Here is a 56,830-nt window from a genome sequence, read left to right as displayed (position 1 = left end):
TGCTCCAAACACAAATAACATTCCAGCAACAAGTATATTATTCCCTAACGAGACTTCCCCATTTGCAATAAGTACAGATCTTAAATACACAAAATCAAATAATACGAATGCAATAAAGAAGAGCTGGACTGCATTCCATAAAGAAGATGAGCGAAACATTCCTAGTCCAAAACGGTGGATTGTTAAATATGCAAAGAATCCCATTTGACTTATAACACTAAAAATAAATCCCACACCCATCAGCCAGAAAGATACTGCTAAAATCTCCTTACCGTCGAAATTTTGAAAAAATTTATTGTACTTGTCCCACTCCAAAACAAAACCAATAATAACTGTGCTCATCCCACCAAGAAACAACGTCGTTAAAAATAGTCGTACCCACTTGCGGCTATTCACAACACATCCCCCATTATCCTTATATTTCTAATTAAATTGTATCAATGACAATTTCAAAAAGCTAGCCATGTTCATGTATAAATTCCTTAAAGATATTTATATTAAAAAGAGAGAACTGTGCTGAAAGGAGTTCCAACTTATGAAACGGATGCTATTCATTTTCGTTTCTTCTTTTCTACTTATCGCACTTGCAGCATGCGCACAAGGAAAAGAAACGAAATCCGAACTAGATTACGATCAAACAAAGAAAATGATTGTTGATATTTTAAAAACAGATCAAGGTAAGAAAGCTATTCAAGATGTATTAACTGATGAAAAAATGAAACAAGCACTCATACTAGATGAAACAGTAGTAAAGAAAACGATTGAAGATGCCATGGTATCCGATAAAGGGCAACAATTCTGGGAAAAGCTCTTTAAAGATCCTGAGTTCTCATCAAAATTTGCTAAAAGTATGGGGAAAGAACAAACTCAATTAATGAAAACCTTATTAAAAGACCCTGAATACCAAGCAGGCGTTATAGAAATTATGAAAAATCCTGAAGTAGAAAAAATGATGTTACAAACAATGAAGAGTAAAGAATACCGTCAATATCTACAACAAGTACTAACAGAAACTGCTGAAAGTCCACTCTTCCAAGCCAAGATGATTGATATCATTAGTAAAGGTGTGCAAAAAGCTGAAAAAGGCGGATCTGGTAAGAAAGAAGCAGGCGGTGACGGTGGTTCTCAAGGCGACAAGAAGGGCGAACAGTAAAAAATAATAACTATAATAACGAGTGGACAATTTATATATTGTTCACTCGTTATTACTTTATCTTGCTATTAACAGACAAAATGGACCCCTCTAATTAAGCGAAAGGTTTACTAGTAACAAAAGCCTTATTGTTGTCAGTAACAGGTGAACCCCACTGATTAAAGTTTCACTTTATTTTTGTGTAACAGCTGTTTTATCAATTACTGTTTCAGCTATTTTACTATAAATAATGCCCGTTGTATGTGTATCTTCATATACTGAAGGAGCAAAGTCTTCTTTATTCCAATCGGGTTGTTGCAGTGGAATACGACCAAGAACATTCGTTTGTAATTCGGTAGCTAACTTATCTCCCCCGCCTTTTCCAAATACATATTCTTTCTCACCAGTTACCTTACTTTCAAAATATGCCATATTCTCAACAACACCAAGAATACTATGTTCAGTGCGCAATGCCATCGCTCCAGCACGCGCTGCTACAAACGCAGCTGTTGGATGAGGCGTCGTTACAATAATCTCTTTGCAAGATGGCAACATTGAGTGCACATCTAACGCAACATCACCTGTGCCTGGTGGCAAATCTAGTACTAAATAATCTAAATCGCCCCATTCTACTTCTGTGAAGAAGTGGTTTAACATTTTCCCAAGCATAGGTCCTCTCCAAATAACTGGTGCATTATCCTCTACAAAGAAGCCCATTGAGATTACCTTTACACCTAAACGTTCCACCGGAATTATCTTGTCACCTCTTACGATAGGACGTTTTTCTATCCCCATCATGTCTGGCACACTAAAACCGTAAATGTCCGCATCAATAATACCAACTTTTTTTCCTAAACGAGCTAAAGCAACTGCAAGATTAACGGAAACAGTTGATTTTCCCACGCCACCTTTCCCACTCGCTACTGCTAAGAATGTTGTTTTTGAATTAGGTGACAATAAAGATTCACTTTGCTCTTCTTCTTGTTCCGGTGCAAACTGAGCTAATTCCTCTTCTGTAAATTCTGCAAAACGAAGTCCAACTGTTGCTGCCCCAAGTTCTTTTACTAACTTTACAATTCCAGACTGCAACTGCATTTGTTCCGCTGTACCGGTTTTTACGATTGCAATTTTGACACTCACATGTTCCTTCTCTGGCTTGACTGTTACCTCTTTAATTGCACTTGTTTCTTTTAATGTTTTATGTAAAAACGGATCTACAATCCCTTCTAACGCTTCAACCACTTGCTCTTTCGTTACCATAATTAGCCCAGCCCCCTGTATGAAAAATAACGTAATGTTAATTGAATTTATCTCTGCTTATCCTTGAAATAAATGCGTTTACATTTCCAGTATAACATATTTTCCGAAAACTTCGTTAACGAGAGAAGCTCAAAAAAATCCTCCTTATTCTGGAGGATTTCCTTTTTCCGTGAAATAACGTAATATACCACGGTATATTGCAGCTGCTACCTTTTGCTGATATTTCTCTGAATTTAACATATACCTTTCGTTCACATTCGATAAAAAGCCAGCTTCAATTAAAGCACCTGGTGTTTTAGAATACTTTAATAAATATACATGCGAAATTGTCTTAGCAGAACGATTCGTGTTCTCTAAACTTGTTCTCAATTCAGCCTGTATAAATTTTGCAGCACGTTCATTTTCAATCGAAGAGCGGTAATAGAACGTTTGTGCGCCTTTCGATCCACTACTAGTTAAAGCATTTAAATGAATACTTGCAAAAAAGTCTACATCAGGTTTATTGATGATTTCTACACGTTTTTTTAAATCCTCTGCTTTACGTCTACTATATGACTTTGTATCTTTGTTAGCTAAATCATAATCTCCCTCACGCGTTAAAATAACTAGTGCACCTTGTTCTTGTAAATAGTCTTGTACCTTTTTTGTAATTTCAAGCGTAATATCCTTTTCTATAATATCCTTTCCACCAACAGCCCCTCCATCTGGTCCACCATGCCCAGCATCTAACACAATTACTTTCCCTGATAAGGGTAAATTCCAAGCTCGCCACGATTTTGTAATTTGAAATTCTTGCTTGACTAAAAAAAACAATACAACCGCAGCGAGTGCAAAAGAGATAATTCGAATTCTCTTCATACCTTTCCTCCTCCAGCTAGTCCCTCTAATTACTTATATGGGACAAGAGGAAAGTTTATGCTTGTCTTAATGAAGCTTTAATCGATATCTTCTTTCACCTTTTTCATACCCTTCTTGCCACCACAATCCTATAAACTGCTGACAAGATTCAAAAAGTAACTCCTCATCTTTCAACTTTATTTCTCGCATAGTCATACTCGTTAAAAATTGAAATAGCGTTTCAGTTAATTGTTGTTCTTCTTCTAAAGCTCTATATTTCACATCAAAAAACGATTCACCATAATAACCAAATTTACTGTATCTCGCTCCTAATAAATAAGATTCTATCCCTAATTCAATACAGTAATCTTCATACTGACGATGAAGCTCTTGCATTTGAAAGGCATCACGAATATTTGAACGCAATGTTTTTAATGATAATTCCCGCAACATCTTCCGCTCGTATTTTAACTGCTTTTCTTTTTGTTTTTCTTGTAAGCTGACAATGACATTCATAGTACATATAAACCTCCCTAATACGTATTAGTCTAAACTTCTAAAGAAGAAGCATACGCGTGGCGGGAGCACTAAAATATTCCAAGCTATAAAAATTGCAAAAGAGGAATGAAACATAAAAAACCCCAACCAAAATGGTTGGGGTTTGTAGTTCGCAAAAATTAACGTTTTGAGAACTGAGGTGCACGACGTGCGCCTTTAAGACCGTATTTTTTACGCTCTTTCATACGTGCGTCACGAGTTAATAGACCTGCACGTTTTAATGTTAGACGGTATTCTGGATCAGCTTTTAATAAAGCGCGAGAAATACCGTGACGAATAGCACCAGCTTGACCAGTGTATCCACCACCATTTACGTTTACAAGTACATCGTAGTTACCTAAAGTTTCTGTTGCAACTAGAGGTTGTTTCACTACTTCACGTAATGCAGCAAATGGGATATAGTTTTCAAAATCACGACCGTTAATGATAACGCGTCCTTCGCCTGGAACTAGGCGTACGCGCGCTACTGAACTCTTACGACGTCCAGTGCCATAGTATTGAACCTGTGCCAAAGTAAGCCCTCCTTTAATTAATTATCCGCGAAGTTCGTAAACTTCTGGTTTTTGTGCTTGGTGTGGATGCTCTGCTCCAGCATACACGTTAAGTTTCTTAGAAACTTGACGGCCTAAGCGTCCTTTTGGAAGCATGCCTTTAATTGCAAGCTCTAACATTTGTACAGGGTAGTTTGTACGCATTTCAAGAGCTGTTCTTTGCTTAAGTCCACCTGGGTGGTTAGTGTGACGGTAGTAAATTTTATCGTTTAATTTATTACCTGTTAAATGAATTTTCTCAGCGTTAATAATAATTACATGATCACCCGTGTCAACGTGTGGTGTAAATGTAGGTTTGTTTTTACCACGTAAAATGGATGCTACTTCACTAGCAAGGCGACCTAAAGTTTGACCTTCAGCATCAACCACATACCATTTACGCTCAACTTCGTTAGCTTTTGCCATAAAAGTCGTACGCATGTGTTTCCCTCCTCGTTATCTTTTCCATAGAAAAAATCTATTGTTTATCTTAAACACGATTTCCTTCCGGGGCTAATCGTGGTTTTAGAAACAATACCATATGTTATGATATACTTTTGAGTTTCTAATGTCAAGCAAATGTTACACCAGGATTAGTTGTTATAGTTTACCTCCCATAAGTAAAGCCCATGACCTGGAGCCATCTTTCCAGCAAACTGACGATTTTGTTTCGCTAAAATCTCTGGAATGCTATCAGGATCAAGCTTTCCTTGCCCTACGCTAAGTAACGTACCAACAATAATTCTGACCATATTATATAAAAATCCATTACCTACAAAACGAAAAATTATTTCATCATTTTGTTCAATTAACTCGATTTCATAAATTGTTCGCACTTTATCTTTTTTGTCAGTTTTTGCCGAACAAAAAGAAGTGAAATCATGTGTTCCAATAAAATAAGGAATTGCTTTTCTTATAGAGTTGATTTCGAGCGGGTATGGATATTGATATACGTAATTTCTACGGAATACATCCGCAGTCTTTGATAATAATACACGATAACGATATTCTTTTTTCTCAACACCGTAACGTGCATGAAATTCTTCTGTTTTTTTCTCTACTTGCCTAATAACAATATCATCTGGCAACATTGTGTTTAAAGCATTAATCCATTGCCATTCTTCAAGAGACAAAGGAGTATCAAAGTGTATTACTTGTCCTTTTGCATGAACTGTAGAATCTGTTCTACCAGATGCCTGAACACGAACAAGTTCTCCCTTATGCAATTTCTGCAATGCTTTTTCTATCTCCTGTTGAACAGTACGATGGTTCGGCTGAATTTGATAACCACAAAAATGCATGCCATCATATGCAACCGTACATTTTATTCTATCCATTTCTCTATTCTCCATTACGATCGCACCCATGCCAAAATACAAGCTAAACAAAATAAGCTGACAATCGTTACTGTATCGCTTGTTTTCCAGCGTAGTTGCCTAAATTTAGTACGTCCTTCACCACTTTGATATCCACGAGCTTCCATCGCAATGGCTAAGTCCTCTGCACGCTTAAAAGCACTGATAAACAGAGGAACGAGCAGTGAAATAATAGCTTTCATTCTATCTTTTATCGGTCCCCCGGCAAAATCAATACCACGTGACGCTTGTGCTTTCATTATTTTACTCGTTTCATCCATTAATGTCGGGATAAAACGAAGAGAAATTGACATCATTAATGCGATTTCATGAACAGGAACCTTTATACGCTTCAACGGCTTTAATAACGTCTCCAAACCATCTGTAATTTCAATAGGTGTCGTCGTTAACGTTAATAATGTCGTCATTAAAATAATAACGAAGAATCGTACAGAAATGTATATCCCTTGCTCTAATCCTTTTTCATATATCGAAAACCAACCAAGCTGGAATAGTACATCCCCCTCTTTATTTGTAAAAATATGCAGGAAAAATGTAAAAAGAAAAATCCATAAAATTGGTTTTAAGCCCGAAAGTACATAACGAATCGGCACTTTTGCAAAAAATAAAGCAATGAGTGCATATAAAAATAAAAATCCATATGAAATCGCATTATTTGCTAAGAAAACAACAAATACATATAAAAAGACAATCAGCAGCTTCGTACGTGGATCAAGTTGATGAATAAGTGAATTCCCCGGGATATATCTCCCAATAATCAACTGCTGCATGATTCATGACCACCTTTTCGTAACACCTGCACAACTTCATGAGTAAGATCCTCTAAAGATAAGGTAGCCTTTGGAATTGAAATACCAAACTTCTCTTCAATTGCACGTTTATACTTTAATGACATAGGAAGATCCACACCAATTTTCTCTAGTTCATCAGCATGTGAAAATACTTCCTCTGCACTTCCTTGCAAAAAGACCGTTCCTTTATGCATAACTACAATCTGCTCCGCATACTGAGCAGCATCCTCCATATTATGCGTTACAAGGATGACTGTAAGACCCTTCTCCTTGTGCAGCTTATAAAACATCTCCATAAGTTCGTTCTGCCCTTTTGGATCTAGTCCTGCTGTAGGTTCATCTAATACAAGCACTTCAGGTTCCATTGCCAGTACACCCGCTATAGCAACACGTCTCATTTGTCCACCACTTAATTCGAACGGAGAACGTGCTAACAGTTCTGGTTCTAGCCCTACAAGTTCAATTGCCTTTCTAGCCTTTTGCCTTGCTTCGTCTACAGATACTCCAAAATTAGTAGGGCCGAAACAAATATCTTTCTCCACAGTCTCTTCAAACAACTGATGTTCTGGGAATTGAAAGACAACCCCTACTTTCTTACGTAGTGGCTTTAGCTTTTTTTCTTTCTTTCCTGCCGAAATCAAATGTTCACCAATTTGAACTGTACCATTTGTCGGCTGCAATAAACCATTTAAATGTTGAATCATCGTCGACTTTCCTGAACCAGTATGACCGATAATGGCATAATAGCCCCCACTTGGAAACGACACGTCTACATCATAAAGTGCGCGTCTTTCAAATGGAGTTTTATATTGATAACGATGTTCTACTTTTTGGAATGTAATCTCCAAAGTTCGTTCACCAAGCTTTCCATTGTAAGATGCGTATTTTGCAAGAGAATTTCATTTCTTTTTAATAATTCTGCTATTTTCACCGAAAACGGTACATCTAAGCCAATTTCTTGGAGCATATGAGAGGATTTGAAAATTTTTTCTGGAGTCCCTTCCTCTAATATTTCTCCCTTATTTAAAATAATGACACGATCTGACTGTGCCGCTTCTTCTAAATCGTGCGTAATTGATAACACGGTAATACCTTTTTGAGTAACAAGTTGTCTAACCGTTTCTACTACTTCACGTCTCCCTTGAGGGTCTAACATTGACGTTGCTTCATCTAATATTAAAATAGATGGTTGAAGTGCTAAAACGCCTGCTATTGCCACTCGCTGCTTTTGCCCACCAGATAAGGAATGAGGCTCATCATTAAGAAAATCTTCCATACGGACAAGTTGCAAGGCCTGTTCTAATCTTTCAATCATTTGTTCTCTTGGCATTCCGATATTCTCCAAGCCAAATACAACATCATCTTGCACTGTCGTTCCAACAAATTGATTATCTGGATTTTGAAATACCATTCCAATTTGTTTTCGAACATCCCATACCGTTTCCTCTGATAAAACCATTGTATCATTTACTGTAATAGTCCCTGCTTCTGGCAAAAACAAACCATTCAATAATTTTGCAAGTGTAGACTTTCCTGAACCGTTTTGACCAATAATAGATACCCATTCTCCCTCATATAAGGAAAATGAAACATCTTTTAATGCATAAGTGGCTGCCCCAGGATATTGAAATGATATATTTTCTATCCGAAGTTTCTCTTTTTTCAATAGAAGGCACCCTTTCCTTCGCCAAGTTAGCCTATTTTTATATTTAAAAAAAAGGGCCATGACCAGTTTCTTGAAAAGAACTGTCCTGCCCTTTTAATTATCATTATACTAACTCGATAATTACCATTGGTGCTGCGTCTCCGCGACGTGGACCAATTTTTGCAATACGAGTGTATCCGCCTTGGCGCTCAGCATAGCGTGGAGCTACATCAGCGAATAGTTTTTGAAGTGCATCTTGACCAGTCTCAGCGTTAGCTACTTCATTGCGAATGAAAGCTGCTGCTTGACGACGAGCATGAAGATCTCCGCGTTTACCTAAAGTGATCATTTTTTCCACTACAGAACGAAGTTCTTTTGCACGAGTTTCTGTCGTTTGGATGCGCTCGTTGATAATTAAATCAGTAGCTAAATCACGTAACATAGCTTTACGTTGCGCACTTGTACGGCCTAATTTTCTGTATGCCATTCGTAGTTCCCTCCTTTGTTGATGGGTTTAAATCCTCAGTCGTCTTTACGTAAACCTAAACCTAATTCCTCAAGTTTATGTTTAACTTCTTCTAAGGATTTACGTCCTAAGTTACGAACTTTCATCATATCTTCTTCTGTTTTGTTCGCAAGCTCTTGTACAGTATTAATTCCTGCACGTTTTAGGCAATTATAAGAACGAACAGAAAGGTCTAGTTCTTCGATAGTCATCTCAAGAACTTTCTCTTTTTGATCTTCTTCCTTCTCGACCATAATCTCAGCATTTTGTGCTTCATCAGTTAAACCAACAAAGATATTTAAATGCTCAGTTAAGATTTTGGCACCTAAAGAGATAGCTTCTTTTGGCCCGATGCTTCCATCCGTCCATACATCAAGCGTAAGCTTATCATAATTAGCCACTTGTCCGACACGTGTCTTTTCCACTTGGTAAGTCACACGTGATACTGGAGTATAAATAGAATCAATAGGAATTACTCCTATTGGTTGATCTTCGCTTTTATTTGCATCAGCTGGCGTATACCCACGGCCACGCTTTGCAGTTAAACGCACGCGGAAATGCGCATCTTTTGCTAACGTTGCAATGTGTAAATCTGGATTTAAGATTTCTACATCACTATCGTGAGTAATATCAGCAGCTGTGACAATACCTTCGCCCTGTACATCAATTTCCAACGTCTTCTCTTCTTCAGAGTAGATTTTAAGAGCTAACTTTTTCAAGTTTAAGATGATCGTCGTAACGTCTTCTACTACGCCCTCAACTGTTGAAAATTCATGTAATACGCCATCGATTTGGATAGCAGTAACAGCGGCACCAGGGAGTGAGGATAAAAGAATACGACGTAAGGAGTTACCCAAAGTAGTACCATATCCACGCTCAAGCGGTTCAATTACGAATTTACCATATTTAGCATCTTCGTTAAGTTCAACCGTTTCGATTTTCGGCTTTTCGATTTCAATCATTAACTAAACCCTCCTTCAAAACGTCGAAACCCCGGTTAAACAAAGGTATAACCCCTGTCTAACCGAAAGTCCCCCTTAGGCAGTTCCCGATTGTGCACAACAAGCGATGTTTCTGTACGAAATTTCTCGATAATGCATCATATCCATTATAGACAAAAGGGAAAATTCTATACAGAAAAATTACACACGACGACGTTTTGGTGGACGACATCCATTATGAGGAACTGGAGTAACATCTCTAATTGCTGTTACTTCTAGACCTGCAGCTTGAAGAGCACGAATTGCAGCTTCACGACCAGCACCAGGACCTTTAACAGTAACCTCTAAAGTTTTTAAACCGTGTTCCATTGCAGCTTTAGCAGCAGTTTCAGCAGCCATTTGCGCAGCGAATGGAGTAGATTTACGAGATCCACGGAAACCAAGTGCACCAGCACTAGACCAAGAAAGTGCGTTACCGTGAGTATCTGTAAGTGTTACGATTGTGTTGTTGAAAGTAGAACGAATATGAGCTATACCAGCTTCAATATTCTTTTTCACACGTTTTTTACGAGTGTTTGTTTTACGTGCCATTGTTAGTTCAACCTCCTTTACTTATTATTTCTTTTTATTTGCTACTGTACGACGTGGACCTTTACGTGTACGAGCATTGTTTTTAGAGTTTTGACCACGAACTGGTAAACCACGACGGTGACGAAGACCACGGTAAGAACCGATCTCCATTAGACGTTTGATGTTAAGAGATACTTCACGACGAAGGTCTCCCTCAACTTTAATACGATCGATGATATCACGGATACGTCCTAATTCGTCTTCCGTTAAATCACGAACTCGTGTTTCTTCAGAAATACCTGCTTCAGCAAGAATTTTTTCAGCAGTTGTGCGACCAATGCCGAATACGTAAGTTAAAGAAATAACAACGCGTTTGTCTCGAGGAATATCTACACCTGCGATACGTGCCATTACGAATGCACCTCCTTCTGATTAACCTTGTTTTTGTTTATGTTTAGGGTTTTCACAAATAACCATTACTTTTCCACGTCTACGAATAACTTTACATTTTTCGCAGATTGGTTTAACTGACGGTCTTACTTTCATGTCTCGAACCTCCTTAAAGATTACGGAGTGCTATATTATTTAAAACGGTACGTAATACGACCACGATTTAAATCGTACGGAGATAATTCTACCGTAACTTTGTCTCCTGGTAAAATACGAATGAAGTTCATACGGATTTTACCAGAAACGTGAGCCAATACGACATGCCCATTCTCTAATTCTACTTTGAACATAGCATTTGGCAACGTTTCAAGAACGGTACCTTCGACTTCAATTACATCATCTTTAGCCATTCAATAGTTCTCCCTTCTTCAAATCAGTAACATTTTACACTGCTCTGAAATCCCGGAGAGCCAGCTACTTATAAAGTGGTAAGGATTTCGTATCCTGCTTCTGTAAGAGCAATCGTGTGCTCAAAATGGGCACACCATTTACCATCTACCGTTACCACTGTCCAGTCATCAGATAGTGTTTTTACATATCGTCTTCCTTGATTCACCATCGGCTCAACACAGATGACCATTCCCGGCTTTAATCTAGGGCCTCTATTTGGTGGACCATAGTGCGGGATTTGAGGGTCCTCATGTAAGTCTTGCCCGATTCCGTGACCAACATACTCCCTAACGATCGAGAATCCATTCTCTTCAGCATGGGTTTGAACCGCATGTGAGATATTTGATAATCTCTCGCCTGGTTTTACTTGTTCTAGACCAAGATACAACGATTTTTCTGTGACATCAAGTAGCTTTTGAACAGATTCAGAAATGTTTCCAACTGGATACGTCCATGCAGAATCTCCATGGTACCCATTGTATTTCGCACCAATATCGATACTGATGATATCGCCCTCTTTGAGCTTGCGCTTCCCTGGAATTCCGTGTACAAGCTCTTCATTTACAGAAGCACATATGCTCCCCGGAAATCCGTTGTATCCTTTAAAAGATGGCGTAGCACCATATTTTTGAATCGTCTTTTCCGCTATTTGATCGAGCTCTTTCGTTGTAATTCCTGGAGTAATGTGCTGTTTCAACTCTTGATGAGTCAAAGCAACGATCCTGCCAGCTTCTCGCATGATTTCTATCTCGCGAGGAGTTTTGCAGATTATCATTACGCTAAGCCTCCGATGAGAACATCGATATCAGCAAATACTTTATTGATATCTTGCTCACCATTAATGCTTTGTAAGTAACCAAGCTCTTCGTAGAAATCAAGCAAAGGTTTTGTTTGCTTAATATTTACATCTAAACGATTTGCTACAGTTTCTTCATTGTCATCAGAGCGTTGATATAATTCGCCACCACATTTATCGCACACATCAGCTTTTGCTGGTGGATTGAATTCTAAGTGGTAAGTCGCACCGCACTCTTTACAAATGCGACGGCCTGTAAGGCGTTTTAATAACAACCCTGAATCCACATTAATGTTTAAAACATAGTCGATTTTTTTGCCAAGATCTTTCATAATTTCTTCAAGAGCTGATGCTTGTGCAACAGTTCGTGGGAAACCGTCTAGTAAGAAACCTCTTACGCAGTCGTCTTGACTTAAACGTTCACGAACGATTCCGATTGTAACTTCATCTGGAACAAGTGCACCTTTATCAATAAAAGATTTTGCTTGTAGACCCATTTCAGTTTCAGCCTTCATAGCTGCACGGAACATGTCTCCTGTTGAAATGTGAGGGATGTTATACTTGGCAACAATCTGTTCGGCTTGTGTACCTTTACCAGCACCAGGAAGCCCCATTAAAATTAAGTTCATCCTTGTTCCCCCTCAGAGTACATGAGCATGTAGGGAAGACAATTCTTCCCACTTACTCACTGCTTGATAAACCCTTTGTAATGGCGTTTTACCAGTTGGCTTTCTAGCTGCTTCATTGTTTCTAAAGCAACGCCGACAACGATTAACATACTCGTTCCACCGATCTGTGCAGATGGAGGAAGATTTCCCAATTTCGTAAAGATAACTGGTAAGATTGCAATCGCTGCTAGGAAAATTGATCCTACAAAGGTCAAACGATACAAGATTTTTGTTAGATATTGTTCCGTATTCTTACCCGGACGAATACCTGGAACATATCCACCTTGCTTGTTTAGATTCTCTGACATTTGCTCTGGATTAACCTGAACAAATGCATAGAAATATGTGAAGGCTACAATGAGCGCAACATATATGATCATTCCCACTGGGTGAGAATAGTTAAAGTTTGCAATAATCCACTGCGATACATCATGTTTCGGGAAGAACTGTGCAATAGTCGGAGGCGTAATTAAGAATGAAACAGCAAAAATTACTGGAATAACACCAGCACTATTTACCTTAAGCGGTAAATGTGTGTTTTGTGCTCCAGCATAACCACCATTTCCTCCTGTTACACGCTTCGCATATTGAATTGGGATCTTTCTAACAGCCTGTTGAATGAAAATAACACCCACAATAACTGCTAGCACAGCTAGTAAAATCAATGCAACTTTAACGATACTCATGAACAATTGATCTCCGATATTTTGAAACTGTTGCTGATACACTTGAGATATAACACTTGGGATCGCTGCGGCAATACCGCCAAAGATAAGGATGGAAATACCATTACCTACACCTTTAGCTGTAATCTGTTCACCTAACCACATTAAAAATGCAGTACCAGCAGTCAGTACCGTAGCAATGTATAAATAAGTGCTCCAACCTGGATTCAAAATTAATTGTCCACCTACCATACCGTTAAAACCGATTGACATACCAAACCCCTGAATAAACGCAAGAACAATTGTAAAGTAACGCGTGAATTGCGTTAATTTACGACGGCCCATTTCACCTTGCTTCGACCATTCCGAAAATTTAGGAACAACATCCATCTGCAATAATTGCACGATGATGGATGCTGTAATATACGGCATGATTCCCATCGCAAAGATGGAGAAGTTTTTCAAGGCTCCACCGCCAAATGTATTTAGAATACCTAAAGCATTTAATTGATCTTGTGCCTTCAGTACGTCTCCATTTGTAAATGGCACGGGGATAAACGTGCCAATCCTGAATACGATTAACATCGCTAAAGTGAATAATATTTTACGTCTTATCTCAGCAACGCGCATAAAGTTGGAGATTGTACGAAACATTAGATCACCTCAACTGATCCGCCAGCTGCTTCAATTGCTTCTTTAGCACTTGAAGAGAACTTGTGCGCTTTAACAGTTAGTTTTTTCTCTACTGCTCCGCTTGCAAGAACTTTAACACCGTCGTTTAACTTGCTGATAACGCCAGTTTCCAGCAATAATTCAGGTGTTACTTCTGTACCATCTTCAAAACGATTTAACGTTGATAAGTTTACAATAGCAAACTCTTTACGGTTAATGTTTGTGAAGCCGCGTTTTGGTAAACGACGGAATAATGGAGTTTGACCACCTTCGAAGCCAAGACGAACACCGCCGCCAGAACGTGCGTTTTGTCCTTTATGACCTTTACCAGCAGTTTTACCGTTACCAGAACCGATACCACGACCGACACGGTTACGTACTTTACGAGAACCTTCTGCAGGTTTTAATTCATGAAGTTTCATTCCCAGGCACCTCCTTATATTAATGAGTTATCCTTAAGCTTCTTTTACAGTTACAAGGTGAGAAACTTTGTTGATCATACCAAGAATAGCAGGAGTTTCTTCCTTAACTACAGTTGAATTCAACTTTTTAAGACCTAAAGCTTCTACCGTCGCACGTTGATCTTGTGGACGACCAATTACACTACGAGTGAGGGTAATTTCTAACTTTTTCGCCATTTGTTTTCCCTCCTTAACCTAGTAGCTCTTCTACAGATTTACCGCGTAATTTTGCAACATCTTCAGCGCGCTTAAGTTCGCTTAATCCGTTCACAGTAGCGCGAATCATGTTGATTGGTGTGTTAGAACCAAGAGATTTCGAAAGAATATCTTGTACACCAGCTAATTCAAGGACCGCACGAACAGGTCCACCAGCAATAACACCAGTACCCTCAGCAGCAGGTTTTAAGAATACTTCACCAGCGCCAAAATGACCGTTGATTGTGTGTGGAATTGTTGTACCAACTAATGGTACAGCGATTAAGTTTTTCTTAGCGTCTTCGATAGCTTTACGGATTGCGTCTGGTACCTCTTGTGCTTTACCAGTACCGAATCCAACATGACCGTTTTTATCGCCAACTACAACTAGTGCAGCAAAGCGGAAACGACGACCACCCTTAACAACTTTCGCGACACGATTTATCGTAACTACACGTTCTTCAAGTTCTAATTTACTTGGGTCAATGCGATGCATCAATTTTCCCTCCTTTGACCATTAAAATTGTAATCCAGCCTCACGAGCAGCTTCAGCTAGAGCTTTAACACGGCCATGGTATAAGTAACCACCGCGATCAAATACTACTTCTTTAACGCCTTTCTCTACAGCACGCTTAGCAACTGATTCTCCAACTTTCGTAGCAGCTTCAATATTGCTAGTACCGTTAAGAGCAAGGTCTTTATCAAGAGTAGATGCACTTACTAACGTTACACCATTCACATCATCAATAACTTGAGCGTAAATATGTTGGTTAGAACGGAACACGTTTAAACGTGGACGCTCTGCAGTACCAGTAAGTTTAGCACGTACACGTGCATGTCTTTTCTTACGAGTCGCATTTTTATCAGCTTTAGTGATCATTCTTGTCACTCCTTTCTCTCACCTAACGGGTTTACTTAGCAGTTTTACCTTCTTTACGACGAACAACTTCGCCTTCGTAACGAATACCTTTACCTTTGTAAGGCTCAGGAGCACGTACAGCACGGATGTTAGCAGCGAATTCGCCAACACGTTGCTTGTCGATACCTTTAATTACGATCTTAGTTGGTGCAGGTACTTCAACTTCAAGACCTGCTTCCGGAGTCATTTCTACTGGATGAGAATAACCTACGCTTAATACAAGTTTATCACCTTGTTTTTGAGCACGGTAACCAACACCGACTAATTCAAGTCCGCGTGCGAAACCTTCAGTTACACCTTCAACCATGTTTCCGATTAAAGCACGAGTTGTACCGTGTAATGCACGGTGTTCCTTCTGTTCAGATGGACGCTCAACTGTTAATGTATTCTCTTCAATTTTGATAAGCATATCAGCATTGAAAGTACGAGTTAATTCACCTTTAGGGCCTTTTACTGTTACAGTATTGTCTTCTGCAACTGTAATAGTAACACCTGCAGGGATTTCAAGAATCTTTTTACCAATACGAGACATGTGGTCACACCTCCGTTCGTTTTAAATATATATTACCAAACGTATGCTACTACTTCTCCACCAGTTTGTAATTGACGAGCGTCTTTGTCTGTCATTACTCCCTTAGATGTAGAAACAAGAGCGATACCTAATCCGTTAAGTACACGTGGTACTTCGTCAGCTTTAGCGTAAACGCGTAAGCCAGGTTTACTGATACGTTTTAATCCAGTGATTACACGTTCATTGTTTGCACCATATTTCAGGAAAATACGAAGGATACCTTGTTTGTTATCCTCGATGTATTCTACATCACGAATGAAACCTTCACGTTTTAAAAGTTCAGCGATCTCTTTTTTGATTTTAGAAGCAGGAACCTCTAATTTCTCATGACGTACCATGTTCGCATTACGGATGCGAGTAAGCATGTCTGCAATTGGATCTGTCATCACCATGTGTTTTACCTCCTTCCCATTTGTGGGTTTTACCAACTAGCTTTTTTAACACCAGGAATTTGACCTTTATATGCAAGTTCACGGAAACAAATACGGCAAAGTTTAAATTTGCGGTATACAGAATGCGGACGACCGCAGCGTTCGCAACGTGTATACTCTTGTACTTTAAACTTAGGAGTACGCTTTTGTTTCGCTATCATAGATTTTTTAGCCACGTTTTCGCCTCCTCTACTTAGCGTTGGCTTCCATTATTTTTGGAATGGCATACCGAATTGTGTTAACAGTTCACGAGCTTCTTCATCAGTTTTCGCTGTAGTAACGATTACGATGTCCATACCGCGGACTTTGCTTACTTTATCATAATCAATCTCAGGGAAAATAAGTTGCTCTTTAACACCTAATGTATAGTTTCCACGACCATCGAATGATTTCTTAGAAACACCACGGAAATCACGTACACGTGGTAAAGAAACTGATACTAATTTGTCGAAGAACTCATACATTTGCTCGCCGCGTAAAGTTACTTTCGCACCGATTGGCATACCTTCACGAAGACGGAAACCAGCGATTGATTTTTTAGCACGAGTTACAACAGGTTTTTGACCTGTGATTTGTGTTAATTCTTCTACTGCGTTGTCTAACGCTTTTGAGTTAGATACCGCGTCACCAACACCAGTGTTGATTACGATCTTTTCGATTTTTGGTACCTGCATTACAGATTTATAGTTAAACTTGCTCACTAGAGCAGGAGTAATTTCCTTTTGGAACTTCTCTTTAAGGCGATTCAATGAAGTGACCTCCTTTCTTAAGAAAATTATTTATCTAATAATTCACCAGATTTTTTTGCAATACGAACTTTTTTACCATCTTCTACTTTGAAGCCTACGCGAGTAGGTTCACCTGTTTTCGGATCTAAAATCATAACGTTAGAAACGTGAATAGGTGCTTCTTTAGTAATAATTCCACCTTGTGGATTTAATTGAGATGGCTTAGAGTGCTTCTTAACGATATTGACACCCTCAACGATAACACGGTTTTGCTTTGGGAAAGCCACAAGGATAACGCCTTGTTTTCCTTTGTCTTTACCAGTGATTACCTGTACTTTATCACCTTTTTTTACATGCATCTTAATTCTGCACCTCCTTAGCAAGGCAATACCTTAAATTATAGAACTTCTGGAGCTAAAGAAACGATCTTCATGAAGTTGCTATCACGTAATTCACGAGCTACTGGTCCGAAGATACGAGTACCACGTGGGCTCTTATCGTCTTTAATGATAACCGCTGCGTTTTCATCAAATTTGATGTAAGAACCGTCCGGACGACGAGCTCCGCTCTTCGTACGTACTACTACTGCTTTAACAACGTCACCTTTTTTAACAACGCCACCTGGTGTTGCTTGTTTTACCGTAGCAACGATAATGTCACCAATGTTAGCATATTTACGACCAGAGCCGCCTAATACTTTAATTGTTAAAAGTTCACGTGCACCAGAGTTGTCAGCAACTTTCAAACGAGATTCTTGTTGGATCATGTTATGAAACCTCCCTTCGGACTAAAAATTCCGATTCGTCTATTTAGATAATAACCGCTTCTTCAACGATTTCAACTAAACGGAAACGCTTAGTAGCAGAAAGCGGGCGAGTTTCCATGATTTTAACGATATCGCCAAGTTTCGCTTGGTTTTGCTCATCATGGGCTTTGTACTTCTTAGAATACTTAACACGTTTTCCGTACAAGGAATGAGTTTTGTAAGTTTCAACTAAAACTGTAATCGTTTTGTCCATTTTGTCAGACACTACACGACCAGTATAAACTTTGCGTTGGTTACGTTCGCTCACTATGCAAACCTCCCCTCAATTTATCGATTAATTCCGATCTCTCTTTCACGAACTACAGTTTTCATACGAGCAATTGCTTTACGCACTTCACGAATGCGAGTTGGATTCTCTAATTGTCCTGTAGCAAGTTGGAAGCGAAGATTAAACAACTCTTCCTTTAAAGCTTTAACTTTTGTTTCGATTTCGGCAGTGGTTAATTCACGAATATCATTAGTTTTCATTAGATTCACCACCATTTTCTTCACGTTTTACGAATTTACATTTCACAGGTAACTTGTGAGCTGCAAGACGTAATGCTTCGCGTGCTACCTCTTCAGATACACCCGCGATTTCGAACATAATTTTCCCAGGTTTTACTACTGCTACCCAGCCTTCTGGTGCCCCTTTACCGGAACCCATACGTACTTCTAGAGGTTTTGCAGTGTAAGGTTTAGAAGGGAAAATTTTAATCCATACTTTACCGCCACGTTTCATGTAACGAGTCATTGCACGACGAGCAGCTTCGATTTGACGGTTTGTAATCCATGAAGCAGCTTGTGCTTGTAAACCGAATTCACCGAAAGCAATTTCAGTTCCACCTTTAGCACGACCACGCATTTTACCACGATGCTCTCTACGATATTTTACGCGTTTTGGCATTAACATATTATTTTCCTCCTTCCTCAGAAGCTTTCTTTTTTGTAGGAAGGACTTCTCCACGGTAGATCCATACTTTTACGCCTAATTTACCGTATGTTGTATCAGCTTCAACTGCTGCATAGTCAATATCAGCGCGAAGTGTATGAAGTGGAACAGTTCCTTCACTGTAAGATTCTGCACGAGCGATATCAGCTCCGCCAAGACGACCAGAAACCTGTGTTTTAATACCTTTAGCACCTGCACGCATAGCACGTTGAATAACTTGCTTTTGTGCACGACGGAATGATACACGGTTTTCTAATTGACGAGCGATGTTTTCGCCTACTAATTTAGCGTTAAGATCAGCTCTCTTAACTTCTAAAATGTTGATGTGTACACGCTTGCCTGTTAATTGGTTAAGAGCTTTACGAAGTGCTTCAACTTCAGTACCACCTTTACCAATTACCATACCAGGTTTTGCAGTGTGAATTGTAACATTTACACGATTTGCTGCACGTTCGATTTCTACTTTAGCAACAGCAGAATCTTTTAAGCGTACATTAATGTACTCACGGATTTTGATGTCTTCATGTAATAATGTAGCGTAATCTTTCTCAGCGAACCAACGAGATTCCCAGTCACGGATAACGCCGACACGAAGACCAATTGGATTAACCTTTTGACCCATCGATTATCCCTCCTTCTTTTCTGATACCACAACTGTGATGTGGCTTGTGCGTTTGTTAATTTGGCTTGCACGACCCATTGCACGTGGACGGAAACGTTTTAACGTTGGACCTTCGTCAACGAAAACTTTTTCTACAACTAGGTTGTTAATGTCCATCTCATAATTGTGCTCTGCATTTGCGATTGCAGATTTTAAAACTTTTTCTACAACTGGAGAAGCAGTTTTTGGTGTGTGGTTAAGGATAGCAATCGCTTCACCCACTTGCTTACCTCGGATTAAGTCTACTACTAAACGAACTTTACGAGGAGCAATACGAACTGTTCTCGCTACTGCTTTAGCTTGCATTGAAGTGCCTCCTCTCATTATCTTCTAGTTTTCTTATCGTCAGCAAGGTGACCTTTGTACGTACGAGTTGGTGCGAATTCACCTAACTTATGGCCAACCATATCCTCAGTGATGTACACAGGTACGTGTTTACGACCATCATATACAGCGATTGTGTGTCCGATGAACTGAGGGAAGATTGTTGAACGGCGAGACCAAGTTTTAACAACTTGTTTTTGCTCAGATGCAACTAATTTTTCCATTTTGCTCATTAAGTGATCATCGACAAATGGTCCTTTTTTTAAGCTACGAGCCATTTTGGTGCCTCCCTTCGTGATTGGCGTACGGTTCTAGAAATGAACCGTACTACAATCCCATTATTTTTTACGACGACGAACGATAAATTTGTCAGACGCTTTGTTTTTCTTACGAGTCTTGAATCCAAGAGTTGGTTTACCCCATGGAGACATTGGAGACTTACGTCCGATTGGAGAACGTCCTTCACCACCACCGTGTGGGTGATCAACAGGGTTCATTACAGAACCACGAACTGTTGGGCGTTTACCTAACCAGCGAGAGCGACCTGCTTTACCGATTTTGATAAGTTCGTGTTGTTCGTTACCTACTTGACCGATTGAAGCGCGACAAGCAGATAATACAAGACGTACTTCACCAGAAGTTAAACGTACAAGTACGTATTTACCTTCTTTACCAAGTACTTGAGCAGATGTACCAGCAGAACGAACTAATTGTCCGCCACGACCAGGCTTAAGCTCGATGTTATGAACAACAGTACCTACTGGAATGTTGATTAATGGTAATGCGTTACCGATTTTAATGTCAGCTTCTGGGCCAGACATAACTTCCATACCTACTTCTAAAGATTTAGGAGCAAGAATGTAACGTTTTTCACCGTCAACGTAGTTAATTAATGCGATATTCGCAGAGCGGTTTGGATCGTATTCGATCGTAGCAACGCGTCCTGGAATTCCATCTTTGTTACGCTTAAAGTCGATGATACGGTATTGACGCTTATGTCCGCCACCTTGATGACGTACAGTGATTTTACCTTGGTTATTACGACCAGCCTTCTTGCTTAAAGGAGCAAGTAATGACTTTTCGGGTCTATCAGTCGTGATTTCAGCGAAATCATTCGTAGTCATATTACGACGACCGTTAGTAGTTGGATTATACTTTTTGATTCCCATCTCAATTTCCCTCCTTCTTTAGTAAGAATTAAACGCCTTGGAAGATTTCGATTTCTTTGCTGTCAGCAGTTAGCTTAACGATTGCTTTACGACGACGGCTAGTAAAACCAGCGTGACGACCAACGCGTTTTGCTTTCGGCTTGTAGTTCATGATGTTCACTTTTTCTACTTTAACACCAAAGATCGCTTCAAGAGCATCTTTAACTTCTGTTTTATTAGATTTAACGTCCACATCGAACGTGTATTTTTTTTCAGCCATCATTTCCATAGAACGTTCAGTGATAACTGGGCGCTTAATGATATCACGAGGATCTCTCATTATGCAAGCACCTCCTCTACTTTTTCCACTGCCGCTTTTGTCATGATTAGCTTATCATGATGAAGCACGTCTAAAACGTTTACGCCATCAGCAGTGATTACTGTTACTCCAGGGATATTGCGAGCAGATAACTCTACAGATTCGTTTGCATCAGCAGTTACGATAAGAGCTTTCTTCTCAACAGTTAATCCTTTAAGTACTGCTAGCATGTCTTTTGTTTTTGGTGCATTTAACACTAGGTCTTCAAGAACTACAATGTTGTTCTCAACTACTTTAGTAGCTAATGCAGATTTGATTGCTAAACGACGAACTTTCTTAGGAAGTTTGTACGCATAGCTTCTTGGTGTAGGTCCGAATACCGTACCACCACCACGCCATTGAGGAGAGCGGATAGACCCTTGACGAGCACGTCCAGTTCCTTTTTGACGCCATGGTTTACGACCACCACCGCGAACTTCAGAGCGAGTTTTTACTTTGTGTGTACCTTGACGTAAAGATGCACGTTGCATCATTACAGCTTCGAAAAGTACAGCTTCATTTGGTTCGATACCGAAAATAGCTTCAGCTAATTCGATTTCACCAACCTGTGAACCAGTTTGGTTATATACAGTAACTTTTGGCATTGGAATTCCTCCTTCCTATTGTGAATTATTTGCTAACCTTCACAGCGCCTTGAACAACTACAAGAGATTTCTTAGCACCTGGAACGTTACCTTTTACTAGTAATAAGTTGCGCTCAGTGTCAACTTGAACGATTTCTAAGTTTTGGATAGTAACTTGGTCTCCACCCATACGTCCAGCAAGTTTTTTGCCTTTGAATACACGGTTCGGAGCAACTGGGCCCATTGAACCTGGACGACGGTGATAGCGAGAACCATGAGACATAGGTCCGCGAGATTGTCCGTGGCGTTTGATAACACCTTGGAAACCTTTACCTTTAGAAATTCCTGTTACATCAACGATTTCACCTGTAGCGAATACGTCAACTTTTACCTCTTGACCAACCTCTAATCCGTCCACGTCTGCATCGCGGATTTCGCGAATGAAGCGCTTAGGAGTTGTAGATGCTTTAGCAGTGTGGCCTTGTTCAGGTTTGTTAGTTAACTTTTCACGTTTATCTTCAAATCCTAACTGGATTGCATTGTAGCCATCAGTTTCAGTTGTTTTCTTTTGAAGAACAACGTTTGGATTAGCAGCGATAACTGTTACTGGGATTAACTCACCGTTCTCAGCAAATACTTGAGTCATACCGATCTTTCTTCCTAAGATTCCTTTGGTCATGAGTTACACCTCCTACATTTTTAAGTTATATAAATTATAGTTTGATTTCGATATCTACACCAGATGGTAAGTCTAAACGCATTAATGAATCTACTGTTTGTGGAGTAGGACTCACGATGTCGATTAGACGTTTGTGCGTGCGCATTTCGAATTGCTCACGAGAATCTTTGTACTTATGAACAGCACGAAGAATTGTGTAAACAGTTTTTTCAGTTGGTAATGGGATCGGACCAGAAACTGTTGCCCCAGAACGCTTAGCTGTTTCTACAATTTTCTCAGCTGACTGATCAAGAATACGGTGATCGTAAGCTTTTAAACGGATACGAATTTTTTCTTTTGCCATTATTTTCCCTCCTTCGTTCGCCTATTTCTAAAATAGACCTTCTCCATGGAAATTTCCCCACACCATGCCATGGCAAAGCGGCCGGGTGTGTCAGCAACCTTCCACTTCATCGCAGTCAAAGACCAACATTGTCTATTATACAATGTTATTCGTCTAGATGCAAGCATCTTTTTGTTTGCATCTGCTTTTCTCTACTTTTGCTATTATACATGGCACTTTAAAGAATTTCAAGTTTTCATCTAACAGAATTCATTTTACAGTTTCTGGATTATCTTTTGTCGTTTTTATATTACTATAGAAGAAACTCGTCAAAACAAAAAACACCCTCTTCTTCCTTATATAAACGCAAACAAAAAACCTAAGGGAAAATCCCTTAGGTTTTTTTATATCAGTTAAGATTACTCAACGATAGTAGCAACTACACCGTAACCTACTGTACGTCCACCTTCACGAATAGAGAATTTAGTTCCCTCTTCGATAGCGATTGGAGCGATAAGTTCGATAGTCATTTCGATGTTGTCACCAGGCATTACCATTTCAGTACCTTCTGGTAATTGGATGATACCAGTTACGTCAGTTGTACGGAAGTAGAACTGAGGACGGTAGTTAGCGAAGAATGGAGTGTGACGTCCACCTTCTTCTTTAGATAATACGAAAACTTCAGCTTTGAATTTAGCGTGAGCTTTTACAGAACCGCTTTTTGCAAGTACTTGTCCACGTTGGATGTCTTCACGAGCAACCCCACGAAGTAAAGCACCGATGTTGTCTCCAGCTTGAGCTTGGTCAAGAAGTTTACGGAACATCTCTACACCAGTTACAGTTGTAGAAGCATTTTCTTCAGCAAGACCGATGATTTCTACTACGTCACCAACTTTAACGATACCGCGCTCAACACGACCAGTAGCAACTGTACCACGACCTGTGATAGAGAATACGTCCTCTACAGGCATTAAGAATGGTTTGTCAGTTTCACGTTCTGGAGTTGGGATGTAAGCATCAACTTCAGCCATTAATTCAATGATTTTTGCTTCCCAATCAGCTTCTCCTTGAAGAGCTTTAAGAGCAGAACCTTTGATTACAGGAATGTCGTCGCCTGGGAATCCGTATTCAGATAATAGGTCGCGAACTTCCATTTCTACTAATTCTAATAATTCTTCGTCATCTACCATGTCGCATTTGTTTAAGAATACAACGATGTAAGGAACACCTACTTGACGAGAAAGAAGGATGTGCTCACGTGTTTGAGGCATTGGGCCATCAGCAGCAGATACTACTAAGATACCGCCGTCCATTTGAGCAGCACCAGTGATCATGTTTTTAACATAGTCAGCGTGACCTGGGCAGTCAACGTGTGCATAGTGACGAGTTTCAGTTTCGTACTCAACGTGTGCAGTTGAGATTGTGATACCGCGCTCTCTTTCTTCTGGAGCAGCATCGATTTGATCGTATCCGCGTGCTTCAGCACCACCAGCTTTTGCAAGAACTGTAGTGATCGCAGCAGTTAATGTAGTTTTACCATGGTCAACGTGGCCGATTGTACCGATGTTAACATGGGGTTTAGAACGTTCGAATTTAGCTTTAGCCATTCTAAATTCCTCCTTAGTTTATATAGGTTATTTTATATTTAGACTAGAAAGTGAAACTTACGTCCCACTTTCTAAGCTTACATAAGTAGTTATACTTGAACAATCGATAAAAATCAATTATTCACCTTTATTTTTTTTGATAATTTCTTCAGAAACAGACTTTGGTACTTCTTCATAGTGGTCAAACACCATAGAGAATGTTCCGCGTCCTTGAGTGTTAGAACGTAATGACGTTGCATAACCGAACATTTCAGAAAGTGGAACCATAGCGCGAACAACTTGTGCGTTACCGCGAGCTTCCATACCTTCTACACGTCCACGACGAGATGTTACGTCACCCATAATGTCACCCATGTACTCTTCAGGAATTACAACTTCAACTTTCATCATTGGCTCAAGAATTACTGGGCTACATTTAGAAACCGCAGCTTTAAGTGCCATAGATGCAGCGATTTTGAACGCCATCTCAGATGAATCGACATCATGGTAAGATCCGTCAACTAATGCAGCTTTAATGTCAACTAGTGGATAACCAGCTAGTACACCATTTTTAAGTGCATCTTCAAGACCTGCTCCAACAGCTGGGATGTATTCACGAGGAACTACACCACCGACGATCTTGTTTTCGAATTCGAATCCTTTACCTTCTTCGTTAGGTTCAAACTCAATCCAAACGTGACCGAATTGTCCACGACCACCAGATTGACGAGCGAACTTACCTTCAACTTTCGCAGCAGCGCGGAAAGTCTCACGGTATGCTACCTGAGGAGCACCAACGTTTGCTTCCACTTTGAATTCACGACGCATACGGTCAACGATGATATCAAGGTGAAGTTCACCCATACCAGCGATGATAGTTTGGCCAGTTTCTTGGTCAGTGTGAGCACGGAATGTTGGATCTTCTTCAGAAAGCTTAGATAATGCTGTACCCATTTTATCTTGGTCAGCTTTAGATTTTGGTTCGATAGCTACAGAGATAACCGGCTCTGGGAATTCCATAGACTCAAGGATAACAAGGCTCTTCTCGTCACAAAGAGTATCACCAGTAGTAGTATCTTTTAAACCTACAGCAGCAGCGATATCACCAGCGTAAACTGTTGAAATCTCTTCACGGCTGTTAGCGTGCATTTGTAGGATACGACCTACACGCTCACGCTTACCTTTAGTTGAGTTTTTCACGTATGATCCAGAGTTTAACACACCAGAGTACACACGGAAGAACGTTAACTTACCAACATAAGGGTCAGTCATGATTTTGAATGCTAAAGCTGCGAATGGTTCTTCATCGCTAGACTTACGTTCTACTTCTTCATCTGTATCCGGTAGAGTACCTTTAATAGCAGGTACATCTAGTGGTGATGGAAGGTAGTCGATAACTGCGTCTAACAGAATTTGAACACCTTTGTTTTTGAATGCAGAACCACAGATTACTGGGAAGAATTCTACAGAAGTTGTAGCCTTACGGATACCAGCTTTAAGCTCTTCTACAGTGATTTCTTCACCTTCTAGGTACTTCATCATCATTTCTTCATCAAGCTCAGCTACCGCTTCAATAAGTTTTCCACGGTATTCTTCAGCTAATTCTTTGTGCTCTTCAGGAATTTCAACACGTTGAATGTCTGTTCCTAAATCGTTACCGTACATGTAAGCACACTCTTCAACAAGGTCAATGATACCATTGAACTCATCTTCAGCACCGATTGGTAACTGAATTGGATGTGCGTTTGCTTGTAAACGATCGTGGATTGTTCCTACAGAGTATAAGAAATCTGCACCGATCTTATCCATTTTGTTAACGAATACGATACGAGGTACGCCGTAAGTAGTAGCCTGACGCCAAACAGTTTCTGTTTGTGGTTCTACACCAGATTGCGCATCAAGTACCGCTACAGCGCCATCAAGTACGCGTAAAGAACGTTCTACTTCTACTGTGAAATCTACGTGTCCTGGAGTATCAATGATGTTTACACGATGACCTTTCCATTGTGCTGTAGTTGCAGCAGAAGTAATTGTGATACCACGCTCTTGCTCTTGCTCCATCCAGTCCATCTGAGATGCACCTTCGTGAGTTTCACCGATTTTATGAATACGTCCTGTGTAGTACAGAATACGCTCAGTTGCTGTTGTTTTACCAGCATCGATGTGAGCCATGATACCAATATTACGAGTGTTTTCTAAAGAGAACTCTCTTGCCATTTGGTGTCTTGCTCCTTCCATATATGGATTGGATTTTTTTATTTTAAGTAGCAAAAAAGCCACTTTATATTGTTACACATGTCAGTATGTCCAGTACTCTCATTATGTAAAACGAGCGCCCGATGAAAGGGAGAGGCATTCTCCCTCTCCACACTTCCATAAGCGACAAATAAAGCGGTTTATGCTTACATTTATTTTACGTTGAATCCTACCAACGGTAATGAGCAAATGCTTTGTTAGCTTCTGCCATTTTATGAGTGTCTTCACGTTTCTTAACAGATGCACCAGCGTTGTTAGCTGCATCTAAGATTTCGTTAGCAAGACGCTCTTCCATAGTTTTTTCACCACGAAGACGAGCGTAGTTTACTAACCAACGAAGACCTAAAGTTGTACGGCGTTCTGGACGAACCTCAACTGGAACTTGGTAGTTAGCACCACCAACACGACGAGCGCGTACTTCAAGAACAGGCATGATGTTCTTAAGAGCTTGCTCGAATACTTCCATTGGCTCTTTACCAGTACGTTCGTTTACGATATCGAACGCATTATAAAGAATTGTTTGAGATTTACCTTTTTTACCGTCAACCATCATTTTGTTGATAAGGCGTGTTACTAGCTTCGAATTGTACATTGGATCTGGTAACACGTCACGTTTCGCAACAGGTCCTTTACGAGGCATATTGAGTTCCTCCTTTCATTTTAAAGTTATTATTTTTTAGCAGGTTTTGGTCTCTTAGTACCATATTTAGAACGTCCTTGCATACGTTTGTCAACACCAGCTGTGTCAAGCGCACCACGAACGATGTGGTAACGTACCCCCGGTAAATCCTTTACACGACCACCGCGAATTAATACTACGCTATGCTCTTGTAGGTTATGACCGATACCTGGGATGTAAGCTGTAACCTCGATACCGTTTGTTAAACGTACACGAGCGTATTTACGTAACGCTGAGTTAGGTTTCTTTGGAGTCATTGTACCAACACGAGTACATACACCACGTTTTTGAGGTGCAGAGATATCAGTTGATTTTTTCTTTAAAGAGTTAAAACCTTTGTTTAACGCAGGTGATTTAGATTTCCATACTTTATCAGTACGACCATTTCTCACTAATTGGTTAATAGTAGGCATTTGATTATCCTCCCTTCGCATGTTTGTATGACCACATATCCAGGTGGTTCATTATTAGTTGAAAACAAAGTTTTTGCAAGGAAGAGCAAATGCTCTCTCCTCACAAAAACAGTTTTAACTTATTATTCCTATTGCTGAAGCTCCCACTTGAATCCCCGAAGCTTTACCAAGCTTACGAACTGATTCAACTTTTGTTATGGGCACGTTATATTGCATTGCAACACGAATGATAGCATGGGTTAACCGCATGTCAGCATCCTCTGCGATGACAACTTCTTTAACTGTACCATTTTTGATTGCCTCCAATGTACGTTTATGACCAACGACTACATTTTCAGCAGTTGATACTTTTTGATAAGACATATAAATATCCTCCAAAGCATCGTTCAGGAGCAACCTTGATTATAGTAACATTTTGACTCATACAATGTCAACTAAGATTAATTGTTTTTATACAAAATTTATGCCGGAAAATTTTACTGTTCCACATAAACCTCATCGTTTTCTACATTCATGTCATCTTGTGTTGTTTTTACAAGATCCACTTTGCGATAACGATTCATACCTGTTCCAGCAGGAACAAGTTTACCGATAATAACATTTTCTTTTAATCCTAGAAGTTCATCGCGTTTACCCTTAATTGCTGCATCAGTTAAGACACGAGTTGTTTCTTGGAACGATGCTGCAGATAAGAATGAATCTGTTTCAAGTGAAGCTTTTGTAATACCAAGTAGAACAGGTCTAGCTGTTGCTGGTTGCTTACCTTGCAGTAAGACCTTAGCATTCGCATCAGTGAACTGATGGATATCTAGTAATGTTCCTGGTAATACATCTGTTTCACCTGCATCACTTACACGAACTTTACGTAACATTTGACGTACCATTACTTCTACGTGTTTGTCACCAATTTCTACCCCTTGCATACGGTATACTTTTTGAACTTCACGTAATAAGTATTCTTGAACCGCCGTAATGTCCGTTACTTTTAGTAATTCTTTCGGATCAATAGAACCTTCTGTTAACTCTTTACCGTGGCTAATTGGCTGTCCTGGAGTTACTTTCAGACGAGCACCGTAAGGAATAGCATACGTACGAGCTTCAACTTCACCCTGTACAACTACTTCTTGGCGATCTTTAACGTCGTTGATCGCTGCGATAACACCGTCGATTTCACTGATAACTGCCTGACCTTTCGGATTACGAGCTTCGAAGATCTCTTGGATACGAGGTAAACCTTGAGTAATATCATCTCCGGCAACCCCACCTGTATGGAATGTACGCATCGTTAACTGTGTACCTGGCTCACCGATAGATTGAGCTGCGATAATACCTACCGCTTCTCCTACTTCTACGTCTGTTCCAGTTGCTAAGTTACGACCGTAACACTTCTTACATACACCGTGGCGAGTGTTACACGTAAACGCTGAACGAATGTTTACAGTTTCAACACCCGAATTTTCAACGATATGAGCGATATCTTCAGTAATTAATTGATTTTCAGCAACTAATACTTCACCTGTTTCAGGATGTTTTACAGTTTTTCTTGCAAAACGTCCAACAAGACGATCATATAATGACTCGATAACTTCATTACCCTCTTTAATCGCACCAATTAATAAACCGCGATCTGTTCCACAATCATCTTCACGAACGATTACATCTTGTGCAACGTCAACAAGACGACGTGTTAAGTAACCAGAATCGGCAGTTTTAAGTGCTGTATCGGCAAGACCTTTACGCGCACCATGCGTAGAGATGAAGTACTCAAGTACTGTTAAACCTTCACGGAAACTCGATTTGATTGGAAGTTCGATGATACGACCAGATGGATTGGCCATAAGACCACGCATACCAGCAAGCTGAGTAAAGTTAGATGCGTTACCACGGGCACCTGAGTCACTCATCATGAAGATTGGGTTGCGTTTATTCAAGGATTTCATCAGTTTTCCTTGGATAACATCTTTTGCATTACTCCAAATAGAGATAACGCGATCGTAACGTTCTTCTTCCGTGATTAAACCGCGACGGAATTGTTTAATTACATTATCTACTTTTGCTTGTGCTTCGTGGAGAATTTCATCTTTTTCGCCTAATACAAGAATGTCAGATACCCCAACTGTAATACCAGCTTTTGTAGAGTACTTGAATCCTAAGTTTTTCATACGGTCAAGCATGCGAGACGTTTCTGTAATTTGGAAACGTTTGAACACTTCCGCAATGATGTTACCAAGGATCTTCTTGCTAAATGGCGCCACTTCTTCGCGACTAGCAATAATTTCTTTAATGTTCGCACCTTTTTCAACGAAATATTTCGCTGGTGTTTCTTTTTCAAGGTTTGAATTTGTTGGTTCATTAATATAAGGGAACGACTCTGGTAAGATTTCGTTAAATATTAATTTACCAACTGTTGTTAATAGAAGCATACTCTTTTGCTCTTCAGTAAATGTTGCGTTGTTTACTGCACTTGCAGCTACTGCAACACGTGTATGAAGATGAACATATCCATTTTGATATGCAAGCAATGCTTCATTTGCATCTTTGAAGACCATACCTTCACCGATTGCACCTTCACGCTCAAGTGTTAAGTAATAGTTACCTAATACCATATCCTGAGATGGAGTAACAACTGGTTTACCGTCTTTCGGGTTCAAGATGTTTTGTGCCGCTAACATAAGAAGACGAGCTTCAGCTTGAGCTTCTGATGATAAAGGTACGTGAACGGCCATTTGGTCACCGTCAAAGTCCGCGTTGTATGCAGTACATACAAGTGGGTGAAGACGGATTGCGCGACCTTCTACTAATGTAGGTTCAAACGCCTGGATACCAAGACGGTGAAGTGTTGGTGCGCGGTTTAGAAGTACTGGATGTTCTTTAATCACAGACTCTAAAACGTCCCAAACTTCAGGTTGTACACGCTCGATTTTACGTTTCGCACTCTTAATGTTATGTGCTAATCCTTTTTCAACTAACTCTTTCATTACGAAAGGTTTGAACAGTTCAAGCGCCATTTCTTTTGGTAATCCACATTGATACATCTTTAAGTTCGGTCCTACAACGATTACAGAACGACCAGAGTAGTCAACACGTTTACCTAATAAGTTTTGACGGAAACGTCCTTGTTTACCTTTAAGCATGTGAGATAGTGATTTTAATGGACGGTTACCTGGCCCAGTAACTGGACGGCCACGACGACCATTATCGATTAATGCGTCTACAGCTTCTTGTAACATACGTTTTTCGTTTTGAACGATGATGCTTGGTGCACCTAAGTCCAATAGACGTTTTAAACGGTTGTTACGGTTAATTACACGACGGTATAAGTCGTTTAAGTCAGAAGTAGCAAAACGTCCACCGTCTAACTGTACCATTGGGCGTAGTTCTGGTGGGATTACTGGTAGAACATCTAAGATCATCCAAGACGGTTCATTTCCAGAGTTACGGAATGCTTCTAATACTTCTAGACGTTTAATAGCACGAGTACGGCGTTGTCCTTGTGCTGTTTTTAATTCTTCTTTTAAGAAGTCTACTTCTTTATCTAAATCGATGTCTTGTAGTAGCTTTTTAATTGCTTCTGCACCCATAGCAGCTTGGAATGTGCTACCATATCGATCACGATATGCACGGTATTCTTTTTCAGAAAGTAATTGCTTCTTATCAAGTGGTGTATCTCCACTTTCTGTTACAACATAAGAAGCGAAATAAATTACTTCTTCAAGCGCGCGAGGGGACATGTCTAAGACAAGTCCCATGCGGCTCGGGATACCTTTGAAATACCAAATATGAGATACAGGAGCAGCTAATTCGATATGACCCATACGTTCACGACGTACTTTTGCACGCGTTACTTCAACGCCACATCGATCACAAACTACACCTTTATAACGTACACGTTTGTATTTTCCGCAATGACATTCCCAGTCCTTTTGTGGTCCGAAAATACGCTCACAGAACAAGCCATCTTTTTCAGGCTTTAACGTACGATAGTTAATAGTTTCTGGTTTCTTAACTTCACCGTATGACCAAGAACGAATCTTGTCAGGTGAAGCAAGTCCAATCTTCATATATTCAAAGTTATTTACATCTATCAAGGGGCCTACCTCCCTTTTAGTCTACAGGTTATCCCAATTATTCCTTAGTTGTCTCAACTTCGACATTCAATTTATCTGCTGATTGATGATCATCGTCATCTTCTGTATCACGCATTTCAATTTCTGTATCGTCGCTAGACATCATTTTAACGTCCATACCTAAACTTTGCAGCTCTTTAATCAATACTTTGAATGATTCAGGAACGCCTGGTTCTGGAACATTTTCGCCTTTAACAATTGCTTCATAAGTCTTAACACGTCCAACAACATCATCAGACTTCACTGTTAAGATTTCTTGAAGAGTATAAGCAGCACCGTAAGCTTCAAGTGCCCAAACCTCCATCTCACCGAAACGCTGTCCACCGAACTGAGCTTTACCTCCAAGAGGTTGCTGCGTTACAAGTGAGTATGGTCCAGTAGAACGAGCATGAAGTTTATCGTCAACCATGTGCGCAAGTTTGATCATATACATGACACCAACAGATACGCGGTTATCGAATGGTTCACCAGTACGTCCGTCATACAGGATTGTTTTCGCGTCATTTGCCATACCAGCTTCTTCAATTGTGCCCCAAACATCTTCCTCACGAGCACCATCGAATACTGGTGTTGCAATGTGAATGCCAAGGTATCTTGCTGCCATACCAAGATGAAGCTCTAATACCTGACCGATATTCATACGAGATGGTACCCCTAATGGGTTTAACATGATATCGATTGGCGTACCGTCTGGTAGGTAAGGCATATCTTCTTCTGGTAAAATACGAGAAATAACACCTTTGTTACCGTGACGTCCGGCCATCTTGTCACCTTCAGAAATTTTACGTTTTTGAACGATATATGCACGTACAAGTTGATTCACGCCTGGTGGCAATTCATCGCCATCTTCACGGTTGAATACTTTTACGTCTAAGATAATACCGCCACCACCGTGTGGTACACGTAGTGATGTATCACGTACTTCACGCGCTTTTTCTCCAAAGATAGCATGTAATAGACGTTCTTCAGCTGTTAATTCTGTTACACCTTTAGGTGTTACTTTACCAACAAGTAAATCTCCATCTTTTACTTCAGCACCAACGCGAATGATACCGCGCTCGTCAAGGTTACGTAATGCGTCTTCCCCAACGTTTGGAATGTCACGTGTAATTTCTTCTGGTCCAAGCTTCGTATCACGAGCTTCTGATTCATATTCTTCAATATGAATAGAAGTGTACACATCATCTTTTACAAGGCGCTCACTCATGATGATCGCATCCTCGTAGTTATAACCGTCCCAAGTCATGAAGCCAACAAGCACGTTACGTCCAAGTGCTAGTTCACCTAATTCCATAGAAGGACCATCCGCAAGGATTTCACCTTTTACAACTTCATTTCCAACACTTACGATTGGACGTTGGTTGTAACAAGTTCCTTGGTTAGAACGAATGAATTTTTGCATTTTGTAGCGATCTAAGTCGCCTTTTACTGTTTGACCGTCAACTTCTACATAGCGACGTACCCAAACTTCACGTGCTTCTACGCGCTCAACAACACCAGGATGTTTACAGATTACTGCAGCACCTGAGTCTTTTGCTGATACGTACTCCATACCTGTACCTACAATCGGAGATTCCGGATTCATTAACGGAACCGCCTGACGTTGCATGTTCGCTCCCATAAGTGCGCGGTTAGAGTCATCGTTTTCTAAGAACGGAATACAAGCTGTCGCTGCCGACACTACTTGTTTTGGAGATACATCCATGTAGTCGATGCGTTCTCTATTTGTGACAATGTTTTCACCACGGAAACGAGCTACGATATCTTCACTTAGGAATTCACCTTCGTCAGATAATTTCATATTCGCTTGGGCTACAACATAGTTATCTTCTTCATCTGCTGTTAAGTAATCAACATGCCCTGTTACAAGACCAGTTTCTGGGTCAACACGACGGTATGGTGTTTCAATGAAACCAAACTCATTTACTTTCGCGAACGAAGATAATGAGTTAATCAAACCGATGTTTGGTCCCTCTGGTGTTTCAATCGGACACATGCGACCGTAGTGAGAGTAATGAACGTCACGCACTTCAAAGCCTGCGCGCTCACGCGTTAAACCACCAGGTCCTAATGCAGATAGTCTTCGTTTGTGAGTTAACTCTGCTAATGGGTTTGTTTGGTCCATAAACTGAGATAACTGAGAACTTCCGAAGAACTCTTTAATAGATGCAATAACAGGACGAATATTAATTAGTGCCTGTGGTGTAATTGCATTTGTATCTTGGATCGACATTCTCTCACGAACAACACGTTCCATACGAGAAAGACCGATACGGAATTGATTTTGTAACAGTTCTCCAACAGAACGCAGACGACGGTTTCCTAAATGGTCAATATCATCTGTATCCCCTACTTTGTATAGTAGGTTGAAGAAGTAACTGATAGAAGCAAGGATATCACCTGGTGTGATGTGTTTCACATCACGAGTAATGTTTGCATTACCAATTACATTAATTACGCGTTCGCCTTCCGACTCAGGAGCATAAATCTTAATAGATTGCAGCTCAACATCGCCTTCTACCACTCCACCCATTGGTTTCGCTATTTTGAATCCAATGTTTTTCTCTAAGTAAGGTAAAATGCGATCAAGTGTACGACGATCTAAGATTGTTCCTTCTGCCGCTAAAATTTCACCAGTTTCTGGATCCACTAATGTTTCAGCTAAACGTTGATTAAACAATCTGTTTTTAATGTGTAACTTCTTGTTGATCTTATAGCGACCTACATTTGCTAAATCGTAGCGCTTTGGATCAAAGAAACGAGACACAAGTAAGCTCTTAGCATTTTCTACTGTTGGTGGTTCACCAGGACGTAGACGCTCATAAATTTCAAGCAATGCTTTTTCTGTGCTATCTGTGTTGTCTTTTTCTAATGTGTTGCTTAAGTATTCGTTATCACCTAAAAGCTCGGTGATTTCTTGATCAGAGCCAAACCCTAATGCGCGTAACAAAACAGTTACAGGAAGTTTACGCGTACGGTCAATACGCACATATACAACATCCTTAGCATCTGTCTCATACTCTAACCAAGCTCCGCGGTTTGGAATTACAGTAGCAGTAAAACCACGTTTTCCGTTTTTATCCACTTTGCCACTATAGTATACGCTTGGAGAGCGAACTAACTGGGAAACGATAACACGTTCTGCACCGTTAATTACGAATGTTCCAGTCTCTGTCATGAGTGGGAAATCTCCCATGAACACATCTTGTTCTTTTACTTCACCAGTTTCCTTGTTGATTAGACGCACTTTTACACGAAGTGGTGCTGCATACGTCACATCACGCTCTTTGCATTCGTCTACAGAGTATTTAGGTTCACCTAAGCTGTAGTCGATAAATTCAAGCGATAGATTTCCCGTAAAGTCTTCAATCGGAGAAATGTCTTGGAACATTTCTCGCAAACCCTCATCAAGAAACCACTGATAAGAAGAGGTTTGAATTTCGATAAGATTTGGTAACTCTAATACTTCACTAATACGGGCATAACTTCTTCGTTGGCGGTGGCGTCCGTATTGAACTAGTTGACCTGTCAACTGCTTCACCCCTCAAATCATGAGTATTATAAATGCACAAAAAAATTTGTGCAAAATCACAAATAAATACAACTACTGCTATTAGCGTAGTCTCTTTCTCTTAAAGATAAATACGTTGAGTCTTTCTACCTGCTCAAAAAAGAAAAATGGCTTCTATAAGAAAACCATCATTCTGTTTCATAATCTGCTGATTTTACTATCTTTTCCAAGAGAAACAAAAATATACATCTTTCTCAACGCAGAAAATCATATATTGGCATTGTATAATGTTAACATAGCCAAAAATAACCGTCAACGTTTTTTTGATTTTATGATATAATATCCTTTTTTCTTTTCTACAACCTCAACTTCAGAAAATACTTCTTCTAGTTTTTTTAGCGCAGACGGTGCACCTTGTTTCTTTTGAATAACAATCCAAAGTTCTCCACCTGGAACTAAATACTCCACAGCTTTTTCTAAAATCTCATGTACGATATCTTTACCCGCACGAATTGGAGGGTTAGATAGAATAGCAGCATACTTACCATCTACATTTTCATAGACGCTACTTTGAAAAATACGTATATTCTCGATTTTGTTATTAGCGGCGTTTTCTTTCGCAAGCCCAAGTGCCCTCTCATTCACATCCACCATGTGAACTTCACGACCTTGAAACTCTTTCGCTAACGACAAACCAATAGGACCGTATCCGCAACCTACATCTAATATATTACCTTTAATATCTGGCATTTGAAACGCTTCAATTAAAAGACGGGAACCAAAGTCCACTTCGTTTTTCGAGAACACCCCATGATCAGATAAGAAAGTAAATCGAGATCCACGAAGGGCAAACTCCCATCGCTTACGATCACTTTTACTAGAAGGGTCGTTAGAAAAATAATGGTCTGCCATATGGCCACCTCTTTTCTTTACAGTTAAAAAAAAAGCTCGCATGAGAGCGAGCTTTTTTTAAAGCATCAAAAGTTAATTACTTAACTTCTACAGCAGCGCCAACTTCTTCAAGTTTAGCTTTAATTTCTTCAGCTTCTTCTTTAGCAGCAGCTTCTTTGATTACTTTTGGAGTGTTGTCAACTAATTCTTTAGCTTCTTTTAAGCCAAGACCAGTGATTTCACGAACAACTTTGATAACTTTGATTTTTTGTGCACCAGCGCTAGTTAGTTCCACATCAAATTCAGTTTTCTCAGCAGCAGCTTCTCCAGCGCCACCAGCAACAGCTACAGGAGCAGCAGCAGTTACGCCGAATTCTTCCTCGATAGCTTTTACTAAGTCGTTAAGTTCTAATACAGTCATAGATTTAACTGCTTCAATGATTTGTTCTTTAGTCATTGTAAATATCCTCCCTTAAATAGGTTTGTATTGTTTTATCGATAATACGTAATTATCTTTTAAAAAATTAAGCGCCTTGCTCTTCCTTTTGGTCTGCAACTGCTTTAGTAGCAAGTGCAAGGTTACGGATTGGAGCTTGAAGAACGCTAAGAAGCATAGAAAGTAAGCCTTCACGTGATGGAAGAGTAGCAATTGCTTTAACCTCATCAAGTGTTACAAGTTTACCTTCGATTACGCCCGCTTTAATTTCTAAAGCTTCATGATCTTTAGCGAAGTCGTTTAATACTTTCGCAGGAGCAACTACATCCTCGTTACTGAACGCGATTGCGTTTGGTCCTGTTAAGAATTCATTTAACTCAGCCATTTCAGCAGATTCTGCAGCACGACGAGTTAGAGAGTTTTTGTAAACTTTGAACTCAACGCCAGCTTCACGTAATTGCTTACGTAATTCTGTTGCTTCAGAAACTGTTAAACCACGGTAGTCAACAACGATTGTAGATTTACTAGCGCGAAGTTTGTCCGCGATTTCAGTTACAACTTGTTGTTTAGTTTCGATTACTTTGCTCATGTTATTACACCTCCTGTAGATTATATAGAAGATGTACCGAAAGTGCACTAAAAACCTCCATGCCCAACTTGTAGACATGGAGGCATATAGTCACAGAAAAAAGATTCCGCTTCGTATATTAACACCTAGGTAGGAAATTAAGTCTATTGACACCTACTGTCTACGGTACACTAATTAAATTCACAACATAAATGATTATATTAAAACTTCTTTATGAAGTCAACTTCCAAAATTTACGCTAATGTAGAAACGTCTACACGTACGCCAGGTCCCATTGTAGAAGCAACTGTTACGTTCTTCATGTAAGTACCTTTTGCAGCAGCTGGCTTAACTTTTTGTAAAGTGTCAGCAATTGTTTTGAAGTTTTCTACTAATTTAGCATCTTCGAAAGATACTTTACCGATTGGAACGTGGATGTTACCAGCTTTATCAACGCGGTATTCAACTTTACCAGCTTTGATTTCGTTAACAGCTTTAGTTACATCGAAAGTAACTGTTCCAGTTTTAGGGTTTGGCATTAAACCTTTAGGTCCTAATACGCGACCAAGTTTACCAACTTCACCCATCATGTCAGGAGTTGCTACTACTACATCGAAATCGAACCAACCTTGTTGGATTTTACCGATGTAATCAGTATCGCCTACGAAGTCAGCTCCAGCAGCTTCAGCTTCTTTAGCTTTTTCACCTTTAGCAAATACTAATACACGTTGTACTTTACCAGTACCGTGTGGAAGAACAACTGCACCACGGATTTGTTGGTCAGCTTTCTTAGGGTCAACACCTAAACGGAATGCAGCTTCTACAGTTGCATCAAATTTAGCTGTGTTTGTTTTCTTTACTAATTCTACTGCTTCTGTTGCAGAGTAAGCAGCTGCACGATCAACAAGCTTTGCAGCTTCTACGTACTTTTTACCTCTTTTAGCCATTTTTATTTCCTCCTCGAATGTGGTTTTAGCGGAATAACCTCCCACGTTTACGCCTGTTTTCAGGTATAACCTGAGGATGAGCGCCATCCATTTATTTAAAAACGATAATCATTTACGATAATAAAGGTTGCGAATTGGAATTCCAGACCCGCAACCTTTTTTAAAAACAAATCGAATTAGTCTTCGATAACGATGCCCATACTGCGTGCAGTACCTTCAACCATACGCATTGCAGCTTCTACGCTAGCAGCGTTTAGGTCAGGCATTTTAGTTTCAGCGATTTCGCGTACTTTATCACGCTTAACAGTTGCCACTTTATTACGGTTTGGTTCACCAGAACCAGACTCAATACCAGCTACTTTCTTAAGAAGAACAGCAGCAGGAGGAGTTTTAGTAATGAAAGTGAATGAACGGTCCTCAAATACCGTAATTTCAACAGGGATGATAAGACCAGCTTGATCTGCTGTACGAGCGTTAAACTCTTTACAGAAGCCCATGATGTTAACACCTGCTTGTCCTAATGCTGGACCAACTGGTGGAGCTGGGTTAGCTTTACCTGCAGGAATTTGAAGCTTTACCATTTTAATTACCTTTTTAGCCACGAGACACACCTCCTTAAGTCCGTGATGTGGTCAATTGGACAGTGATTTGCCCTCCCACGTCATATTTTATCTGTAAGGATAAAATCTTTCAAAAAACGTCTCCGATAACGAAGACGTACTGACTTAAAAGATATTATCACTTTTTACAATTCATTTCAAGTTTCATTTTATAATTTTTCAATTTGATGGAAGTCAAGTTCAACTGGAGTCTCGCGACCAAACATGTCCACAAGCACGCTAACCTTTTTCTTCTCCACATCAATTTCTTCAATAGCACCTGTATAATCTGCGAATGGCCCCTCATTTACACGTACTGTCTCATGAAGTTCAAAGTCGAAATCAACCACTTCGTTGTCCATTCCCATATGTTTCATAATGGTAACAACTTCCTCTTCTAATAGAGGTGATGGTTTAGATCCAGAACCAGAAGAACCAACGAACCCAGTTACACCCGGCGTGTTACGTACAACATACCAAGAGTCATCAGTCATGATTAATTCTACTAATACATAACCTGGGAACACTTTTCTTTTCATTAATTTTTCTTTTCCGTTTTTCATTTCTACTTCTACTTCTTCCGGGACAACAACACGGAAAATTTTATCTTGCATACCCATTGATTCTACACGTTTCTCTAGGTTTGCTTTTACTTTATTTTCATATCCAGAATAAGTATGGACAACATACCAACTTTTTTCCATTCATTTAGGACGAGCGTCCTTCCCTCCCTGACGTACATTTTTTTGCGCAAATGAAAAAACCCGTTCACCGGGCTTTTACACAGTTCTTATAAATAACATTATATCATGGATAAGTGCTTCTTATTCAAGAATTAACCAAGAATTAACCGAATTAAAGAAGAAATGCCCATATCAACTACTGCGAAGAAAATCGCAAAGAACACAACTGTAGCAACAACAGTCGCTGTTGAGCGGAGTAATTCATCTTTTTTAGGCCAACTTACTTTTTTCATTTCGCGACCTACATCGCCGAAAAAGTTCGTTAAACGCATCTGCGGGACCTCCAGTGTATTATTTCAATTATTTATTTTGTTTCCTTGTGAACTGTATGCTGATTGCATGTTTTACAAAACTTTTTTATTTCAAGTCGCTCTATTGAGCTCGTATCTTTCATAGTAGAGTAGTTTCGATTTTTACACTCTTCACATGAGAGTACAACTTTTTTCCTCATTAGTTACACCAACCTTGTAACATTATGTCCCTAAAAATGTATCATACAATAAAAGACAATGTCAATGACATGCATTTTGTACTCTCTACAAAAGAAAACAGGTGATTTATTTTACACCTGTAGCACTTGTTACTTCTTATGAATTTAAAGTTGTACTTTCTCTCATTTCCATATATCGTTCCAATTTCCTCTTTACTCTTTGTAAAGCGTTATCAATAGATTTCACATGCCTGTTTAACTGTTCTGAAATCTCTTGATAAGAACGACCATCTAAATATAAAGAAAGCACTTTTCTTTCTAAATCGCTTAATAATTCAGATATTTTTGATTCTATGTCTGTATATTCTTCCTGGCTAATGATCATCTCTTCAGGATCAGTCACCTTCGCTTCAGAAATAACATCCAATAACGTTCGATCAGATTCCTCATCGTAAATCGGCTTATCTAAAGACACATACGAATTTAAAGGAATATGTTTTTGTCTTGTTGCCGTTTTAATAGCGGTAATAATTTGTCGAGTGATACATAGTTCAGCAAATGCTTTGAATGAAGACAGCTTGTCCTCTTTATAATCACGAATTGCTTTAAACAACCCTATCATACCTTCTTGAACAATGTCTTCTCGATCGGCACCCACTAAAAAGTAAGATCTTGATTTCGCACGAACAAAGTTCTTATACTTGTGAATTAAATATTCTAGAGCGTCAGTATTACCTTTTCGAACTAACTCAACGATTGCCTCATCCTCTAAATCACGAAATGTAACGTCGCCTATACTTACGAAGCCTGCTTCCACCTTGATCCCTCCGACCGCTATTTATTTAGCAATATTATACAGTAAAAAGATAAAGAGCGTCAATGCTTCAACGCTCTCCTCTTCTTAATTTTTCTAATTTTTCTGTAATATCTTTACTGAATATCTTTCGCATGGCGGGCTGCTGTTCTTTCGTGTCTTTTGTACGCCTTCTTACTTGTTGTTCCATCGCTTGTACTTCCAACTCTAATTCACGCGCAGATTTTCGAAGGGCACCTTGCCCAAATATAACCCATTGTTCTGTATAATCAGAAGTCGCAACATATATTTGTGTATTTATATTTCTAAGCTCTATCGCAAGTTGCTCTATCTTTTCGTCTGCAGTTTGATTCTTTCGTGTGAATATTACTTCTACACGAGATTGTTTCATCTTTTTTTCAATACCATGGACTGTATAGGCATCAAAGACTATCATCACTTTTGTGCCTGTATAACCTTGATAATCCGCCATCTTATCAATAAGCGCATCTCTTGATGATTGTAAATCTACATCCCGCAGTTTCTTCAAATCTCCCCAAGCTCCGATAATGTTGTAGCCGTCAACGATTAAAATATCGTTCATTTTTTATTTACCAATTTCGTGACGTTTACGATATACCTCATACATTAACAAACTTGCGGCTACTGAAGCATTTAAGGATGTAACTTTACCAACCATCGGTAGAGTGATTAAGAAATCACACTTTTCACCAATAATACGACTCATACCTTTTCCTTCACTACCAATTACTAATCCAATCGGCATTGTACCATCTAAATTACGGTAATCCGTTTTCCCTTTGGCATCTGTACCAGCAATCCAAAGTCCACGCTCTTTTAATTCATCAATTGTACGAGATAAGTTTGTTACGCGCGCAACAGGAATGTATTCAATCGCTCCTGTTGATGCTTTCGCAACTGATGCGGTAAGTCCCACAGCTCTTCTCTTCGGAATAATAATTCCATGAGCTCCTGTTGCATCAGCAGTACGCATAATAGAACCTAGGTTATGCGGATCTTCAATCTCATCTAAAATCAAGAAGAATGGATCTTCATTACGTTTTTCTGCCACTTTGAATAAATCTTCTAACTCTGCATACTGATATGCAGCTACTTGAGCAATTACACCTTGATGATTACCCTCAACTAATTGATCTAACTTTTTCTTTGGTGCATGTTGTAAAATAATCTTATTTTCTTTCGCTAATGCTAGTACAATTTGTACTTGTCCTTTGGCAGCACCTTCTGCGATCCAAATTTTATTAATATCTCTCCCTGATCTTAACGCTTCAATTACAGGGTTACGTCCGATAATATATTCACTAGTCATGATGATGTGCCCCCTTCCTTTTCTTCTAAAACTGCTATTGCCTTATATACAATTTCGTCTAATCTTTCACGATTATTTAATAAATGATGGTAACCAATTAGCGCTTCAAAGGCTGTACTATGTCGATATGTTTGTACATCCGTATTTTTCGGAACTGTACCTGAATTTGCATTACGCCCTCTTCTTAATACCGCCTCTTCTTCCTCTGTCAAAAATGCCGTCTCTAATAAATGATAAACAACTTTCGCCTGTGCTTTTGCTGAAACAAAGCTCGTCCCTAAGCGGTGTAATTGATTAGGTCGAACTTTTCCTTTTTGAAGGAGGTGATAGCGGATATATTGTTCATATACCGCATCACCCATATACGCTAACGCCAAGCTGTTTAATTGCTTTGCATCGATCATCCTTATCCTCTTTTCCATCTCGTACCTTGAGCGGTATCTTCTAAAATAATATTACGTTCTTTTAAATCGTCACGAATTTGATCAGACAATGCAAAATCACGATTTTTACGAGCTTCAATGCGCTTTTGGATAAGCTCTTCAATTTCTTCATCCAGTAATTCTTCTTTTGATAATTCTAATCCTAAAATATCAAATAACGTTTCCAGTTGTTTTACGTATGCTTCAATCACAACTTTAGATGTATGCTCTTCAAGTAAATATTGATTTGCATGATTTGCTACGTTGTATAATTCGGTAATTGCATTTGCAGTGTTAAAGTCATCATTCATTGCCTCTTCAAATGCAGTCTGGAATTTCTCTATTTCAGCTAACCATTTCTCATTATGGTCCGTTAAATCCGTACTACTCTCCATACGATGCTTTAAGTTTCCATAAGCTGTTTTAATTCTTTCCAGTCCATTATTCGTACTTTGTAATAACTCTTCACTAAAGTTAATCGGGTGACGATAGTGTACTGATAACATAAAGAATCTAATTAACTGCGGGTCGTATTGCTTAATAATATCGTGAACTAAAATAAAGTTACCCAGCGATTTAGACATCTTCTCATTGTTAATATTAATATATCCATTATGCATCCAGTAACGTGCAAACGTTTTTCCAGTCAATGCTTCTGACTGCGCAATTTCATTTTCATGATGTGGGAATGCCAAGTCTTGACCACCAGCATGAATGTCAATTGTATCCCCTAAGTACTTACGCGCCATTGCTGAGCATTCAATATGCCATCCTGGACGTCCTTGCCCCCAAGGGCTTTCCCAGAAGATTTCTCCTTCTTTCGCAGCTTTCCATAAAGCAAAATCAAGAGGGTCTTGTTTCTTTTCCCCTACCTCAATACGAGCACCGTGACGTAAATCTGCGATTGGTTGATGTGATAATTTACCGTAACCTTCGAATTCCTTCGTCTTAAAGTACACATCACCCTCTGATTCATATGCATACCCTTTATTCACAAGTTCTTGAATAAATTCAATAATGATATCCATATTTTCTGTTACACGAGGATGAACTGTTGCGTGTTTGCAACCTAGTGCTGTTACATCTTCAAAGTACGCTTCAACAAAGCGATCAGCAATTGTCGGTACATCTTCACCTAATTCATTTGCCGCTTTAATTAATTTATCATCTACATCCGTAAAGTTAGATACATATTGCACATCGTATCCTTTGTATTCTAAATAACGACGCACTGTATCGAATACCATAGGAGGCCTTGCATTCCCAATATGAATGTAGTTATAAACTGTAGGTCCGCATACATACATCTTTACCTTATTTTCTTCTAATGGAACAAACTCTTCTTTTTGACGTGTTAACGTATTATAAATGTGAATAGTCATTTTTATCCTTCCTTTCTACCTTTAATTCCAATTGTTTCTTCAATTTATCAAGTTCTACTTCCATAGCCTTTAATTTATCAAAAATCGGATCCGGAAGGTCAGAGTGATTTAATTCTTGACCAATCTTTACTCCATTTTGAATAACGACACGGCCAGGTATACCTACAACTGTAGAATGTGCAGGAACTTCTTTTAATACGACAGACCCTGCTCCGATTTTAGAATTCTCTCCCACAGTAATAGAACCAAGAACTTTAGCACCCGTCGCAATTAATACATTATCCTGAATTGTTGGATGCCTCTTTCCTTTTTCTTTTCCTGTACCACCTAATGTAACCCCTTGATAAATCGTTACATTATCACCAATTTCACAAGTTTCTCCGATTACAACTCCCATTCCATGATCTATAAAAAAACGTCGACCAATAGTTGCTCCTGGATGGATCTCAATGCCAGTAAAAAAGCGGCTCACTTGTGAAACAAAACGTGCAAGAAAGAAAAAATTTCTTTTATAAAAAGCATGTGCAATTCGATGGGCCCAAACTGCATGTAATCCAGAGTAAGTTAAAATGACTTCGAAATAACCTCTTGCCGCTGGATCCTGTTCAAAAACGACTTCAATATCTTCCCGAAGCCTCTTAAACATCGGTGTTCCCTCCCCTTTATGGGCTGCTTTTTTGTCGAGCGAACTAACTCCCCTAACTCATCACTTCTCCCCTAATTCTTTATATAAGGAGATAAATTCTATATTCATACCTATTTACACGGTATAAAAAAAAGGCGTCTCTGTCATATTGACAGAGACGCCTTTTAAGCGCGGTTCCACTCTGTTTAGGCTTAAAAAAGCCTCAAACTCATCCATGATAACGGTGTACACCGCTTCTGCTTACTTTGCGGCCTAAGACATCCCACGAAGCAATTCGCTGTTCAGCAGAAGACTCGAAGGGGCATTTCAAAAATCCGCTTATAAACCACTCCCAGCCTAAAGGTGGTTCTCTCTGTAAAAAGCCTGATTTTCTACTTCTCCTTCTCGTCGCTTTTCCTTATTAGGTTTTAGGTATACTTATTATATTTCTAAACCTAGAAAATGTTAACCAATTACTTTTTGAAGACGATTTAAAACTTTTTCTTTTCCAAGAAGTGCAATAGCATTCGGAAGCTCTGGACCATGCGTTTGTCCTGTAGTTGCAACACGGATTGGCATAAATAAATTTTTACCTTTATGTCCTGTTTCCTTTTGAACTGCTTTAATCGCTGCCTTAATTGCTGCTGGCTCCATTGCTTCTAGAGCTTCTATTTGACCAGCAAATGCACGAAGTACTTCAGGTACTTGTTCACCATTTAGTACTTCTTGTCCTTCTTCTTCATAATCAACATGATCTTTAAAGAACATTTCAGAAAGCTCTACAATTTCAGCTCCAAAACTCATTTGTTCATGGTATAAAGCAATTACATCACGAATCCAAGCTTGGTCTTGTTCGCTTAAAGTTTCTCCCACACGTCCAGCTTTCACTAAATGCGGTAAGCTTAACTCTACAACCGTATCTAAATCTTGCTTTTTCATATACTGGTTGTTCATCCATTTTAGTTTTTGAGAATCAAATAATGCAGGTGATTTTGATAAACGAGCTGCATCGAACATTTTGATAAACTCATCTTTAGAGAAGATTTCTTCTTCTCCTACCGGAGACCAACCTAGTAGTGCAATAAAGTTAAAGATTGCTTCTGGAAGATACCCAAGCTCTTTATATTGCTCAATAAATTGAATAATAGATTCATCACGCTTACTTAACTTTTTACGACTTTCATTAACAATTAGAGTCATATGACCGAATTGTGGAATATCCCAGCCGAAAGCTTCATAAATCATCATTTGTTTCGGTGTATTTGAAATATGATCATCACCACGAAGTACATGTGTAATTTCCATTAGATGATCATCTACTGCTACTGCAAAGTTATAAGTTGGAATTCCATCCTTTTTCACAATAACAAAATCACCGAAATCATTTGAATGGAACGCAACTTCATCTTTTACAATATCTTTGAATGTGTAGTCACGATCAGCTGGTACACGGAAACGAATACTTGGAATACGTCCCTCAGCTTCAAATTCTTTCACTTGTTCTTCAGTTAATTCACGGTGGTTACCTGCGTAACGAGGTGTTTCACCGCGAGCGATTTGTCCTTCACGCTCTGCTTCTAGCTCTTCTTCTGTCATATAACATTTATAAGCTAGACCACGCTCTAATAAATCTTCATATAATTTTTTATAAATATCTAAACGCTCTGTTTGGCGATATGGTCCAAATTCACCACCAACATCAACACCTTCATCCCAGTCCATACCGAGCCATTTCAAGTATTTTAATTGGCTTTCTTCTCCACCAGCCACGTTACGTTTTACATCAGTATCTTCAATACGAATAATAAATTTGCCATCTAAATGACGAGCAAATAAATAATTAAATAATGCCGTACGCGCATTTCCGATATGTAAGTGTCCTGTTGGACTTGGCGCGTAGCGCACTCTCACTTGCTTTTCCATAATTGGTACACCTTCCATTCTTAATGTCAACACATTCTATAATTGTACACCAAAAAAATGTGATTATCCATCTTACGAATTAAAAACCATTATTTTTTCTGTAATAAAACAACCGCTTGAGAAGCAATCCCTTCTTCTCTACCTGTAAATCCTAATTTTTCTGTTGTTGTTGCCTTTACATTAATGTTATCGATAGACGTTTCTAACAGTTCACTAATGCGCTTACGCATACTCTCAATATGTGGTGCCATTTTTGGTTTTTGAGCAATAATTGTACAATCTAAATTTCCTAACTCGTAACCTTGTTCACGCACAAATTCCCAAACTTTTTGTAACAATACAGCTGAATCTGCATCTTTAAAAGCTGGGTCTGTATCAGGAAAATGCTTTCCGATATCTCCTGCTGCAATCGCACCTAAACATGCATCAGCAATCGTATGTAACAATACATCTGCATCTGAATGACCGATTAATCCTTTCTCGTGTGGAATTGTAATTCCACCGATAATCAACGGGCGCCCTTCCGCAAATTCATGTACATCAAAACCTTGTCCAATTCGAAACATCCTTACTTCCTCCTTAAGCTAAACTACTGAGCTTTATGACTCTATATTATATCGCTATCCTTATAAAGAAAAGCCCGGCTGTTGCCGAGCTTTTCTTTATTAACACGTCATCAATGTTATTTCTTCTGAACACGTAGGAAACTTTCAGCAATTAATAGATCTTCCGGAGTCGTCACTTTAATATTATAGTAACTCCCCTCTACTACACCTACTTGCTTCCCCACACGTTCTACGAGACTTGCATCATCTGTGCCAAGAAAACAACTTTGCTTTGCGCTTCTATGAGCTTCTAGCAAAAGAGAAACAGAGAATCCTTGTGGTGTTTGTACAGCGTTAAGTTGAGATCGCTCTACCGTTTCTACAACAACACCCTTCTCTACTTTCTTAACAGTATCTTTTACTGGCACTGCACAAATGGAAGCTCCATATTTTTCTGCTGCAGTTAATACATCGCGAATCACTTTATTCGTTACGAACGGGCGCGCCCCGTCATGCACAAGAACATATTCGACACCACTCGCATACTGAAGTGCGTTATAGACGCTATCTTGTCTTTCGGCTCCACCCTGAATGAATTGTACGTGCTTTTCAATCTGGTACTTCTGCATTAACTCTTCAAAATACGGGCGTTCTTCTTCGTTAATTGCCATAATAATACTTTTGCACGCTTTATCTTTTTCAAAAGCACGCAATGTGTGCACAATAATTGGTACTTCATCTATAAGTAAAAATAACTTATTTTTACCAGCACCCATTCGTTTTCCTTGGCCCGCTGCCGGAATAATTAATGTATACATATTAATAATCCTCTACTTATAATGCTTTTTCTAGCAATTTACGTTTTGCGAAAATCATACGACCAGCCGATGTTTGTAATACGCTAGTAACAAGTACGTCAAGTTGTGAACCCACATACTCTCTACCATCTTCTACTACAATCATCGTACCATCATCTAAGTATGCAACACCTTGATTTTGTTCTTTACCATCTTTCACAACATAAACACTTAATTCTTCACCAGGGAGTACGACTGGTTTAATCGCATTAGCTAAATCATTAATGTTTAACACCGTAACCCCTTGTAATTCAGAAACTTTGTTTAAATTGAAATCGTTTGTTACTACAGTTCCACCAGTGATTTTTGCCAACTTTACAAGCTTGCTATCTACTTCTTGGATATCATCGAAATCGCCTTCATAAATTTCTACCGGAATTGGCATCTCCTTTTGAATACGATTTAAAATGTCTAGCCCTCTGCGGCCACGATTACGCTTTAAAGCATCTGAAGAATCGGCAATATGCTGAAGCTCTTCTAATACGAATTGCGGAATGACAATTGTTCCTTCTAAAAACTTTGTTTGGCAAATATCTGCAATACGTCCGTCAATAATTACACTCGTATCGAGAATTTTCCAATGAGTCGTAGATTTTTCTGCTTCGACCTCTACCTCTTCATTCTCACTATTGTTTTTCTTCTTACCTCCGCGTTGGGGTAATGTAAATAATCCTAGCAATTCATTCCTCTTTTTAAATCCTACTTGGAATCCTAAATATCCAAGTAAAAGGGTGAAGAACACTTGCAACACCGTACTAATAACTGGAATTGTAAATTCACGAATTGGTATCAAAATTAAATATGCAACAATAAGACCAGAGATTAATCCTAATGTACCAAATAAAACATCTGCTACAGGCGCCTTTACAAGAGCCTCTTCAATATGCTTAATAAGTTGAACAATATAATCTACAAGCCAAAATGTTGTTAAAAATAAAATAATTGCACCAATAATTGCACGAACATACGATCCTTCCAACAAAGGAACCGCACCGATATCTAATACATTAATAATTTTTGGGATTAAGTAAATCCCTAACGCTCCCCCGATCACTAAAAAGAAGAGCTGTACAATCCGTTTTAACATCCAACCACCTCCTACTCATTATTAACCATTGTTTCGCTAATCAAAACGCCGAATGCAAAAGCGGACGTGTTTTTTTTGTAAATAGTTTTATTTACCAATATATCATATCATATACCAAAAATGTTCTAGTGTCGTTATATTATAGAATCAATGTAATATTCTTAATTGTGTCTACTCATATAGAGATGCTCTTGAATTCTTTTTAGACCTTCTCGTATTTTCTTCGCTCTCACTTCTCCAATTCCTTCCACATCATCCAATTCATTAATAGTTGCTCGGCAAACACCTTGCAATGTTTTAAATCGATTAATTAAATTCTCGATAATAAGTGGCGGAACACGAGAAATCTTGCTTGTGATTCGGTACCCTCTAGGTGTCACACTTTCTTCTAAACTTGTTTGTCCTGGATAGCCAAGCAATTTAACTAAATCACTATCCTCTAAAAGTTGTGTATTTGCAAGATCTTGTAACTTTTTCAATATTTGATGATGGTCTTGTGTTTTCTCCTGGTGATAATCTTTAATTAACAATGCTGCCTCTGCCTCTAAATCAGCTAGTAATTCTGTAAGCTGTAAACGAATTAACCTACCTTCTGTTCCTAACTCATGAATATAGCTCAATATTTCATTTTTAATACGCAGCACCATTTCAACACTATGTAAAACGTGAACCACCTCGGACATTGTAACGACCTCTTCAAATTCTAGAATACCCAAATTCGTAATGCCGTCATTCCATACAGCCTTATATTTTTCTAGCGTTTGAATTGCTTGATTTGCCTTCGTTAAAATGACACCTATATCTTTTAATGTATAACGTAAGTTCCCTTGATATAGCGTAATTACATTACGTCTTTGTGAAATGGCCACAACAAGGCTGCCCGTCTGCTTTGCTACACGCTCTGCTGTTCGGTGACGCATACCTGTTTCAATAGAATCAATAGATGAATCCGGAACTAACTGTGCGTTTGCAATTAAAATTTTACTTCCAGTTTCATTTAAAATAAGTGCTCCATCCATTTTTGCTAATTCATATAAACTAGCAGGAGAGAATGCGCAATTAATATGAAAACCACCATCAACAATGCTTTTAATCTGCTCATTATACCCAAGAACAATTAGTCCCCCTGTTTGTGCGCGAAGTACATTATCTATCCCTTCGCGCAGTGGTGTTCCCGGGGCCACGAGCTGTAAAATATTAATTATACTTTTGACACGTTGCTTATTTTCTTCCATAGCCTAGCCTCCTAATGTCAAACGAAGCGCTTCTCCTAAATTAGAAACACCTACAACCTCAATCCCCTCTGGAATTGTCCACCCCCCTAAATTTTTTCTAGGAATGATAGCACGTTGAAATCCTAATTTAGCTGCTTCTTGTACACGTTGTTCGATTCTTGATACTCTTCTTATTTCTCCAGTTAATCCAACTTCTCCTATTACCGCATCAGTTGGTGCCGTAGATTTATCTCTAAAACTTGAAGCTATACTTAAGGCAACAGCTAAATCAATTGCCGGTTCATCTAATTTCAAACCACCAGCTACTTTTAAATACGCATCTTGATTTTGTAATAGTAAACCTGTTCTTTTCTCTAGTACCGCCATAATAAGCGAGACACGATTATGATCAATTCCTGTCGCCATTCTTCGAGGATTTCCAAAACTAGTAGGGGAAATTAATGCCTGTATTTCTACTAAAACTGGTCTTGTTCCTTCCATTGAGGCAACTACTGTTGAACCTGCAACTCCAACTGGTCTTTCCTCAAGGAAAATTTCAGAAGGATTTAAGACTTCTGCAAGGCCAAGTTCTTTCATTTCAAAGATACCCATTTCATTCGTAGAACCAAAACGATTCTTTACAGCTCGTAAAATACGATATGTATGGTGTCGATCTCCTTCAAAGTAAAGAACTGCATCGACCATATGTTCTAGCATACGCGGTCCCGCAATTGCACCTTCTTTTGTCACATGCCCTACGATAAAAATTGGGATTCCCTTTGTTTTTGCAAGTTTCATTAATTCTGCTGTACATTCACGTACTTGCGCCACACTACCAGGAGCTGATGTCACTTCAGGTAAATGTATCGTTTGAATAGAATCAATAACAACAAAAGCAGGATTCATCTCTTCAATATGTGCTGCAATACGCTGTAAATCTGTCTCTGATACAACAAATAGATTACTACCATTTACATGTAAACGATCTGCACGAAGTTTAATCTGCTTTGCTGACTCCTCACCTGATATATACAATACATCATATGAAGCATCTGCTAATTGCGAGGAAATCTGTAATAATAACGTTGATTTTCCAATCCCAGGGTCCCCACCAATAAGTACTAAAGATCCATCTACAATTCCGCCACCTAGTACACGGTTAAACTCCTGAAATTTTGTTTCAATACGTGCCTCAGACTTTGTTTCTACTTCTGTAAGACGTCTTGGTTTTGTTACTTCTGTTTGAATTGCATTTGCATAATTTAGGCGTCTGGATGATACAACGGGTTCCATCTCTTCAACAAGCGAATTCCATTGACCACACCCTGGACATTTACCCATATATTTTGGTGATTGATAACCACACTCTTGACATGTGAATTTTGTTTTCTTTTTAGCCATATCTTTTTATATTTCACTTCGCTTTCATCTATAAACATTTGACCTTCTCGTACAAGAAAGAGGGCTATCTCGTAGCCCTCTTAGTTTGTCTATACTTATTTTACCTTTTCAGCACTATGAATGACAAATGTTTCCCCTTCTACATCAAAGATAACTTTTTGCCCTTTCTCAATAGCACCTTTTAAAAGTTCTTCCGATAGTCTATCTTCTACATGCTTCTGAATTGCTCTACGTAGTGGACGAGCACCATATTCACGATCAAACCCTTTATCAGCAATAGCTGCAATCGCCCCTTCTGTTAATTGCAATTCAATTTCTTGTTCTTTTAAGCGATTCACTAACTGATTTACCATAAGAGTCACAATTTCTTGAATATGTTTTTTCTCAAGCATATGGAATACGATAATTTCATCAATACGGTTTAAGAATTCTGGACGAAATGCCTTTTTCAGCTCATCCATTACTTTACCTTTCATATCCGAATAATCACGGCTTTCATCTTGTACGTTAAATCCAAGATGTTTGTTACGTTTTAACGCCTCAGCACCAACGTTAGACGTCATAATAACAATCGTATTACGGAAGTCAACTGTACGTCCTTTAGAATCAGTTAAACGACCATCTTCCAATACCTGTAGTAAAATATTAAATACATCGGGATGCGCCTTCTCTACTTCATCTAATAGGACAACTGAATACGGCTTACGACGAACCTTCTCTGTTAATTGTCCGCCTTCTTCATACCCAACATATCCTGGAGGAGAACCAACTAAGCGAGAAGTTGAATGTTTCTCCATATACTCAGACATATCAATGCGAATCATTGCATCCTCATCACCGAACATAGATTCTGCCAATGCTCTTGCTAATTCTGTTTTACCTACACCTGTTGGCCCTAAGAAAATAAATGAACCAATTGGACGTTTCGGATCTTTTAGTCCTGCTCTTGCACGACGAACAGCTTTCGCTACAGCCACTACCGCTTCATCCTGGCCAATGACACGATCATGAAGAATGGATTCTAAGTTTAATAATTTATCAGTCTCTGTTTGTGCAAGTTTAGAAACAGGGATACGTGTCCATGTAGAAACGACATTTGCAATATCTTCTACCGTAACCTCTGAATTTTCTTTTCCTTGTTGCTCTTTCCACTGACGCTTTGTATCTTCCAATTTCTCACGTAAGCGTTGTTCCATATCACGTAAGGAAGCAGCCTTTTCAAACTCTTGACTTTGTACAGCCGCATCTTTTTCTTTTCGAATTTCCTCAAGCTTCACTTCAAGCTCTTTTAAGTTTGGTGGTGTTGTATAAGAGCGTAAGCGAACCTTTGAAGCAGCTTCATCAATTAAATCAATTGCTTTATCCGGTAAGAAACGATCCGTAATATAACGATCAGAAAGTTTTACAGCTGCATCAATTGCATCATCTGTAATAGACACACGGTGATGCGCCTCATAACGATCGCGTAAACCTTTCAAGATTTGAGTTGATTCTTCTAGACTCGGCTCATCAACATGAATTGGCTGGAAACGTCTCTCTAAAGCTGCATCCTTTTCAATATATTTACGATACTCATCTAAAGTTGTCGCACCAATACATTGTAATTCTCCGCGTGCTAAAGATGGTTTTAAAATATTTGATGCATCGATTGCACCTTCTGCTCCACCTGCACCGATTAATGTATGAAGTTCATCAATAAATAGAATAATATTCCCTGCTTGACGTATTTCATCCATTACTTTCTTTAAACGATCTTCAAACTCACCACGATATTTCGTCCCAGCTACCACTGTTCCCATATCTAGTGTCATAACACGCTTATCTCTTAACGTTTCAGGAACTTCATTATTTACGATTTGCTGTGCTAACCCTTCAGCAATTGCTGTTTTACCTACACCAGGCTCTCCAATTAACACTGGATTGTTTTTTGTTCTACGGCTTAACACTTCAATTACACGTTGAATTTCTTTACTACGTCCAATAACAGGATCCAAACGATTCTCACGTGCAACAACTGTTAAGTCGCGTGCTAAACTGTCTAGTGTCGGTGTATTGGCATTTGTCGATGAACCACCTTGGTGACCTGAACTTGCTTCGTTACTTCCAAGAAGTTGTAATACTTGTTGTCTTGCTTTGTTGAGGCTTACGCCTAAATTATTTAAAACACGTGCCGCTACACCTTCACCTTCACGGATTAAGCCAAGTAAAATATGTTCTGTTCCAACGTAAGAATGTCCTAGCTTACGCGCTTCATCCATAGACAATTCAATAACTTTTTTAGCACGAGGTGTATAATGTACAGTTTGAGAAGCTTCTGTTCCACGTCCAATTAACGCTTCTACCTCTTTTTGCACTTTTTCCGGGCTCAATCCAAGAGCAATTAACGCTTTTGCTGCAATTCCTTCACCTTCGCGTACAAGCCCAAGTAAAATATGTTCTGTTCCAATATTATTATGCCCAATGCGAATTGCTTCCTCTTGAGATAAAGCTAATACTTTCTGTGCTCTTTCTGTAAATCTTCCAAACATCATAGAAATCGCCTCCTACTTGCGCTTAGTTTTTTTCAATACGTAATCGCTCACGGATTAAGGTTGCTCTTCGATAATCTCTTTCTTCTGGTCCTAAAGGTCCTCCTGCATATTGTTGTAAAATACCTGGTTGCGTAAGAACCATTAGCTCAGTCAAAATATTTCTCGATATACCTTTTATATATCCTAGATCAATACCAAGTCGTACATCCGATAAGCAAGTTGCCGCTTCTGCAGATTGAATTAAACGACTGTTTGCTAGTATACCGTAAGAACGATAAACCTTATCTTCAAGCTCAATACTCGAATTTTGTACAATTAATTCTCTGGCCAATTTTTCTTGTTGTATAATTTGCTGCATGACACTCTTTAAATCTGCAATAATATCTACTTCGGATTTCCCTAGCGTCATTTGATTTGATACTTGAAATATATTACCTAACGCTTCGCTACCTTCACCGTATATTCCTCTTACTACTAACCCTAATTTTTGAATTACTTGTATAATACGGCTAATTCTTTTTGTTAAAACCAGCCCTGGTAAATGAATCATTACAGAAGCTCTTAATCCTGTACCAACGTTAGTAGGACAACTCGTAATATATCCAAGTGATTCATCAAAAGCATATTCAACCTCTTTCTCAATCCAATTATCTATTTGATTAGCGCTTTGAAGCGCCTTTGATAACTGTAGCCCTGGAAATAGGCACTGAATCCTAATGTGGTCTTCCTCATTAAGCATCACACTAATGTGTTCGCTTTCTGATAACAGACATGCTCCATATTCGGTCCCTGCGAGATTTGGACTAATTAAATGCTTTTCGACTAAAACTCTCCTTTGAAGAGGCGTTAATTCATTCATTTTTAATAATCCAAACTTCCCAAAGGGCTCTACCGATTTATTTATAAATTTCTTTTTAAATAATTCTTGAACCTGTTGAGCTTCCTCTTCGTTTTGCATAGTAGAAAATTGATATTGCTTAAAATTACGAGCCAAACGAATTCGACTACTTAAAACAATATCAGAATCAGGGCCATCCCCCTTCATCCATGGACTAATCGCTTCATTCATAATTTTGTCCAGTGACATAGAACTACTCCCCCTCTCTATGCTCACTAAGCTGAGTTTCAAGCCCTCGAATTTCATCTCTTACCTCAGCAGCTTTCTCAAACTCCTCATTCTGTACATATTGTTTCAGAATAAGTTTTAGTTCATCTAATTCTTTCTTTAAGTGGATATTTCCTTCCATTCGTTCCGGAATTTTTCCACAATGTTCTGTATGTCCACCATGAAGTCGCTTTAACAATGGGTTTAAGTGTCCTTTAAATGTATCGTAACAAGAAGCACAACCAAAGCGTCCCACTTTTGTAAAATGTTCATATGTCATCTTACAATCTGGACATCTTACTGTATTTGTATTTGAAAACCCGTTTTTTCCTTCTCCAAACATTGTTGATTCACCGTGTAATAAACCAGCAAATACATCATGAAATGAAAAGTTAGACTGTGATGATTGAAAGAAAGACGTATAGCCACTTTGCTCCGCACATTGCTCACAAAGATGAACTTCCGCCTTCTTCTCGTTGATTACTTTTGTATAATGTAAAGTTGCTGGTCTTATATTACAGTTTTGACAAGTCATCAATATCCCCACCTTTACAATAGGAACGATCTACCTCATGATACTTTTCATACATTACTAGATTGTCCTCTTTCCTTAATCCATTTAGATAAAAGTACATGCTCTTTTTCAAAACTTCTACAATATTTAACTGCCCTATCTTAATTATCATTCTTTTACAAAAGCTGTATTTATTTATATTTCATTGTTCTTAACATTGCGCATAATATTCGAGCCCTAAGTTCATCTCGAGAAGGAATATCCATTGATAATACAGAACGATCTAGTACACTTAACATTAGTTTTGCTTCACGGCCTGTTATAATTCCCTCTTCTAATAAACGTATAATCATACTCTCTGCATTCCCTTGTGCAACGCTATGATCAATCATATGAAGCATTTGATCAATAATGTCTATATCATCATGCAGTTTGACTTTTATAATGCGAATGTAACCTCCACCACCACGTTTACTTTCTACTATAAATCCTCTTTCTAATGTAAAACGGGTATTGATTACATAATTGATTTGAGATGGTACGCACTCGAATCGATCCGCAATCTCATTTCTTTTGATTTCAATCACATTATTATTACTTAAGTCAATAACTTGCTTTAGATATTGCTCAATGATATCAGATATATTTCTCATTTATCCGCCACCTTTATTGACTTTGACTATCTTTGACTTTAATTATATACGTATTAATAAAATTTGCAACTCTTTTGCTTATTCACTATCCTAGCCACATTCCCCTGCATTTAATCAAAATAGTAATTATTTAAGCACATTTTTTTAATTACTATGGATTATAAAAGAAAACACGAAAAAACACGAGTCATTTGACTCGTGTTTAGTTGCTTGGCGACGTCCTACTCTCACAGGGACAAGGTCCCAACTACCATCGGCGCTAGAGAGCTTAACTTCCGTGTTCGGTATGGGAACGGGTGTGACCTCTCTGCCATCAT

Annotated in this window: 72 protein-coding genes, 1 rRNA gene and 2 other annotated features (1 of these 75 cut by a window edge); of the genes, 1 reads left to right on the top strand and 72 read right to left on the bottom strand. The window is 39.0% G+C overall.

Features of this window, described 5'->3' with window-relative positions:
- Window positions 1-396, bottom strand: partial view of a KinB signaling pathway activation protein KbaA gene (kbaA, locus tag ACTFP3_RS28395; protein WP_001088534.1) — the 5' portion only. Its footprint begins 216 nt before the window's first position; the window shows 396 of its 612 coding nt (coding positions 1-396); its start codon is at window positions 394-396; the stop codon falls past the left edge of the window.
- Between the two features lie 139 nt (window positions 397-535).
- Between kbaA and gerD the strand changes: the two genes are divergently transcribed.
- The gene (gene gerD / locus ACTFP3_RS28390) at window positions 536-1,153 is read left to right on the top strand and encodes a spore germination lipoprotein GerD (protein ID WP_440011928.1); all 618 of its coding nucleotides are present in this window, start codon (window positions 536-538) and stop codon (window positions 1,151-1,153) included.
- A gap of 171 nt (window positions 1,154-1,324) precedes the next feature.
- Here the strand turns inward: gerD and ACTFP3_RS28385 are convergent, their stop codons facing one another.
- From ACTFP3_RS28385 to rrf, 71 genes are all read right to left on the bottom strand, one after another.
- Complete coding sequence (locus ACTFP3_RS28385; protein WP_000256628.1) at window positions 1,325-2,392, bottom strand: Mrp/NBP35 family ATP-binding protein; 1,068 nt, start codon at window positions 2,390-2,392, stop codon at window positions 1,325-1,327.
- 144 nt (window positions 2,393-2,536) lie between these two features.
- Window positions 2,537-3,250 (bottom strand): N-acetylmuramoyl-L-alanine amidase CwlD, encoded by a 714-nt coding sequence (gene cwlD / locus ACTFP3_RS28380; protein ID WP_000822439.1) that lies wholly within the window; start codon window positions 3,248-3,250, stop codon window positions 2,537-2,539.
- A gap of 66 nt (window positions 3,251-3,316) precedes the next feature.
- On the bottom strand, window positions 3,317-3,745 hold the full coding sequence (locus ACTFP3_RS28375) for a DUF2521 family protein (RefSeq protein ID WP_001101005.1): 429 nt from the start codon (window positions 3,743-3,745) through the stop codon (window positions 3,317-3,319).
- A 161-nt stretch (window positions 3,746-3,906) separates the two neighbouring features.
- Window positions 3,907-4,299: a 30S ribosomal protein S9 gene (gene rpsI / locus ACTFP3_RS28370; RefSeq protein WP_000079986.1), complete on the bottom strand. Its 393-nt coding sequence runs from the start codon at window positions 4,297-4,299 to the stop codon at window positions 3,907-3,909.
- 21 nt (window positions 4,300-4,320) lie between these two features.
- Window positions 4,321-4,758, bottom strand: a complete 438-nt coding sequence (gene rplM, locus ACTFP3_RS28365; RefSeq protein WP_001260793.1) for a 50S ribosomal protein L13 — start codon at window positions 4,756-4,758, stop codon at window positions 4,321-4,323.
- A gap of 152 nt (window positions 4,759-4,910) precedes the next feature.
- Window positions 4,911-5,654, bottom strand: a complete 744-nt coding sequence (gene truA / locus ACTFP3_RS28360; RefSeq protein ID WP_002098927.1) for a tRNA pseudouridine(38-40) synthase TruA — start codon at window positions 5,652-5,654, stop codon at window positions 4,911-4,913.
- Window positions 5,655-5,668: 14 nt separating this feature from the next.
- A complete protein-coding gene (locus tag ACTFP3_RS28355; protein WP_001186526.1) occupies window positions 5,669-6,463 on the bottom strand; it encodes an energy-coupling factor transporter transmembrane component T family protein in 795 nt (264 codons plus the stop codon).
- A complete protein-coding gene (locus tag ACTFP3_RS28350) occupies window positions 6,451-7,332 on the bottom strand; it encodes an energy-coupling factor ABC transporter ATP-binding protein (protein ID WP_000406533.1) in 882 nt (293 codons plus the stop codon). Before ACTFP3_RS28350 ends, ACTFP3_RS28355 begins: the two co-directional genes overlap by 13 nt.
- Window positions 7,308-8,150, bottom strand: a complete 843-nt coding sequence (locus ACTFP3_RS28345) for an energy-coupling factor ABC transporter ATP-binding protein (protein WP_000711757.1) — start codon at window positions 8,148-8,150, stop codon at window positions 7,308-7,310. The genes ACTFP3_RS28350 and ACTFP3_RS28345 overlap by 25 nt, the downstream gene beginning before the upstream one ends.
- A 103-nt stretch (window positions 8,151-8,253) precedes the next feature.
- Window positions 8,254-8,616, bottom strand: coding sequence for a 50S ribosomal protein L17 (gene rplQ / locus ACTFP3_RS28340; RefSeq protein ID WP_000331490.1), 363 nt, complete (start codon window positions 8,614-8,616; stop codon window positions 8,254-8,256).
- A 35-nt stretch (window positions 8,617-8,651) separates the two neighbouring features.
- Window positions 8,652-9,596 carry a DNA-directed RNA polymerase subunit alpha gene (locus tag ACTFP3_RS28335; RefSeq protein ID WP_000569643.1) on the bottom strand — a complete coding sequence of 315 codons (945 nt, stop codon included), beginning with the start codon at window positions 9,594-9,596 and terminating at the stop codon, window positions 8,652-8,654.
- 180 nt (window positions 9,597-9,776) lie between these two features.
- Window positions 9,777-10,166 carry a 30S ribosomal protein S11 gene (gene rpsK, locus ACTFP3_RS28330; protein WP_000101798.1) on the bottom strand — a complete coding sequence of 130 codons (390 nt, stop codon included), beginning with the start codon at window positions 10,164-10,166 and terminating at the stop codon, window positions 9,777-9,779.
- A 24-nt stretch (window positions 10,167-10,190) separates the two neighbouring features.
- Window positions 10,191-10,556: a 30S ribosomal protein S13 gene (gene rpsM / locus ACTFP3_RS28325; protein ID WP_000090788.1), complete on the bottom strand. Its 366-nt coding sequence runs from the start codon at window positions 10,554-10,556 to the stop codon at window positions 10,191-10,193.
- Between the two features lie 21 nt (window positions 10,557-10,577).
- Window positions 10,578-10,691 (bottom strand): 50S ribosomal protein L36, encoded by a 114-nt coding sequence (rpmJ, locus tag ACTFP3_RS28320; protein ID WP_000868344.1) that lies wholly within the window; start codon window positions 10,689-10,691, stop codon window positions 10,578-10,580.
- Window positions 10,692-10,726: 35 nt separating this feature from the next.
- Window positions 10,727-10,945: a translation initiation factor IF-1 gene (gene infA, locus ACTFP3_RS28315; RefSeq protein WP_001029884.1), complete on the bottom strand. Its 219-nt coding sequence runs from the start codon at window positions 10,943-10,945 to the stop codon at window positions 10,727-10,729.
- A 68-nt stretch (window positions 10,946-11,013) separates the two neighbouring features.
- A complete protein-coding gene (gene map, locus ACTFP3_RS28310) occupies window positions 11,014-11,760 on the bottom strand; it encodes a type I methionyl aminopeptidase (protein WP_000582539.1) in 747 nt (248 codons plus the stop codon).
- Window positions 11,760-12,410, bottom strand: a complete 651-nt coding sequence (locus ACTFP3_RS28305; protein WP_001048989.1) for an adenylate kinase — start codon at window positions 12,408-12,410, stop codon at window positions 11,760-11,762. The genes map and ACTFP3_RS28305 overlap by 1 nt, the downstream gene beginning before the upstream one ends.
- Before the next feature lie 56 nt (window positions 12,411-12,466).
- Window positions 12,467-13,768 carry a preprotein translocase subunit SecY gene (secY, locus tag ACTFP3_RS28300; RefSeq protein ID WP_000490117.1) on the bottom strand — a complete coding sequence of 434 codons (1,302 nt, stop codon included), beginning with the start codon at window positions 13,766-13,768 and terminating at the stop codon, window positions 12,467-12,469.
- Window positions 13,768-14,208 (bottom strand): 50S ribosomal protein L15, encoded by a 441-nt coding sequence (gene rplO / locus ACTFP3_RS28295; RefSeq protein WP_000766081.1) that lies wholly within the window; start codon window positions 14,206-14,208, stop codon window positions 13,768-13,770. Before rplO ends, secY begins: the two co-directional genes overlap by 1 nt.
- A gap of 33 nt (window positions 14,209-14,241) precedes the next feature.
- On the bottom strand, window positions 14,242-14,424 hold the full coding sequence (gene rpmD, locus ACTFP3_RS28290) for a 50S ribosomal protein L30 (RefSeq protein ID WP_001085234.1): 183 nt from the start codon (window positions 14,422-14,424) through the stop codon (window positions 14,242-14,244).
- Window positions 14,425-14,437: 13 nt separating this feature from the next.
- A complete protein-coding gene (gene rpsE / locus ACTFP3_RS28285) occupies window positions 14,438-14,938 on the bottom strand; it encodes a 30S ribosomal protein S5 (RefSeq protein ID WP_000554646.1) in 501 nt (166 codons plus the stop codon).
- A gap of 21 nt (window positions 14,939-14,959) precedes the next feature.
- A complete protein-coding gene (gene rplR, locus ACTFP3_RS28280; RefSeq protein WP_000628816.1) occupies window positions 14,960-15,322 on the bottom strand; it encodes a 50S ribosomal protein L18 in 363 nt (120 codons plus the stop codon).
- 31 nt (window positions 15,323-15,353) lie between these two features.
- Entirely contained in the window at window positions 15,354-15,893 is a 540-nt protein-coding gene (gene rplF, locus ACTFP3_RS28275) for a 50S ribosomal protein L6 (protein ID WP_000086558.1), read from the bottom strand.
- Between the two features lie 32 nt (window positions 15,894-15,925).
- Window positions 15,926-16,324, bottom strand: a complete 399-nt coding sequence (gene rpsH / locus ACTFP3_RS28270) for a 30S ribosomal protein S8 (protein WP_000245511.1) — start codon at window positions 16,322-16,324, stop codon at window positions 15,926-15,928.
- Window positions 16,325-16,353: 29 nt separating this feature from the next.
- Window positions 16,354-16,539, bottom strand: a complete 186-nt coding sequence (gene rpsN, locus ACTFP3_RS28265) for a 30S ribosomal protein S14 (protein WP_001085700.1) — start codon at window positions 16,537-16,539, stop codon at window positions 16,354-16,356.
- Between the two features lie 33 nt (window positions 16,540-16,572).
- Window positions 16,573-17,112: a 50S ribosomal protein L5 gene (gene rplE / locus ACTFP3_RS28260; RefSeq protein WP_001080831.1), complete on the bottom strand. Its 540-nt coding sequence runs from the start codon at window positions 17,110-17,112 to the stop codon at window positions 16,573-16,575.
- 26 nt (window positions 17,113-17,138) lie between these two features.
- The gene (gene rplX / locus ACTFP3_RS28255) at window positions 17,139-17,450 is read right to left on the bottom strand and encodes a 50S ribosomal protein L24 (RefSeq protein ID WP_000558200.1); all 312 of its coding nucleotides are present in this window, start codon (window positions 17,448-17,450) and stop codon (window positions 17,139-17,141) included.
- Between the two features lie 38 nt (window positions 17,451-17,488).
- Entirely contained in the window at window positions 17,489-17,857 is a 369-nt protein-coding gene (rplN, locus tag ACTFP3_RS28250; RefSeq protein WP_000615912.1) for a 50S ribosomal protein L14, read from the bottom strand.
- 43 nt (window positions 17,858-17,900) lie between these two features.
- On the bottom strand, window positions 17,901-18,164 hold the full coding sequence (gene rpsQ / locus ACTFP3_RS28245) for a 30S ribosomal protein S17 (RefSeq protein WP_000004106.1): 264 nt from the start codon (window positions 18,162-18,164) through the stop codon (window positions 17,901-17,903).
- A gap of 20 nt (window positions 18,165-18,184) precedes the next feature.
- On the bottom strand, window positions 18,185-18,385 hold the full coding sequence (rpmC, locus tag ACTFP3_RS28240) for a 50S ribosomal protein L29 (protein ID WP_000855718.1): 201 nt from the start codon (window positions 18,383-18,385) through the stop codon (window positions 18,185-18,187).
- A complete protein-coding gene (gene rplP / locus ACTFP3_RS28235) occupies window positions 18,375-18,809 on the bottom strand; it encodes a 50S ribosomal protein L16 (RefSeq protein WP_000928969.1) in 435 nt (144 codons plus the stop codon). Before rplP ends, rpmC begins: the two co-directional genes overlap by 11 nt.
- 1 nt (window position 18,810) lies before the next feature.
- Entirely contained in the window at window positions 18,811-19,470 is a 660-nt protein-coding gene (gene rpsC / locus ACTFP3_RS28230) for a 30S ribosomal protein S3 (protein WP_000529956.1), read from the bottom strand.
- Window positions 19,471-19,473: 3 nt separating this feature from the next.
- Window positions 19,474-19,815, bottom strand: coding sequence for a 50S ribosomal protein L22 (gene rplV, locus ACTFP3_RS28225; RefSeq protein ID WP_001148024.1), 342 nt, complete (start codon window positions 19,813-19,815; stop codon window positions 19,474-19,476).
- Between the two features lie 17 nt (window positions 19,816-19,832).
- Window positions 19,833-20,111 carry a 30S ribosomal protein S19 gene (rpsS, locus tag ACTFP3_RS28220; RefSeq protein WP_000124454.1) on the bottom strand — a complete coding sequence of 93 codons (279 nt, stop codon included), beginning with the start codon at window positions 20,109-20,111 and terminating at the stop codon, window positions 19,833-19,835.
- A gap of 60 nt (window positions 20,112-20,171) precedes the next feature.
- Window positions 20,172-21,002 (bottom strand): 50S ribosomal protein L2, encoded by an 831-nt coding sequence (gene rplB, locus ACTFP3_RS28215; RefSeq protein ID WP_000511583.1) that lies wholly within the window; start codon window positions 21,000-21,002, stop codon window positions 20,172-20,174.
- 28 nt (window positions 21,003-21,030) lie between these two features.
- The gene (gene rplW / locus ACTFP3_RS28210; RefSeq protein WP_001205558.1) at window positions 21,031-21,321 is read right to left on the bottom strand and encodes a 50S ribosomal protein L23; all 291 of its coding nucleotides are present in this window, start codon (window positions 21,319-21,321) and stop codon (window positions 21,031-21,033) included.
- Window positions 21,321-21,944, bottom strand: coding sequence for a 50S ribosomal protein L4 (gene rplD / locus ACTFP3_RS28205; RefSeq protein ID WP_001127258.1), 624 nt, complete (start codon window positions 21,942-21,944; stop codon window positions 21,321-21,323). The genes rplW and rplD overlap by 1 nt, the downstream gene beginning before the upstream one ends.
- 25 nt (window positions 21,945-21,969) lie before the next feature.
- The gene (gene rplC, locus ACTFP3_RS28200) at window positions 21,970-22,602 is read right to left on the bottom strand and encodes a 50S ribosomal protein L3 (protein WP_000160207.1); all 633 of its coding nucleotides are present in this window, start codon (window positions 22,600-22,602) and stop codon (window positions 21,970-21,972) included.
- 34 nt (window positions 22,603-22,636) lie between these two features.
- Window positions 22,637-22,945: a 30S ribosomal protein S10 gene (gene rpsJ / locus ACTFP3_RS28195; protein WP_001040596.1), complete on the bottom strand. Its 309-nt coding sequence runs from the start codon at window positions 22,943-22,945 to the stop codon at window positions 22,637-22,639.
- Window positions 22,946-23,343: 398 nt separating this feature from the next.
- Window positions 23,344-24,531: an elongation factor Tu gene (gene tuf / locus ACTFP3_RS28190; RefSeq protein WP_001029614.1), complete on the bottom strand. Its 1,188-nt coding sequence runs from the start codon at window positions 24,529-24,531 to the stop codon at window positions 23,344-23,346.
- Window positions 24,532-24,648: 117 nt separating this feature from the next.
- Window positions 24,649-26,727, bottom strand: coding sequence for an elongation factor G (gene fusA, locus ACTFP3_RS28185; RefSeq protein WP_000090370.1), 2,079 nt, complete (start codon window positions 26,725-26,727; stop codon window positions 24,649-24,651).
- Window positions 26,728-26,935: 208 nt separating this feature from the next.
- Window positions 26,936-27,406: a 30S ribosomal protein S7 gene (gene rpsG / locus ACTFP3_RS28180; protein ID WP_001137491.1), complete on the bottom strand. Its 471-nt coding sequence runs from the start codon at window positions 27,404-27,406 to the stop codon at window positions 26,936-26,938.
- A gap of 29 nt (window positions 27,407-27,435) precedes the next feature.
- Complete coding sequence (rpsL, locus tag ACTFP3_RS28175; protein ID WP_001142341.1) at window positions 27,436-27,858, bottom strand: 30S ribosomal protein S12; 423 nt, start codon at window positions 27,856-27,858, stop codon at window positions 27,436-27,438.
- 114 nt (window positions 27,859-27,972) lie between these two features.
- Window positions 27,973-28,221 carry a 50S ribosomal protein L7ae-like protein gene (locus ACTFP3_RS28170; RefSeq protein ID WP_000121837.1) on the bottom strand — a complete coding sequence of 83 codons (249 nt, stop codon included), beginning with the start codon at window positions 28,219-28,221 and terminating at the stop codon, window positions 27,973-27,975.
- Window positions 28,222-28,334: 113 nt separating this feature from the next.
- Complete coding sequence (gene rpoC / locus ACTFP3_RS28165) at window positions 28,335-31,946, bottom strand: DNA-directed RNA polymerase subunit beta' (RefSeq protein ID WP_000567939.1); 3,612 nt, start codon at window positions 31,944-31,946, stop codon at window positions 28,335-28,337.
- A 37-nt stretch (window positions 31,947-31,983) separates the two neighbouring features.
- Window positions 31,984-35,517, bottom strand: coding sequence for a DNA-directed RNA polymerase subunit beta (gene rpoB / locus ACTFP3_RS28160; protein WP_440011927.1), 3,534 nt, complete (start codon window positions 35,515-35,517; stop codon window positions 31,984-31,986).
- A gap of 291 nt (window positions 35,518-35,808) precedes the next feature.
- A complete protein-coding gene (locus tag ACTFP3_RS28155) occupies window positions 35,809-36,408 on the bottom strand; it encodes a class I SAM-dependent methyltransferase (RefSeq protein WP_000763266.1) in 600 nt (199 codons plus the stop codon).
- 76 nt (window positions 36,409-36,484) lie between these two features.
- Entirely contained in the window at window positions 36,485-36,844 is a 360-nt protein-coding gene (gene rplL / locus ACTFP3_RS28150; protein WP_000159736.1) for a 50S ribosomal protein L7/L12, read from the bottom strand.
- A gap of 67 nt (window positions 36,845-36,911) precedes the next feature.
- A complete protein-coding gene (gene rplJ, locus ACTFP3_RS28145) occupies window positions 36,912-37,412 on the bottom strand; it encodes a 50S ribosomal protein L10 (protein WP_000048716.1) in 501 nt (166 codons plus the stop codon).
- A gap of 39 nt (window positions 37,413-37,451) precedes the next feature.
- Window positions 37,452-37,596 (bottom strand) — a sequence feature (ribosomal protein L10 leader region).
- Window positions 37,597-37,645: 49 nt separating this feature from the next.
- A complete protein-coding gene (rplA, locus tag ACTFP3_RS28140; RefSeq protein WP_001987630.1) occupies window positions 37,646-38,338 on the bottom strand; it encodes a 50S ribosomal protein L1 in 693 nt (230 codons plus the stop codon).
- A 176-nt stretch (window positions 38,339-38,514) separates the two neighbouring features.
- Complete coding sequence (gene rplK, locus ACTFP3_RS28135) at window positions 38,515-38,940, bottom strand: 50S ribosomal protein L11 (RefSeq protein WP_001085872.1); 426 nt, start codon at window positions 38,938-38,940, stop codon at window positions 38,515-38,517.
- A 167-nt stretch (window positions 38,941-39,107) separates the two neighbouring features.
- The gene (gene nusG / locus ACTFP3_RS28130) at window positions 39,108-39,641 is read right to left on the bottom strand and encodes a transcription termination/antitermination protein NusG (protein ID WP_000415794.1); all 534 of its coding nucleotides are present in this window, start codon (window positions 39,639-39,641) and stop codon (window positions 39,108-39,110) included.
- Between the two features lie 131 nt (window positions 39,642-39,772).
- A complete protein-coding gene (secE, locus tag ACTFP3_RS28125) occupies window positions 39,773-39,952 on the bottom strand; it encodes a preprotein translocase subunit SecE (protein WP_001241323.1) in 180 nt (59 codons plus the stop codon).
- 32 nt (window positions 39,953-39,984) lie between these two features.
- Window positions 39,985-40,131, bottom strand: a complete 147-nt coding sequence (rpmG, locus tag ACTFP3_RS28120) for a 50S ribosomal protein L33 (protein WP_014481927.1) — start codon at window positions 40,129-40,131, stop codon at window positions 39,985-39,987.
- Between the two features lie 136 nt (window positions 40,132-40,267).
- Entirely contained in the window at window positions 40,268-40,927 is a 660-nt protein-coding gene (locus tag ACTFP3_RS28115; protein ID WP_000387193.1) for an RNA polymerase sporulation sigma factor SigH, read from the bottom strand.
- 67 nt (window positions 40,928-40,994) lie between these two features.
- Complete coding sequence (locus ACTFP3_RS28110; protein WP_000997886.1) at window positions 40,995-41,507, bottom strand: NYN domain-containing protein; 513 nt, start codon at window positions 41,505-41,507, stop codon at window positions 40,995-40,997.
- A 3-nt stretch (window positions 41,508-41,510) separates the two neighbouring features.
- The gene (rlmB, locus tag ACTFP3_RS28105; RefSeq protein ID WP_000200237.1) at window positions 41,511-42,254 is read right to left on the bottom strand and encodes a 23S rRNA (guanosine(2251)-2'-O)-methyltransferase RlmB; all 744 of its coding nucleotides are present in this window, start codon (window positions 42,252-42,254) and stop codon (window positions 41,511-41,513) included.
- Window positions 42,251-42,658, bottom strand: a complete 408-nt coding sequence (locus tag ACTFP3_RS28100; RefSeq protein WP_000564261.1) for a Mini-ribonuclease 3 — start codon at window positions 42,656-42,658, stop codon at window positions 42,251-42,253. Before ACTFP3_RS28100 ends, rlmB begins: the two co-directional genes overlap by 4 nt.
- A 2-nt stretch (window positions 42,659-42,660) precedes the next feature.
- A complete protein-coding gene (gene cysS, locus ACTFP3_RS28095; protein ID WP_000152276.1) occupies window positions 42,661-44,058 on the bottom strand; it encodes a cysteine--tRNA ligase in 1,398 nt (465 codons plus the stop codon).
- A complete protein-coding gene (cysE, locus tag ACTFP3_RS28090; RefSeq protein WP_000476497.1) occupies window positions 44,039-44,704 on the bottom strand; it encodes a serine O-acetyltransferase in 666 nt (221 codons plus the stop codon). Before cysE ends, cysS begins: the two co-directional genes overlap by 20 nt.
- Before the next feature lie 150 nt (window positions 44,705-44,854).
- Window positions 44,855-45,101 (bottom strand) — a binding site (T-box leader).
- Between the two features lie 47 nt (window positions 45,102-45,148).
- Complete coding sequence (gltX, locus tag ACTFP3_RS28085) at window positions 45,149-46,606, bottom strand: glutamate--tRNA ligase (protein ID WP_000415143.1); 1,458 nt, start codon at window positions 46,604-46,606, stop codon at window positions 45,149-45,151.
- Between the two features lie 89 nt (window positions 46,607-46,695).
- Complete coding sequence (ispF, locus tag ACTFP3_RS28080; protein ID WP_000488386.1) at window positions 46,696-47,172, bottom strand: 2-C-methyl-D-erythritol 2,4-cyclodiphosphate synthase; 477 nt, start codon at window positions 47,170-47,172, stop codon at window positions 46,696-46,698.
- Between the two features lie 116 nt (window positions 47,173-47,288).
- Window positions 47,289-47,969: a 2-C-methyl-D-erythritol 4-phosphate cytidylyltransferase gene (gene ispD / locus ACTFP3_RS28075; RefSeq protein ID WP_000288283.1), complete on the bottom strand. Its 681-nt coding sequence runs from the start codon at window positions 47,967-47,969 to the stop codon at window positions 47,289-47,291.
- Between the two features lie 16 nt (window positions 47,970-47,985).
- Window positions 47,986-49,095: a PIN/TRAM domain-containing protein gene (locus tag ACTFP3_RS28070; RefSeq protein WP_000919677.1), complete on the bottom strand. Its 1,110-nt coding sequence runs from the start codon at window positions 49,093-49,095 to the stop codon at window positions 47,986-47,988.
- A 161-nt stretch (window positions 49,096-49,256) separates the two neighbouring features.
- Window positions 49,257-50,330, bottom strand: a complete 1,074-nt coding sequence (gene disA / locus ACTFP3_RS28065) for a DNA integrity scanning diadenylate cyclase DisA (RefSeq protein WP_000392158.1) — start codon at window positions 50,328-50,330, stop codon at window positions 49,257-49,259.
- A gap of 3 nt (window positions 50,331-50,333) precedes the next feature.
- The gene (radA, locus tag ACTFP3_RS28060; RefSeq protein WP_001085202.1) at window positions 50,334-51,710 is read right to left on the bottom strand and encodes a DNA repair protein RadA; all 1,377 of its coding nucleotides are present in this window, start codon (window positions 51,708-51,710) and stop codon (window positions 50,334-50,336) included.
- A gap of 95 nt (window positions 51,711-51,805) precedes the next feature.
- Window positions 51,806-54,241 (bottom strand): ATP-dependent protease ATP-binding subunit ClpC, encoded by a 2,436-nt coding sequence (gene clpC, locus ACTFP3_RS28055; protein WP_000971184.1) that lies wholly within the window; start codon window positions 54,239-54,241, stop codon window positions 51,806-51,808.
- A 22-nt stretch (window positions 54,242-54,263) separates the two neighbouring features.
- Window positions 54,264-55,328, bottom strand: a complete 1,065-nt coding sequence (locus ACTFP3_RS28050) for a protein arginine kinase (RefSeq protein ID WP_000050843.1) — start codon at window positions 55,326-55,328, stop codon at window positions 54,264-54,266.
- Window positions 55,329-55,332: 4 nt separating this feature from the next.
- Window positions 55,333-55,881, bottom strand: coding sequence for a UvrB/UvrC motif-containing protein (locus ACTFP3_RS28045; RefSeq protein ID WP_000128399.1), 549 nt, complete (start codon window positions 55,879-55,881; stop codon window positions 55,333-55,335).
- A gap of 170 nt (window positions 55,882-56,051) precedes the next feature.
- Window positions 56,052-56,513 (bottom strand): transcriptional regulator CtsR, encoded by a 462-nt coding sequence (gene ctsR, locus ACTFP3_RS28040; protein ID WP_440011924.1) that lies wholly within the window; start codon window positions 56,511-56,513, stop codon window positions 56,052-56,054.
- Window positions 56,514-56,721: 208 nt separating this feature from the next.
- A 5S ribosomal RNA gene (gene rrf, locus ACTFP3_RS28035) occupies window positions 56,722-56,830 on the bottom strand; the annotation flags it as partial.

The organism is Bacillus cereus group sp. MYBK5-2 (assembly GCF_051915685.1).
In the GTDB taxonomy this organism is placed as follows: domain Bacteria; phylum Bacillota; class Bacilli; order Bacillales; family Bacillaceae_G; genus Bacillus_A; species Bacillus_A cereus.
Note: the sequence above shows the minus strand (reverse complement) of the source record. Positions and strands in the feature narration are given on the sequence as shown.

Coding starts and splice junctions, on each gene's coding strand:
- ACTFP3_RS28110 (WP_000997886.1), bottom strand. CDS start 41,507: ATGAACGATATTTTAATCGTTGACGGCTACAACATTATCGGAGCTTGG.
- ACTFP3_RS28305 (WP_001048989.1), bottom strand. CDS start 12,410: ATGAACTTAATTTTAATGGGGCTTCCTGGTGCTGGTAAAGGTACACAA.
- rpmJ (WP_000868344.1), bottom strand. CDS start 10,691: ATGAAAGTAAGACCGTCAGTTAAACCAATCTGCGAAAAATGTAAAGTT.
- ACTFP3_RS28155 (WP_000763266.1), bottom strand. CDS start 36,408: ATGGCAGACCATTATTTTTCTAACGACCCTTCTAGTAAAAGTGATCGT.
- rplD (WP_001127258.1), bottom strand. CDS start 21,944: ATGCCAAAAGTTACTGTATATAACCAAACTGGTTCACAGGTTGGTGAA.
- rplJ (WP_000048716.1), bottom strand. CDS start 37,412: ATGAGCAAAGTAATCGAAACTAAACAACAAGTTGTAACTGAAATCGCG.
- secE (WP_001241323.1), bottom strand. CDS start 39,952: ATGCGTTTAACGAACTTTTTCGGCGATGTAGGTCGCGAAATGAAAAAA.
- rplO (WP_000766081.1), bottom strand. CDS start 14,208: ATGAAACTTCATGAATTAAAACCTGCAGAAGGTTCTCGTAAAGTACGT.
- rplF (WP_000086558.1), bottom strand. CDS start 15,893: ATGTCTCGTATTGGTAAAAAGATTCTTGAAATCCCTGCAGGTGTTACT.
- ACTFP3_RS28385 (WP_000256628.1), bottom strand. CDS start 2,392: ATGGTAACGAAAGAGCAAGTGGTTGAAGCGTTAGAAGGGATTGTAGAT.
- rlmB (WP_000200237.1), bottom strand. CDS start 42,254: ATGACTAGTGAATATATTATCGGACGTAACCCTGTAATTGAAGCGTTA.
- nusG (WP_000415794.1), bottom strand. CDS start 39,641: ATGGAAAAAAGTTGGTATGTTGTCCATACTTATTCTGGATATGAAAAT.
- ACTFP3_RS28170 (WP_000121837.1), bottom strand. CDS start 28,221: ATGTCTTATCAAAAAGTATCAACTGCTGAAAATGTAGTCGTTGGTCAT.
- cwlD (WP_000822439.1), bottom strand. CDS start 3,250: ATGAAGAGAATTCGAATTATCTCTTTTGCACTCGCTGCGGTTGTATTG.
- rplX (WP_000558200.1), bottom strand. CDS start 17,450: ATGCATGTAAAAAAAGGTGATAAAGTACAGGTAATCACTGGTAAAGAC.
- rplP (WP_000928969.1), bottom strand. CDS start 18,809: ATGTTAATGCCAAAACGCGTAAAATATCGTAGAGAGCATCGTGGTAAA.
- ispD (WP_000288283.1), bottom strand. CDS start 47,969: ATGTATACATTAATTATTCCGGCAGCGGGCCAAGGAAAACGAATGGGT.
- rplR (WP_000628816.1), bottom strand. CDS start 15,322: ATGATCACTAAAGCTGATAAAAATGCGACTCGTAAGAAAAGACATGCA.
- rpsC (WP_000529956.1), bottom strand. CDS start 19,470: ATGGGTCAAAAGGTTAATCCAATTGGTCTTCGTGTCGGCGTTATCCGT.
- rpmD (WP_001085234.1), bottom strand. CDS start 14,424: ATGGCGAAAAAGTTAGAAATTACCCTCACTCGTAGTGTAATTGGTCGT.
- radA (WP_001085202.1), bottom strand. CDS start 51,710: ATGGCTAAAAAGAAAACAAAATTCACATGTCAAGAGTGTGGTTATCAA.
- rpsJ (WP_001040596.1), bottom strand. CDS start 22,945: ATGGCAAAAGAAAAAATTCGTATCCGTTTAAAAGCTTACGATCACCGT.
- rplQ (WP_000331490.1), bottom strand. CDS start 8,616: ATGGCATACAGAAAATTAGGCCGTACAAGTGCGCAACGTAAAGCTATG.
- clpC (WP_000971184.1), bottom strand. CDS start 54,241: ATGATGTTTGGAAGATTTACAGAAAGAGCACAGAAAGTATTAGCTTTA.
- rplL (WP_000159736.1), bottom strand. CDS start 36,844: ATGACTAAAGAACAAATCATTGAAGCAGTTAAATCTATGACTGTATTA.
- map (WP_000582539.1), bottom strand. CDS start 11,760: ATGATAATCTGCAAAACTCCTCGCGAGATAGAAATCATGCGAGAAGCT.
- infA (WP_001029884.1), bottom strand. CDS start 10,945: ATGGCTAAAGATGATGTAATTGAAGTCGAAGGTACCGTTCTTGAAACG.
- rpsK (WP_000101798.1), bottom strand. CDS start 10,166: ATGGCACGTAAAACAAACACTCGTAAAAAACGTGTGAAAAAGAATATT.
- ACTFP3_RS28100 (WP_000564261.1), bottom strand. CDS start 42,658: ATGATCGATGCAAAGCAATTAAACAGCTTGGCGTTAGCGTATATGGGT.
- ACTFP3_RS28355 (WP_001186526.1), bottom strand. CDS start 6,463: ATGCAGCAGTTGATTATTGGGAGATATATCCCGGGGAATTCACTTATT.
- rpsL (WP_001142341.1), bottom strand. CDS start 27,858: ATGCCTACTATTAACCAATTAGTGAGAAATGGTCGTACTGATAAAGTA.
- rplA (WP_001987630.1), bottom strand. CDS start 38,338: ATGGCTAAAAGAGGTAAAAAGTACGTAGAAGCTGCAAAGCTTGTTGAT.
- rpsS (WP_000124454.1), bottom strand. CDS start 20,111: ATGGCTCGTAGCTTAAAAAAAGGACCATTTGTCGATGATCACTTAATG.
- gerD (WP_440011928.1), top strand. CDS start 536: ATGAAACGGATGCTATTCATTTTCGTTTCTTCTTTTCTACTTATCGCA.
- tuf (WP_001029614.1), bottom strand. CDS start 24,531: ATGGCTAAAGCTAAATTCGAACGTTCTAAACCCCATGTTAACATCGGT.
- ctsR (WP_440011924.1), bottom strand. CDS start 56,513: ATGAGAAATATATCTGATATCATTGAGCAATATCTAAAGCAAGTTATT.
- rplN (WP_000615912.1), bottom strand. CDS start 17,857: ATGATCCAACAAGAATCTCGTTTGAAAGTTGCTGACAACTCTGGTGCA.
- ACTFP3_RS28375 (WP_001101005.1), bottom strand. CDS start 3,745: ATGAATGTCATTGTCAGCTTACAAGAAAAACAAAAAGAAAAGCAGTTA.
- rplW (WP_001205558.1), bottom strand. CDS start 21,321: ATGAGAGATCCTCGTGATATCATTAAGCGCCCAGTTATCACTGAACGT.
- truA (WP_002098927.1), bottom strand. CDS start 5,654: ATGGATAGAATAAAATGTACGGTTGCATATGATGGCATGCATTTTTGT.
- rplB (WP_000511583.1), bottom strand. CDS start 21,002: ATGGGAATCAAAAAGTATAATCCAACTACTAACGGTCGTCGTAATATG.
- rpmC (WP_000855718.1), bottom strand. CDS start 18,385: ATGAAAACTAATGATATTCGTGAATTAACCACTGCCGAAATCGAAACA.
- ispF (WP_000488386.1), bottom strand. CDS start 47,172: ATGTTTCGAATTGGACAAGGTTTTGATGTACATGAATTTGCGGAAGGG.
- disA (WP_000392158.1), bottom strand. CDS start 50,330: ATGGAAGAAAATAAGCAACGTGTCAAAAGTATAATTAATATTTTACAG.
- gltX (WP_000415143.1), bottom strand. CDS start 46,606: ATGGAAAAGCAAGTGAGAGTGCGCTACGCGCCAAGTCCAACAGGACAC.
- rpsE (WP_000554646.1), bottom strand. CDS start 14,938: ATGCATCGCATTGACCCAAGTAAATTAGAACTTGAAGAACGTGTAGTT.
- rplM (WP_001260793.1), bottom strand. CDS start 4,758: ATGCGTACGACTTTTATGGCAAAAGCTAACGAAGTTGAGCGTAAATGG.
- rpmG (WP_014481927.1), bottom strand. CDS start 40,131: ATGAGGAAAAAAGTTGTACTCTCATGTGAAGAGTGTAAAAATCGAAAC.
- fusA (WP_000090370.1), bottom strand. CDS start 26,727: ATGGCAAGAGAGTTCTCTTTAGAAAACACTCGTAATATTGGTATCATG.
- rpsM (WP_000090788.1), bottom strand. CDS start 10,556: ATGGCACGTATCGCAGGTGTAGATATTCCTCGAGACAAACGCGTTGTT.
- cysE (WP_000476497.1), bottom strand. CDS start 44,704: ATGTTTAAGAGGCTTCGGGAAGATATTGAAGTCGTTTTTGAACAGGAT.
- rpsH (WP_000245511.1), bottom strand. CDS start 16,324: ATGGTGATGACAGATCCAATTGCAGACATGCTTACTCGCATCCGTAAT.
- ACTFP3_RS28050 (WP_000050843.1), bottom strand. CDS start 55,328: ATGTCACTGGACAAAATTATGAATGAAGCGATTAGTCCATGGATGAAG.
- rplC (WP_000160207.1), bottom strand. CDS start 22,602: ATGACCAAAGGAATCTTAGGAAGAAAGATCGGTATGACTCAAGTATTT.
- ACTFP3_RS28070 (WP_000919677.1), bottom strand. CDS start 49,095: ATGTTAAAACGGATTGTACAGCTCTTCTTTTTAGTGATCGGGGGAGCG.
- ACTFP3_RS28045 (WP_000128399.1), bottom strand. CDS start 55,881: ATGACTTGTCAAAACTGTAATATAAGACCAGCAACTTTACATTATACA.
- ACTFP3_RS28335 (WP_000569643.1), bottom strand. CDS start 9,596: ATGATTGAAATCGAAAAGCCGAAAATCGAAACGGTTGAACTTAACGAA.
- cysS (WP_000152276.1), bottom strand. CDS start 44,058: ATGACTATTCACATTTATAATACGTTAACACGTCAAAAAGAAGAGTTT.
- secY (WP_000490117.1), bottom strand. CDS start 13,768: ATGTTTCGTACAATCTCCAACTTTATGCGCGTTGCTGAGATAAGACGT.
- rpsG (WP_001137491.1), bottom strand. CDS start 27,406: ATGCCTCGTAAAGGACCTGTTGCGAAACGTGACGTGTTACCAGATCCA.
- rplV (WP_001148024.1), bottom strand. CDS start 19,815: ATGCAAGCTAAAGCAGTAGCGAGAACAGTTCGTATTGCTCCTCGTAAA.